Origin of the sequence: Streptomyces bikiniensis, assembly GCF_000716625.1 — a bacterium.
Classification (GTDB): domain Bacteria; phylum Actinomycetota; class Actinomycetes; order Streptomycetales; family Streptomycetaceae; genus Streptomyces; species Streptomyces bikiniensis.
In genome coordinates this window covers 57,672-114,124 of sequence record NZ_JNXJ01000017.1, presented here as the reverse complement: position 1 = coordinate 114,124, position 56,453 = coordinate 57,672, and the positions used below count along the sequence as shown (strand labels likewise).

Here is a 56,453-nt window from a genome sequence, read left to right as displayed (position 1 = left end):
GCCGTACGGTCAGCCGGGTCCCTACGGCCAGCCGCAGCAGCCGGGGCCGTACGGGGCCCAGCCCGGCTACGGGTACCCCCAGCAGGCTCCGCAGGGCGTCCCGCCCCAGCAGGCGGGCCCGTACGGCTACCCGCAGCAGCCCGGCCCGTACGGCCAGCAGCCCCCGTACGGCGGCCCCCAGGGCCCCGGCGGCTTCCCGCCGCCCCCGCCGGCCCCCAGGAAGTCCAGGGCGGGCTGGGTCATCGGCGGCGTGGCCGCGGTCGCGGCGATCGCGGTGGGCGCGTACTTCGTGATCGGCGGGGGCGGCGGCTCCTCGGTCGCGAACGACGGCCCGCACAAGCTGATCGCCCCGAACACGGTGCTCGACGGGTACGAGAAGAACCCCGCACAGAACGAGTCGTCCGAGGAGGGCGGCCTGGAGGCGCTCCGGGAGACCGTCAAGAACGCCAAGGAGGTCGAGGCCTCCTACCAGTTGAAGAACAAGGCCAACCCCCTCGCGGGCAAGACCCTCTCCTTCGGCGGACTCTACGGCGAGATCGAGGACCCCGAGAAGGCCGTCGACCTCGCCTTCGCGGGCATCAAGGCCGAGACCGAGAAGAACGCGGGCAAGCCCAACGCGCCCCGGATGGAGGGCGAACCGCGGGAGTACACGCCGGAGGGGCTCGACGGCGCGGTCCTGAAGTGCCAGCAGGCCAAGATGAAGACCGGGGAGAAGACCCTGCCCGAGGTCACCGTGACGATGTGCGCCTGGGCCGACCACAGCACCGCGGCCGTGGTGATGCCGATCGACATGGCCTCCCTGCTGACCGGTGCCGGCTCCTCCGCCGACGAGGCCGCCGCCACCACCGCCAAGCTCCGCAAGGAAATTCGCGTCAAGCTCTGACCCGGCTGCCCCGCGCACGCGTGAGGGGGTCCCGCCTTCGGGCGGGACCCCCTCGTCGTTCGCGCGGCGTCAGGCCGACTTCTCGTGCCTGCCGTCGTTCTTCACGATCCGCGGGACCAGCGTCGGGTTGACGTTGTCGCGGACCACGTCGGCCGTGATGACGACCCGGGCCACATCCTTGCGGGACGGGACCTCGTACATCACCGACTGGAGGACCTCCTCCATGATGGCGCGCAGACCGCGCGCGCCGGTGCCGCGGAGGATCGCCTGGTCGGCGATGGCCTCCAGGGCGGGGCGGTCGAAGTCCAGCTCCACGCCGTCGAGTTCGAAGAGGCGCTGGTACTGCTTCACCAGTGCGTTGCGCGGCTCGACCAGGATCTGGAGGAGCGCCTCGCGGTCCAGGTTGTGGACGGAGGTGAGGACGGGGAGACGGCCGATGAACTCGGGGATCATCCCGAACTTCACCAGGTCCTCCGGCATGACCTCCTGGAACTGGTCGCTCGCCTCGATCTCGCGCTTGGAGCGGATGGTCGCCCCGAAGCCGATGCCCTTGGCGCCCGCCCGCGACTCGATGATCTTCTCCAGGCCGGCGAAGGCGCCGCCCACGATGAAGAGCACGTTCGTCGTGTCGATCTGGATGAACTCCTGGTGGGGGTGCTTCCGGCCGCCCTGCGGCGGTACGGAGGCGGTGGTGCCCTCCAGGATCTTCAACAGGGCCTGCTGCACGCCCTCGCCGGAGACGTCCCGGGTGATCGACGGGTTCTCGCTCTTGCGGGCGACCTTGTCGATCTCGTCGATGTAGATGATCCCGGTCTCGGCCTTCTTGACGTCGTAGTCGGCCGCCTGGATCAGCTTGAGCAGGATGTTCTCGACGTCCTCGCCGACGTAGCCGGCCTCCGTGAGCGCCGTCGCGTCGGCGATGGCGAACGGGACGTTGAGCATGCGGGCCAGAGTCTGCGCGAGCAGCGTCTTCCCGGAGCCCGTGGGGCCGAGCAGCAGAATGTTGGACTTCGCCAGTTCGATGGCGTCGTCACGGCCCTGCGCGCCGCCGTTCTCGCCGGCCTGGACGCGCTTGTAGTGGTTGTACACCGCGACCGAGAGGGCCTTCTTCGCGGGCTCCTGCCCGACGACGTACCCCTCGAGGAACTCGTAGATCTCGCGGGGCTTGGGGAGTTCCTCCCAGCGCACCTCGCTCGTCTCCGCGAGTTCTTCCTCGATGATCTCGTTGCAGAGGTCGATGCACTCGTCGCAGATGTACACACCGGGTCCCGCGATGAGCTTCTTCACCTGCTTCTGGCTCTTTCCGCAGAACGAGCACTTGAGCAGGTCGCCGCCATCACCGATGCGTGCCACGAGGTGCTTCCCCTTCGCCTGGGAGCCGCTTGGTTCAGCGACTCCTGGTGCCTCATATTCGACGGTACCTTGCCGGGCCCCCCGTTCGGGCCCCCCTTGGCACGGTTCACACGGTCGCGATTCGGCCACGAGGCCGCCGGACGGTGCTCACCGTGCCAGGGGAAGGTCGAGCGTCAGGCCGCGGCGGCCGTGCTCTTGCGGGTCGAGACGATCTGGTCGACCAGACCGTACGCGAGGGCGTCCTCGGCGGTCAGGATCTTGTCGCGCTCGATGTCGTCGCGGATCTTCTCGATCGGGGTCGAGGAGTGCTTGGCCAGCATCTCCTCCAGCTGGCTGCGCATCCGCAGGATCTCGTTGGCCGCGATCTCCAGGTCGGAGAGCTGCTCGCGGCCGGTGCCGCCGGAGGGCTGGTGGATCAGCACGCGGGCGTTCGGCAGGGCCATCCGCTTGCCGGGGGTGCCGGCGGCGAGCAGCACGGCCGCGGCGGAGGCCGCCTGGCCCATGCAGACCGTCTGGATGTCCGGCTTCACGAACTGCATCGTGTCGTAGATCGCCGTCAGCGCCGTGAAGGAGCCGCCGGGGCTGTTGATGTAGATCGAGATGTCGCGGTCCGGGTCCATCGACTCCAGGCACAGGAGCTGCGCCATGACGTCGTTGGCGGAGGCGTCGTCGATCTGCACGCCGAGGAAGATCACGCGCTCCTCGAACAGCTTCGCGTACGGGTCGTACTCGCGCACGCCCTGCGAGGTGCGCTCCACGAAGCGCGGCACGACGTAGCGGTTGTCCATCGGCGCGCCGGTGTGGAGGCCGCTCGGGGAGAGGTTGTTCTGCATCTGGGTGTTCACCGTCCTGGTGGCGTTCGGTGGGCTGGGGCTCTGGAGCGGGCCGGCGGGGCTCAGGCGCCCGTGCCGCCGCCGCCCGGAACGCCCGAGGCGGCAGAGATGATCTCGTCGATGAGGCCGTACTCCTTGGCCTCCTCCGCGGTGAACCAGCGGTCGCGGTCGCCGTCGCGGATGATCGCCTCGACGGTCTGGCCGGAGTGGTGCGCGGTGATCTCGGCCATGCGCTTCTTGGTGCGCAGGAGGTACTCGGCCTGGATCTTGATGTCCGAGGCGGTGCCGCCGATGCCGGCGGAGCCCTGGTGCATCAGGATGTCGGTGTTCGGCAGCGCGAAGCGCTTGCCGCGGGTGCCGCCGGTGAGCAGGAACTGTCCCATGGAGGCCGCCATGCCCATGCCGATGGTGACGACGTCGTTCGGGATGTACTGCATGGTGTCGTAGACGGCCATGCCGGCCGTCACCGAGCCACCGGGGCTGTTGATGTAGAGGTAGATGTCCTTGTCCGGCTCGGCGGCCAGGAGGAGCATCTGGGCGGTGATCTTGTTGGCGATCTCGTCGTCGACCTGCTGGCCGAGGAAGACGATGCGCTCGCCGAGCAGCCGGTTGTAGACATGGTCGCCGAGGCCGCCACCGATGGACGGCTCACCCGCGGCGTAAGGCTTCAGATTCGTCACGTATCCACCTGCTCGTCTCCGACGGCCCCGGGCCGTCTCCGCGTCTCGTTCAGAAGGCACTGCGTCTTGTCCAGAAGGCACTGCCCCCGTATTCATGGACCCTAACGCGCAGGTGGGACAACGCCATCCCGGTTCTCGAACTGTTCGCTGGGAGCGCAAGGTAGTTGGGGGCGCGCAGCGGGTCCCGGTACGTCCGCGGGCCCGTGCGCACAGCTGTGCGCACGGGCCCGCGGAGGGGTGCGGCGAGGGGGACCGGCCTCCCCGCCGCTTCCGGACCTACTTGTCCTCGGAGGCCTCGGCCTCGGCGCCCTCGGCCGCCTCGACGGCGGTCTCGGCGCCCTCGGCGGCCTCGTCCTCGTCGTCGGAGAGGTCCACGACCTCGCCGTTGGTGTCGACGACCTTGGCGGCCTCGACGACGACCGCGAGGGCCTTGCCGCGGGCGACCTCGCCGACGAGCATCGGCACCTGGCCGCCCTGGGCCACGGCCTGGGCGAACTGGTCGGGGCTCATGCCGGAGGAGGCGGCACGGCGGAACAGGTGCTCGGTGAGCTCCTCGCGGGAGACGTCGAGCTTCTCCCGGTTGACCAGCTCGTCCAGGATGAACTGGGTCTTGATGCCCTTCTCGGCCTGCTCCTTGGTCTCGGCCAGGAACTCCTCCTCGGTCTTGCCCTGGATCTCCAGGTACTTGCCGAGGTCGAGGCCCATCTGGCCGAGCTGGTGGTGCTCCAGGTTGTGCTTGCGGGTGTTGATCTCGTCCTCGAGGAGCTTCTCGGGCATCGGGACCTCGACCAGCTTGAGGAGTTCGTCCAGGACGCGCTCCTGGGCCTGGGTGGCCTGGTCGAACTGCTTCATGTTCTCGAGGCGCTTGCGGCTGTCGGCCTTGAGCTCGTCGAGGGTGTCGAACTCCGACGCCAGCTGCGCGAAGTCGTCGTCCAGCTCGGGGAGCTCGCGGGCGGCGACGGCGGTGACCTTGACGGTGACCTCCGCGTCCTTGCCCTCGGCGGAGCCGCCCTTCAGCTGCGAGGTGAAGGTGGCCTCGCCGCCGGCCTCCAGGCCCTTGACGGCCTCGTCGATGCCGTCGAGCAGCTCGCCGGAGCCGATGGTGTACGAGACGTCGCTCGCGACGCCGTCGGGCAGGACCTCGCCGTCGACCTTGGCCTCCAGGTCGATGGTGACGACGTCGCCGTCCTGGGCGGCGCGCTCGACCGGGGAGGTCGAGGCGAAGCGCTCGCGGAGCTGCTCCACGGACTTCTCGACGTCCTCGTCGGTGACCTCGACCGCGTCGACGGTGACCTCGATGCCGGAGTAGTCCGGGATCTCGATCGCCGGGCGGACGTCGACCTCGGCGGTGAAGGCCAGCAGCTCGCCGTCCTTCAGCTCGGTGATGTCGACCTCGGGCTGGCCGAGCGGGTTGACCTCGGCCTCGTTGACGGCCTCGGTGTAGAACTTCGGGAGCGCGTCGTTGACGGCCTCCTCCAGCACGGCGCCGCGGCCGAACCGCTGGTCGATCACGCGAGCCGGGATCTTGCCCTTGCGGAAGCCCTTGACCGTGACCTGCTGGTTGATCTTCTTGTACGCCGCGTCGAGGCTGTCCTTGAGCTCCTCGAAGGGCACCTCGACAGTGAGCCGAACCCGGGTCGGGTTCAGGGTCTCCACGGCGCTCTTCACGGTTCGGTCTCCTTGTGGCTGATTCCTGGATTCCGCCGGTCCGCGCGGGGCGGGTCCGGCCGATCGGCCCGGTCAGAGAGACACACGGGCACGCAGCTTGCATAGTAACCGCAAGCGGGAGGACGCCCACAACATGATCAAGAACGCCCGGGACGGGCAGGTGATCGTCATGGTCGGGGTGGCGGGATTTGAACCCACGGCCTTCCGCTCCCAAAGCGGACGCGCTACCAAGCTGCGCCACACCCCGTCGGTGCGACACGTAGGGTACATGCACGGGGACTGTGCGGCGCCCCCTCTTCCACGGGGTGTGCGCGGACGGCCGCGGACCCGGTAACATGCTCTTCGTGCCGCGGTCCTCGTGACCTGCGGCGCGATGCTGTGCGGGTGTAGCTCAATGGTAGAGCACTAGTCTTCCAAACTAGCTACGCGGGTTCGATTCCCGTCACCCGCTCCACGGCCTCGGGGCCCGGACCGCTTCTCGCGGTCCGGGCCCCTTGTCGTTCCCGGGGGCGTCCTCAGAACTTGATGGACGCCACGGTCTGCGTTATCGAGTCCAGGAAGCGCTGGATGTCGTCGGCCATGCCGGTGGAGGCGAGGAAGAAGCCGAAGAGGACCGCCACGACGGCCGGACCCGCCTTGAGGCTCCCCCCGCGGATCAGCACCACCATGATGATTGCCAGGAGCAACACCACAGACAGCGAAATGGCCACAACTGATCACACCCTCGGTCGGTTCCGCCTTGCCGTCCGGGGGTCGCACGTCGCCCACGCCCCCGCTGCTCCCATGGTGCCATCAACCCCTCTTCTCCCGCCGCCCACTGACGACCCGTCGGACGGGCGGGCCGCGGACGGCCCCCGGCGGCGGGGAGGGGGAGAGAAAAAGCACACCCGCACAACCAAGCCCGGTTTACCCGGAACAAGGCATATCAACCGGGAACATAAGGATGAGTAACGGCCGATTCCTTCCCGATGCCCTCCGCTACGGAGAACAACGCCAAGGCTCCGTCCTCCGAACCCGGAGAGGCGGAGCAGACGTCGACGGCCCCGGCGACGGCGCCGCAGAGCGGGGCCCCGCGCAAGCCCACCGTGCGCGATCCCTACTTCGACGACGCGAAGTACCTCGCGATCCTGCTCGTCGTCATGGGCCACGTCTGGCCCACGGTGATCGCGGGGAGCCAGGCCACCCGCCGTACTTCGTGATCGGGCTGAGCATGAAGCCGGAGCACTTCGCCCTCCTGCGGCGGCGGCCCGTGCGCATCGCCTCGGCCGTCGTGCTCGTCGCCGCGGTGCCGTTCTTCCACTGGCAGGCGCCGACCTTCTACCTCAACTGGTTCTACCGCTCCCGCAGCGTGCAGGAGATGGGTGCCGGCGTGGGCTGGGGCATGTTCCTGGTCGCGGTCCTCTTCGTCGGCACGCTGGTGCTGTGCGCAGCGTTCCTCTCCCTCGTGCCGGGCACCCGGCGCTGGTTCACCGTCCTCGGCGCCGGCACCATCTGCGGCTACGTCCTGCACGGCTTCCTGATCCGGGGGCCGAGTACCTGGACGTCTTCGAGGACCACCCGTGGCTCACCACGGACCCGGGCCGGGTGGTGGTCACCCTGGTCGCCCTGGCGGCGATGACCCTGCTCTGCACGCCCCCGGTGCGCAAGGCGCTGAAGTGGGTGACGGAGCCCGAGATGGCCTGGGCCTTCCGCAAGGACGAGGCCGCGAAGCAGGCCTGACCTCCGCGGTCGCACGGGGACGGCCCCGGACGCCTCCCCGCGCGGGACGGTCCGGGGCCGTCCCCGTGTCCGGGTGTGCCCGGAGGCGTCCTCAGGAGGACCGGCGGCTGATCAGGAGCAGGGCCCGGTCGTCGTTGACGTCCTTGGCGACGGCCTCGATGAGGTCCCAGGCGACGCCGTCGAAGCCGTCGGTGACGCAGCGGTCGGCCTCGCCGGTGAGCCGGTCGATGCCCTCGGCGATGTCCCGGTCGGCGGCCTCGACCAGGCCGTCGGTGAAGAGCATCAGGACGTCGCCGGGGCGCAGGGAGCCCTTGACCGGGTGGAACTCGGCGCCGTCGTAGACGCCGAGGAGGGGCCCTTCGGCCTCCTTCTCCTCCCAGCGGCCGCTGCCCGCGTGGAGCTGGAGGGCGGGCAGGTGGCCGGCCGAGTAGAGCTCGTAGTCGCCGGACTCCAGGTCGAGGACGAGGTGGATGGAGGTGGCGAAGCCCTCGTCCCAGTTCTGGCGCAGCAGGTAGCCGTTGGCGGCGGGCAGGAAGCCGTGCGGCGGGAGCGAGCCGAGGAGGCCGCCGAAGGCGCCGGAGAGCAGCAGGGAGCGGGAGGCCGCGTCCATGCCCTTGCCGGAGACGTCGGTGAGGACGACCTCCAGGGTGCGTCCGCCGTGGGTGCGGGCGGCGACGACGAAGTCCCCGGAGAAGGACTGGCCGCCGGCCGGGCGCAGCGCCATCTCTCGGTGCCAGCCCTGCGGGAGGCGGGGCAGGGCGCTCTGGACCCGGATGCGTTCGCGCAGGTCGAAGAGCATGGTGCCGCCGCGCCGCCAGGGCACGCCGACGCGGGCCCGGAACTGGGCGATGAGGAGCCCGAAGAGGCCGCAGGCGGCGACGACGAGGACGGTGCCGGGGGTGACCCGGGCGGGGCCCTGGGTGTACGGGCCGAGGACCACGGACTCGACGATGAGGGCGCCCGCGGCGGCCGCGTACAGGCCGAGCAGGCTGGCGGGGCGCAGCAGCAGGCCGCCGGCCACGATCGGCAGGGCGAGCGCGGTGGGCGCGCACCAGACCGGGTCGACCAGGGTGCCGGCGGCGATGGCCGGGATCGTGAGGAGGAGCCCGGCGAAGGCGAGCCAGTCGGCGCCGTCCCCGCGGAAGTAGTCCACGGCGGACTTGCGCAGCGCAACGCGGGCCCGGCGCACGCGCCTGCGTGTCCGGGCCGCGTACGCGCTCACTCCGTCGCGGTGTCCCATGGGCCTGGACCCTATCCATCCCGTCCGGCGTCGTGCAGGGGTACCCCGGTGACAATGTGCGCGAAATCGGGTCGCCCCGGGCGCGGGCCGCTGATATCGATGGCATATGACTGGGGACATGACTACTGAGCTGCGGGTTCTCGACCCGATCGAATGGGACCGCTGGTACGGGGTGCTCGAACTCGCCTTCGGAGGGGTGGCCGAGTCGCCCGAGGAGCGACGGCTGTGGCGGGACCTGACCGAGTTCGACCGCTCCCTGGGCGCCTGGGACGGGGAGCTGTGCGTGGGGACGGCGGGGTCGTTCTCCTTCCGGCTCACGGTGCCGGGCGGGGCGTCGGTGCCGGCGGCCGGGGTGACGATGGTGAGCGTGGCGGGGACGCACCGGCGGCGCGGGATCCTGACCTCGATGATGCGGCGGCAGCTGGACGACCTGCGGGCCGCGGGCGAGTTCCTGGCGGTGCTCACGGCGTCGGAGCCGGGGATCTACGGGCGGTTCGGCTACGGGATCGCTTCGTACTCGCTGCGGGCGGTGATCGACACGAACCGGGTGCGGCTCGCGGTGCCGGAGGGCACGGACGGGGTGGTGCTGCGGCAGGCGGACCCGGTGGAGTCCTCGGCGGCGTGCGAGGCGGTGTACGCGCGCCTGGTGTCCTCGCGGCCGGGGATGATCGCCCGGCTGCCGGGCTGGGAGCGGCTGCCGCTGATCGATCCGGAGGGCGAGCGGGGCGGGGCCTCGCCGCGGCTGTGCGTGCTGGCGGAGCGGGACGGGGAGGTCGTGGGCTTCGCGCACTACGCGGTCAAGCCGGACTGGTCGTTCGCGGGGGCCGACGGCTCGGTGAACGTGCGCCAGCTGCTGGCGCTCGACCCGGTGGCGGAGGCGGCGCTGTGGCGGTTCCTCCACTCGGTGGACCTGACGGCGTCGGTACGGCTCTGGGGGCGGCCGGTGGACGACGGCTGGCAGCACCTGGTGGACGACGTGCGGCGGTGCGAGCCGACCCTGCGGGACGGGCTGCACGTGCGCCTGGTGGAGGTGGGCCCGGCCCTGGAGGCGCGGACGTACCAGGCGCCGGTGGACGTGGTGTTCGAGGTCGAGGACGCGTTCTGTCCGTGGAACGAGGGGCGTTGGCGGCTGACCGGGGACGCGAAGGGCGCGGTCTGCGTCCGGACCTCGGACCCGGCGGACCTGTCGCTCTCGGTGCGGGAGCTGGGAGCGGCGTACCTGGGCGGTGTCCCGCTGACGTCCCTGGCGGCGGCCGGGCGGGTGCGGGAGCTGCGGGAGGGCGCGCTGGTGGAGGCGTCGGTGGCGTTCGGCTCGCCGGTCGCGCCGTGGCTGCCGCACGGGTTCTAGCTCAGGGGGCTGGGGCCTGTCCGGTGGATCGGGGTCGGGTGGGCCGCGGCGTCCGGTGCGGTGCCCCGCAAGGCGCCGGAGCGGGTCGATGGCGGAGCTGTCGCGGCGTTTCGGCAACGCGGCGAGGTGCCGTGCCGGGCGTCGCGGCCCCGGCCGTGGTCCGCCGGGCAGGCCCTAGCGGGTCTGGCAGCCCGGGCACCAGAAGAGGTTGCGGGCGGCCAGGTCCGCCGTGCGGATGCCGGTGCCGCAGACGTGGCAGGCCATCCGGGCGCGCCGGTAGACGTACACCTCGCCGCCGTGGTCGTCGACGCGGGGCGGGCGGCCCATGGCCTCGGGGGTGTGCTCGGGCCGTACGGTGTCGATGCGGTTGAGGCGTACGCCCTCGCGCATGAGGAGGACGAGGTCGGCCCAGATCGCGTCCCACTCCGCCCTGGTGAGGTCCTTGCCGGCGCGGTACGGGTCGATGCCGTGCCGGAAGAGGACCTCGGCGCGGTAGACGTTGCCGACGCCGGCGACGACCTTCTGGTCCATGAGGAGGGCGGCGACGGTGGTGCGGGACGTGGAGATCCGGCGCCATGCCTTGTCCGGGTCGTCGCCGTCGCGCAGCGGGTCGGGGCCGAGGCGGTCGTGTATCGCCCGCTTCTCGGCGTCGGTGATCAGGGCGCAGATGGTGGGGCCGCGCAGGTCGACGTACGCCTCGGGGTTCGCGAGCCGCAGCCGGACGGTGTCGGCGGGCGGCGGGGCGGGGGCGTCGCCGAAGGTCACCTTGCCGAAGAGGCCGAGGTGGATGTGGACCCAGCCCCGGCCGGCGAAGCCGAGGAAGAGGTGCTTGCCGTGGGCCTCGGTGGTCTCCAGGACGGCGCCGTCGAGCAGGGCGGCCGAGTCGGCGAACCGGCCCTGCGGGCTGGAGACGCGGACGGGCCGGCCGCCGAACCGCTCGCGGTGGTCGGCGGCCAGCCGGTGGATGGTGTGCCCCTCGGGCATCAGGCGGTCGGCTCCTGCGGGTGGTGGGCCGGGATCGGGGGGAGCTCGCCGGTGTTCTCGTAGGCGGTGAGCATGTCGATCCGGCGGGTGTGGCGCTCGTCACCGGAGTACGGGGTGTCGAGGAAGATCTCGACGAACTTGGTCGCCTCTTCCCGCGTGTGCATCCGGCCGCCGACGGAGATCACGTTGGCGTTGTTGTGCTCGCGGCCGAGGGCGGCGGTCTGCTCGCTCCAGGCGAGGGCGGCGCGCACCCCCTTCACCTTGTTCGCGGCGATCTGCTCGCCGTTGCCGGAGCCGCCGATGACGATGCCGAGGCTGTCCGGGTCCGCGGCCGTCTTCTCGGCGGCGCGCAGGCAGAACGGCGGGTAGTCGTCGAGGGCGTCGTAGACGTGGGGGCCGCAGTCGACGGGCTCGTGGCCGTGGGCCTTCAGCCACTCGACGAGGTGGTTCTTGAGTTCGTAGCCGGCGTGGTCGGAACCGATGTAGACGCGCATGGTGCCGAGTGTGGCACGTCCGGACCGGGGTAGTGGGCAGGGGGGTCGGGACCTTTGTCCGCCCTGGTACGGACCTTCGCCCCTCCCGCGGCCGTTCGTACAACGATCCGGAATAGGGGGTTCCGATCAGCCCCCCTCCCAGGGTTGAATGCCCGGGCTCGCGATCCGAGCACCCCCACACCCACCCGAGGAAGCGTCCATGAACACGCAACCGACCCTGACGAAGGACGACGGCACGACCGGCACCACCGGCACGCCCGACTCCTCCGACGGTCTCAAGGCCGGTCTCAAGAACCGCCACCTCTCGATGATCGCCATCGGCGGCGTCATCGGCGCCGGCCTCTTCGTCGGCTCCGGCTCCGGCATCGCCGCGGCCGGCCCCGCGATCCTCCTCTCGTACGCGCTCGTCGGCGCCATGGTCGTCTTCGTGATGCGGATGCTGGGCGAGATGGCCGCCGCGCGGCCCTCCTCCGGCTCCTTCTCCGCCTACGCCGACCAGGCCCTCGGCCGCTGGGCCGGTTTCAGCATCGGCTGGCTGTACTGGTTCTTCTGGGTGGTCGTGCTCGCCGTCGAGGCGACCGCGGGCGCGGTGATCCTGGAGGGCTGGGTCCCGGCCGTCCCGCAGTGGGCCTGGGCGCTGATCGTGATGGTGGTCCTCACCGCCACCAACCTCGCCTCGGTCGCCTCCTACGGCGAGTTCGAGTTCTGGTTCGCCGGCATCAAGGTCGTCGCCATCGGCGCCTTCGTCGTCGTCGGCCTGCTCGCGGTCTTCGGCGTGCTGCCCGGCTCGGACAACCCGGGCGCCGGGTTCGCGCACCTCACCGACGCCGGGGGCTTCTTCCCGATGGGCGCGGGCGCGATCCTCACCGGTGTGCTGATGGTCGTCTTCTCCTTCATGGGCAGCGAGATCGTCACCCTGGCCGCCGGCGAGTCGGAGGACCCGCAGCGCGCGGTCACCAAGGCCACCAACAGCGTGATCTGGCGGATCGGCGTCTTCTACCTGGGCTCGATCTTCGTGGTCCTGACCCTGCTGCCGTGGAACGACAAGTCGATCGTCGAGAAGGGCTCGTACGTCGCCGCCCTCGACTCCATCGGCATCCCGCAGGCCGGCCAGGTCATGAACGTGATCGTCCTGACGGCCGTCCTGTCCTGCCTGAACTCCGGCCTCTACACCGCCTCCCGGATGGCCTTCTCGCTCGGACAGCGCGGCGACGCCCCGAAGGCCTTCGCCCGCACCACCGGGCGGGGCGTGCCGCGGACGGCCATCCTCTGCTCGGTCGTCTTCGGCTTCGTCGCGGTCTTCTTCAACTACAAGTGGCCGGACACCGTCTTCGCCTTCCTGCTGAACTCCTCCGGCGCGGTGGCGCTCTTCGTCTGGCTGGTCATCTGCGTGACCCAGCTGAGGATGCGCGGCATCATCCTGCGCGAGTCGCCGGAGAAGCTGGTCGTGCGGATGTGGCTCTTCCCGTACCTGACCTGGGCGACGATCGGCATGATCGTCTTCGTCCTCGGCTACATGATCTACGACGGCGGCAGCGCGCGTGAGCAGGTCGTGCTCTCGCTCCTCGTGGCCGCGCTCGTGGTCGCGGTCGCGCTGGTCCGCGAGCGGGTCGGGAAAGACGCCCGCCGCTGACGCACGGCGCCCGGAAGGGTGGCGGCATGCTGCCGTACGACCGGGTCAGGGCGCTTCTGCGCCGACATGACGCCCCCTTCACCGGGGACGCCCCCGCCGACTACGACTGGACGGCCGCCGAGGAGCGGTTCGGGCGGCTCCTCGACGCCGCGCGCGAGCGCTTCGGCCCCGCCGCCCGGGCCGAGCACGGGCAGGACGTCTCCTCCTACGGCGCGGTCGTGGTCCCGGCGGAGGACGCGGGGACGGAGGGACCGCTCGAAGTGCCGATGAGCAACTACGGGCCCTTCGTCGCCGCCTGGCCCCTCGTCGGCCCCGCGCCGGCCCGCGAGGAGACGCCCGGCGCGGAGGTCCTCGACCGGCTCGACGGGGTCTGCGCCGCCCTGGACTGCGTCCACGTGCCCGTCGAACTGCTCCAGGAGGAGTGCGACGGGGCCGTGGACCTCTACGGGGACAAGGCGTTCGCCGCGTTCCTGGAGACCCTCGACGAGGATTCGCCGTTCCTCGCCCCCTCCGAGGGGGACGAGGAAGAGGACGAGGAGGCCGTGCCTCTGCGCTGGATGGACCGGTACTTCGCCCACGTGTGAGCCGTGCACGCGTGCGTGCGTACGCGGAAGGGCCCCGGCGCACTCCGCCGGGGCCCTTCCGCGTGCCGTACGGGGTTCAGCCCCTGCGGCCCGCGAGCTTCCAGGCGGCCGGGAGGGCGCCCATCGCGAGGGCGGCCTTGAGGGCGTCGCCGATGAGGAACGGGACGAGGCCGGCGGAGACGGCCTGGCCGAGGGTCATGCCGGTGGCGAGGGCCAGGTAGGGCACGCCGACCGCGTAGACGAGCGCGGAGCCGAGGGCCATCGCGCCGGCCGTGCGGAGCACCGAGCGGTCGGCGCCGCGGCGGGCGAGGGCGCCGACGACGGTGGCGGCCAGGAGCATGCCGAGGACGTAGCCGAAGGACGGCATCCCGTAGCCCGAGGTGCCCTGCGCGAACCAGGGCACGCCCGCCATGCCGACCACCGCGTACAGCGCGAGGGAGAGGAAGCCGCGGCGGGCGCCGAGGGCGGTGCCGACGAGCAGGGCGGCGAAGGTCTGGCCGGAGACCGGGACCGGGGAGCCGGGGACCGGCACCGAGAGCTGCGCGGCGAGACCGGTGAGGGCGGCGCCGCCGACGACGAGGGCGAGGTCGCGGGCGCGGCTCGCCGGGATGAGGTCGGCGAGGACGATGCCCGGCCGGAGGGAGCGGACGGGGGCGGCGGCGGTGCTCATCGGTACTCCGCGGGGGTGAGGGTGGACGGACAGGTTGACGCTATGCCAGGAGTGAACGTTCGATCACCGTCAGCGGCTGACAAAGCAGAGGCCGACCACTTCATGGGGTTTCGACAAAGGACGGTTTTCCCGCCGCGCGCCACGTGACCCTTGTCACTGGTAACTCGCTGGGAGACGCCCCTTTTGCGTCGGAGGGAGGTCAGCGGAGAGACTGTGGAGTCTCCATAAAGCACCGTCTCCAGCACCGCCTCCCGAGAGCACGAGCCCCTCACCATGCCCGACGCCCCGCCGCCCTCTCCGCTCACCGAACCGGAGCCCCTCTCCCACGGTCTGAAACAGCGTCACCTGACGATGCTGGGACTCGGCGGGGTGATCGGCGCGGGGCTCTTCATGGGCTCGGGGGCCGGCGTCGCCGTCGCCGGGCCGGCCATCGTGCTCTCGTACCTGATCGCGGGCGCGCTCGCGATGCTGGTGATGCGGATGCTGGGCGAGATGTCGGCGGCGATGCCCGCGTCGGGCGCCTTCTCGGTGCACGCGGAGCGGGCGCTGGGCCGCTGGGCGGGCTTCTCGGTGGGCTGGCTGTACTGGTTCCTGCTCGTCGTGGTCCTCGCGGTGGAGGCGACGGGCGCGGCCCGGATCGCGCACGGCTGGGTGCCGGGGGTCCCGCAGTGGGGCTGGGTCCTGGTCTTCATGGTGGTGTTCACGGTCGCCAACCTGGCGGCGGTGAAGAACTTCGGCGAGTTCGAGTTCTGGTTCGCCGCCCTCAAGGTCGGCGCGATCGTCCTCTTCCTGGTCCTGGGCGTCCTCGCGATCGCCGGCTGGCTCCCGGACACCGACCCGGTCGGGCTCGCGAACCTCACCGGGCAGGGCGGCTTCCTGCCCAACGGCTGGTCCGGGGTGGTGTCGGGGGTGCTCGCCGTCGTCTTCGCCTTCGGCGGCCTGGAGGTCGTCACGATCGCGGCGGCCGAGTCGGACGACCCGGCGCGGAACGTGGCGCGGGCGGTGCGCAGCGCCGTGTGGCGGATCCTGCTCTTCTACGTGGGCTCGATGCTGGTGATCGTGACCCTGCTGCCCTGGACGTCGATGGAGCCGGGCGAGTCGCCGTACGTGGCGGTCCTGGACGCGATCGGGGTCCCGGCGGCGGGCCAGATCATGAACGTGGTGGTGTTCGTGGCGCTGCTCTCGGCGCTCAACGCGAACCTGTACGGCTCCTCGCGGATGGTGTTCTCGCTCGCCGAACGCGGGGAGGCGCCGCGGGGGCTCCTGAAGGTCTCGGGCGGAGGGGTGCCGCGCCGGGCGGTGCTCGCCTCGGTGGCCTTCGGCTTCGTCTCCGTCCTGCTCAATCTGAAGTGGCCGGACTCCGTCTTCCTCTACATGCTCAACGCGGTCGGCGCGGTGCTGCTCTTCGTGTGGGGCCTGATCGCGGTCTCGGAGCTGCGGCTGCGGCGCCGGATCGAGCGGGAGGCGCCCGAGACGCTGACCCTGCGCATGTGGGGCTTCCCCTGGCTGACGTGGGTGGCGCTCGCGGCGATGGGCGCGGTGCTCGTCCTGATGCTGTACGACGAGGGCGCGCGGCCGCAGGTGCTGTGGTCGGCGGGGGCGACCGGAGCGGTGCTGCTCGTGGCGTGGGTGCGGGAGCTGCGGGCGGGCAGGGGCTGAGGGGAGCGGGGCCGAGGGGCGTACGCGGCGGGCCCGGGGCGCGTGAGGACCGCCCACGAAACCGCCCACGAAACGGAACCGACTCTTCACCTTGTGTGAACCCCGTGCTCGTATAGCGGACGTCTGTTCCCTCTCAGCGGTGTGCCCGCCCAGACTGTGGCCCGTTCCCCCGTCCCAGCCAGTGAACAGGGCGGCCCATGTCCCGGACCACCGTGCCCGCTTCCGTCGACCGCGAGGACGACGGCGCGGCCCCCGCCGAGGGGCTCTCCCACGGCCTCAAGCAGCGCCACCTCTCGATGATCGCCCTCGGCGGCGTCATCGGCGCCGGTCTCTTCGTCGGCTCCGGCGCCGGCATCGCCGCCGCCGGCCCCTCCATCGTCATCGCCTACTCCCTCTCCGGCATCCTCGTGATGCTGGTGATGCGGATGCTCGGCGAGATGTCCGCCGCGAACCCGGCCTCGGGCTCCTTCTCCGTCCACGCCGAGCGCGCCTTCGGCTCCTGGGCGGGCTTCACCTCGGGCTGGGCCTTCTGGTTCCTGCTCTGCGTCGCCGTCGGCCTGGAGGGCATCGGCGCGGCGAAGATCATGACCGGCTGGTTCCCCGGCAGCCCCGAGTGGGCCTGGGTCGCGCTCTTCATGGTGGTCTTCTGCGCCACCAACCTGGCGGCCGTGAAGAACTTCGGCGAGTTCGAGTTCTGGTTCGCCGCGCTCAAGGTCGGCGCGATCGTCCTCTTCCTGGGCATCGGCGTCCTGGCGATCACCGGTCTGCTGCCCGGCGCGGACGCCCCCGGCACCGCCAACCTCACCGGTGACGGCGGCTTCTTCCCGCACGGCTCCGAGGGCCTGATCGTGGGCCTGCTCGCCTCGGTCTTCGCGTACGGCGGCCTGGAGACGGTCACCATCGCGGCGGCCGAGTCGGAGCACCCGGTGCAGGGCGTCGCCAAGGCGGTCCGTACGGCCATGTGGCGGATCGCGCTCTTCTACATCGGCTCCATGGCGGTCATCGTCACCCTGGTGCCGTGGGACGACCCGGCGGTCGTCGAGAAGGGCCCGTACGTCGCCACCCTCGACCACCTGGGCATCCCGGGCGCCGGCCAGATCATGAACGTGGTCGTGCTCGTCGCCCTGCTCTCGGCGATGAACGCCAACATCTACGGCGCCTCCCGCATGGCCGGCTCGCTGGTCGCGCGCGGCCAGGGCCCGAAGGCGCTCGGCCGCACCTCCGGCGGCGTCCCCCGCCCGGCCGTGCTCGCCTCCTCCGTCTTCGGCTTCGGCTGCGTGCTGCTGAGCTACTGGCGCCCGGACGACATCTTCGTCTGGCTGCTCAACACCATCGGCGCGATCATCCTGGTCGTCTGGTTCTTCATCGCCGCCTCCCAGCTGGTGCTGCGCCGCCGCACCGAGCGCGAGGCGCCCGAGAAGCTGGTCGTGCGGATGTGGGCCTTCCCGTTCCTGACGTGGGTGGCGCTGGCCGGCATGGCGGTGGTCTTCGTCCTGATGGCCCGCGAGGAGGACACCCGTACGCAGCTGTACTGGACGGGCGGCCTGACCCTGCTGCTCGCCGCCGTCGGCCTCGTACGCCAGAAGGCGGCACGGAGCCGTACTTCCTGACCCCGTCCCGCACCCGCGGGAAACCCCCGGACCGCGCCCGGTCCGGGGGTTTCTCCATGCCCGGACACGAGACCTAGGACGAAGGGCTGATCAACTACCCGACGCACCTGCTGTTAGCCTGCACCTGCATACAGGTTGCAACAAGCAGGAGCAGTCGAAGGGCCGGGCACATGCCGATCTACACACTTCCCGAGCTGCCGTACGACTACGCGGCGCTGGAGCCGGTGATCAATCCGCAGATCATCGAGCTGCACCACGACAAGCACCACGCGGCTTACGTCAAGGGCGCGAACGACACCCTGGAGCAGCTGGAGGAAGCCCGCGACAAGGACCAGTGGGGTTCGATCAACGGGCTGGAGAAGAACCTCGCGTTCCACCTCTCCGGCCACATCCTCCACTCCATCTACTGGAACAACATGAACAGCCCGAAGGACGGGGGCGGCGGCGAGCCGCTGGCCGCCGACGGCGTCGGTGACCTCGCGGACGCGATCACCGAGTCCTTCGGCTCCTTCGCGAAGTTCAAGGCCCAGCTGACCAAGGCCTCCGCGACCACCCAGGGCTCCGGCTGGGGCGTCCTCGCGTACGAGCCGATCAGCGGCCGGCTCATCGTCGAGCAGGTCTACGACCACCAGGGCAACGTCGGCCAGGGCTCGGTCCCGATCCTGGTCTTCGACGCCTGGGAGCACGCCTTCTACCTGCAGTACAAGAACCAGAAGGTCGACTTCATCGAGGCCATGTGGCAGGTCGTCAACTGGCAGGACGTGAACAAGCGCTACCACGCCGCCAAGGCCTCGGTGCCGCTGATCTCCTTCTGAGCCCGTCCTGACCGACGGCCCCCCTCGTCCTGCTCGTGATCGTCTTCTCAACCTTCACTTGCAGGCGGAATGAGGAAGAACCCCCGCGATGACGTGAATCGCGGGGGTTCTTCTGTGCCCGGGGAACGCGACGGCTACTCGAAGCTCGGCGCCGCCGTGCGGGTGCGCTTGATCTCGTAGAAGCCCGGCGTCGACGCCACGAGCAGCGTGCCGTCCCACAGCCGGGCCGCCGCCTCGCCGCGCGGGGTCGGGGTGACCACGGGGCCGAAGAAGGCGACCTCGTCGCCGTCCGGGCCCGGCACCGCGACGACCGGGGTGCCGACGTCCTGGCCGACCTTGTCGATGCCCTCCTTGTGGGAGGCGCGCAGCTCGGTGTCGTACGTGTCCTTGTCGGCGTACTCCACCAGGTCCTCGGGCAGGCCGACGTCCTTCAGGGCGCCGGCGATCGCCTCGCGGGTCGGGCCCTCGCCGTTGTTGTGGAAGCGGGTGCCGAGCGCGGTGTAGAGCTTGCCGACGACCTCGTCGCCGTGCAGCTCACGCGCGGCGACGACGACCCGGACCGGGCCCCAGGCCTTGGTCTCCAGCATCTCCCGGTACTCCTCCGGGAGCTCGTCGAGCCGGTTCTCGTTGAGCACGGCGAGGCTCATCACCTTCCACCGCACGTCGACCGGGCGCACCTTCTCCACTTCGAGCATCCAGCGGGAGGTCATCCAGGCCCAGGGGCACAGCGGGTCGAAGTAGAAGTCTGCGGTGGTCCTGCTCTCGGACATGTCACTCCTCGGTACGGCCGCGGGAAAAAGGTGGTGCGCCAGTGGGGAAGAACGCCACGCACCCGGAAGGGCATTCCCGTGCGCCGGGCGACAGGGGCACATGGGAGGATCGGTGCTGTTTCGAACGTGCCACGAAGGAGTGACCGTGCCCGGTGAGAATCTGTCCCGCGACGAGGCCCGCGAGCGGGCGGCGCTGCTGTCCGTCGACGGGTACGAGGTCGAACTCGACCTGCGCTCGGCGGTCGGCGAGTCCGACGAGGCGGTGCGCACCTTCCGCTCGGTGACGACGATCCGCTTCCGCCGCACGGGGACGGGCACGAGCACCTTCGCGGACCTGATCGCCCCCTCCGTGACCGCGGTGACCCTGAACGGGCGGTCCCTGGACCCGGCGGAGGTCTTCGACGGCGCGCGGATCGCGCTCGACGGCCTGGAGGACGAGAACACGCTCGTCGTGGACGCGCGGTGCGCCTACAGCCGGACCGGCGAGGGCATGCACCGCTTCGTCGACCCGGAGGACGGCGAGGTCTACCTCTACACGCAGTACGAGCCGGCCGACGCCCGCCGGGTGTACGCCAACTTCGAGCAGCCCGACCTGAAGGCGCCGTACCGCTTCTCGGTGACCGCGCCGGAGGAGTGGACGGTCTGGTCGAACGGCGCCGGGGAGCGCGACGCCGGGGGCGTGTGGCGGTTCGCGGAGACGGCGCCGATCTCCACGTACATCACCTGCGTGGTCGCCGGCCCGTACCACCACGTGACCGACACCTACCGGCGCGGGGACCTGGAGATCCCGCTCGGGGCGATGTGCCGCAAGGGGCTCGCGAAGCACTTCGACGCGGACGACGTCTTCCTGGTCACCAAGCAGGGCTTCGACTTCTTCCACGACAACTTCGACTTCCCGTACCCCTTCGGGAAGTACGACCAGGCCTTCGTCCCCGAGTACAACCTCGGCGCGATGGAGAACCCGGGCATGGTGACCTTCCGCGAGGAGTACGTCTTCCGGGGCAAGGTCACGCAGGCCTCGTACGAGGCGCGGGCCAACGTCGTGCTGCACGAGATGGCGCACATGTGGTTCGGCGACCTGGTCACCATGGTCTGGTGGGACGACCTGTGGCTGAAGGAGTCCTTCGCGGACTTCATGGGCTCCTTCGTGAACGCCGAGGCGACCCGCTTCACGAACAGCTGGGTGACCTTCGCCAACAACCGCAAGTCCTGGGCGTACCGCGCCGACCAGCTGCCGTCCACCCACCCGATCACGGCCGACATCCGTGACCTGGAGGACGCCAAGCTGAACTTCGACGGCATCACGTACGCCAAGGGCGCCTCGGTGCTCAAGCAGCTCGTGGCGTACGCCGGGCGGGACGCGTTCCTGGAGGGGGCGCGCCGCTACTTCAAGCGCCACGCGTACGGGAACACGCGCCTGAACGACCTGCTCACGATCCTGGAGGAGACCTCCGGACGCGACATGAAGGCGTGGGCGAAGTCCTGGCTGCAGACCTCCGGCGTCAACGTCCTGGCGCCGGACGTCACCTACGACGCCGAGGGCCGGATCACCGAGCTGGCCGTCCTCCAGGAGGGCGACGAGCTGCGCCCGCACCGGACGGCCGTGGGCCTCTACCGGCTGGACGCGGACGGCGCGCTCATCCGGTACGCGCGGGCCGAGGCGGACGTCACCGGCGCGCGCACGGTCGTGGCCGACCTCGCGGGCGAGGCGCGGCCCGACCTCGTGCTCGTCAACGACGACGACCTCACCTACTGCAAGATGCGCTTCGACGAGGGCTCCCTCGCCACCCTGCGGGAGCACCTGGGCGACGTCACCGACCCGCTGGCCCGCGCCCTGTGCTGGTCGGCACTGTGGAACCTGACCCGCGACGGGCTGGTGCCCGCCCGGGACTTCGTCGCCGTCGTGCTGGCCTTCGCGGGCCGCGAGACGGAGATCGGCGTCCTCCAGATGGTGCACGCCTGGACGAAGTCGGCCGTCACCCTGTACGCGGACCCGGAGTGGCGCGAGGAGGGCGGCCGGCTGCTCGCCGAGGGCGGGCTGCGCGAGCTGCGGGCGGCGGAGCCGGGCAGCGAGCACCAGCTGACCTGGGCGCGGTTCTTCGCGGCGGCGGCCTCCACCGACGCCGACCTCCAGCTCCTGGAGGGGCTGCTCGACGGCACGGCGCGGATCGACGGCCTGGACGTCGACCAGGAGCTGCGCTGGGCGCTGCTCTCGCCGCTCGCCGTGCACGGGCGGGCGGACGAGGCCCGGATCGGCGAGGAGCTGGCCCGGGACGACACGGCGACGGGCAAGCGCCACCAGGTGCGGCTGCTCGCCTCGCGCCCCTCGGCGGCGGTCAAGGCACAGGCCTGGGCGCAGGTCGTCGAGTCGGACGCCCTGTCGAACGCGCTGGTCGAGGCGACGATCGCGGGCTTCGTCCAGCCCTCGCAGCGCGAGCTGATCGCCCCGTACGCGGAGAAGTACTTCGCGGCGATCGAGCGCCTGTGGGCCGAGCGGTCGATCCAGATCGGCATGGACGTGGTCCGGGGGCTCTTCCCGGGGCTCCAGGACGACCCGGCGACCCTGGCCGCCACGGACGCCTGGCTGACCTCCCACGAGTCCTCCGCCCCGGCCCTGCGGCGCCTGGTCCTGGAGTCCCGCGACGACCTGGCGCGGGCCCTGCGCGCCCAGGAGTGCGACCGCGCGGCGGAGTGACGGGCGACCGACGCGACGGGGGTCACGGGCTTCGGCCCGGGGCCCCCGTCGTCGTGTGCGCAGGGGGGCGTCTCATCGGCATTCGAACGCGCGTACTTTAGGGCGAGCTTGTCCCCAATTGTCGACGAGCGTGTAACAGGGGTTAGGGGAGCCTTCGGAAGCGGAAGACCCCCGGCATGAACCACAACGCCCCCCTCACCCCCCGCCCCCTCCCCCTCTCCTCCCGCACCGGTCGCACCCGACGTCTCGCCAGCTCCGCCCAGTTGAGGGCGCAGGGCGTGCCCGCCGCCGACGTCGCCGCGCGGTGCCGGCCCGGTGGCTGGCAGCAGTTGCTGCCCGGTGTCTTCCTGCTCCAGCCGGGGCCGCCCACCAGCGAGGACCGGCTGCACGCCGCGCTCCTCTACGCCCGCCGGCCCGAAACCCTGCCGCAGCAGGGGCCGGAGGCGATGATCACCGGGCTCGCCGCCCTGACCCTGCACCGCTTCTCGTCCGCTCCCCCGCTCACCGCCCTGGAGCGCATCGACGTCCTGGTGCCGCGCACCCGACGGCTGCGGTCGACCGGCTGGGTGCGGGTGGTGCGCGCCCCGGAGGCGCCGGAGCCGGTCCAGCTCACGGGCGTCCCCGTCGCCCCGGTCGCCCGCGCCGTCGCCGACGCGGTGTCGGGCCTCCCGGCGGCGGAGGAGGTCCGCGCGCTGCTCACCGAGGCGGTGCGCGGCGGCCACTGCGAGCCGGCCGCGGTCGTACGGGAGCTGAGCCGGGCCCGGCTGCTCTCCCGGCCGCACGTGGTGGACGCGGTGGACGCGGTGCTCACCGAGGGGCGCTCGCTCTCCGAGGAGCGGCTGTACGAGCTGGTGCGGGAGTTCGGGCTTCCGGACCCGCTGTGGAACGTGGACCTGCGGCTGCCGGGCGGTCCGCACCTGGGCGGGGTGGACGCCTATTGGCCCGACCAGGCGGTGGCCGTCGAGCTGGACACCCGGGCGCCCCGGCAGGACGACGACGAGCTGTGGTCCGAGCACGCCCGCAAGCGCGAGCACCTGGAGCGGCTCGGCATCACGGTGGTCCACCTCACCCCGCGCAAGCTGCGCGAGGCGAGGGAGCAGCAGGCCGCCGTGGTCCGTACGGCCCTGATGGCCGCGCCGGACCGGCATCCCGCCGCGTACGTCGTCGTCCTGCCCCGGTGATGTCCTGGGTATCAGGCACGGTGCCGCGGAACTCGGCCTGCGGGACGGCGACGGCGGTACGGGTGGTGCGGACGGCACGGGTGGTGCGGACGGCCGGTATGCGGACCCCCCTGGGGCGCCGCGCGGCGTGTGCCCCGGTCGGCGGGCAGGACCCGCCGGGGTGCCGGGAGGGTTGAGCGGTTCGGTGAGCCGAGCAGTTTCCAGTCGTTCTCAGCCGCTTTCATCCGTTCGGCGGGAGGGTGGGGTCGAGCGGCACGCTCAGCCGGGAACGGCCGGTCGGGGGCCGCTCGCGCCACAGGTCGAGGCCGACGTCGACGAGTCCGACGCGGGGCAGGCCGGGGACGGCGGAGAGGGGGTGCCAGGCGGCCAGGTCGGTGGAGCCGCCGGTCTCGGCGCGCAGCTCGCCGCCGGTGATCCGGGCCTCGTAGACGATGCCGAGGCCCTGGAAGTCGCCGGGTCCGGCGAAGCGGCGCGGCCAGGAGCGCCGGACGGAGTCGACGCCGAGGAGGGCGACGGGTTCGGCGGTGTACCCGGTCTCCTCCTCGACCTCCCGGACCATGGTCCGCGTGGGCTCCTCGCCGTGGTCCATGCCGCCGCCCGGCAGGGTCCACAGCCTGCTGCCGTCGCCCGCCACCCAGCGGGCGAGCAGGATCTCGTCGTCCCGGACGCACACGGCGTAGGCCGACACCCTCAACTCCTTCTTCATGCGCCGAGGTTAGATCCAGTACGTGGGGTACGTCCGCCCCGTCGCGGGAGCGGCCGCGAGGCCGGCGGCGACCAGGAGGAGGCAGGCGAGGGCGAGAAGGCCGAGAAACGGCCAGAAGGGCGGGGACTGGAGGGCGACGACGACGGCCGTGGCGGCGGCGGGCGAGTGCGGGGCGCGGGCGAGGGCCATCACGCCGAGGGCGAGGCCGCCCGCGACGGCGGCGCCCCACGGTCCCGGACCGGCCGCGGCCAGGACCGCGAACCCGGTGAGGGCGGAGAGGAGTTGGCCGCCGACGACCGAGCGGGGCTGGGAGAGCGGCAGGTCGGGGGCGCCCGCCACGAGCGCGGCGCTCGCGGCGAGCGGCGGGATCAGCAGGGGCTGGCGCAGGAGGGTGCCCACCGCGACCAGGAGGAGCAGCACGGCGACCGCGGCGGCGGTGGCACCGAGGAGGACGCGGGGGCGGGGCCGGGCGGGCGGCCGGGGGCGGGGTGCGGATGCCGCCGGCGCGGCGGAAGGCCGAAGGGCTTCGGGGACTTCGGGGACTTCGGGGACTTCGGGGGCCTTTGCGGCCGGGGTGGTGGGCACGGGGTCCTCGGGGTCGTCGGGGTCGTCGGTGGGGACTGCGGGAACAGCTGCCGCGCGTGCGGGCCCGCGGGCCGGTGGGCCGGTGGGCCCGCACGCGTGGAGGTCCGTCGTCAGGGTGCGGTCGGGTTGGCCGGTGAGTACTCCGGGGCCGACCAGCGCAGGGGGCTGGCGCCCGGCGTCTCCACCACGCGGTCGGCGCGGAAGCGGACCACGCGTGCGTCGGGGCCGTACTCGGCGTGCGCGCGGCCGGTGAGCTGGAGGGTCGTCCCGGTCTCCCAGTCCAGGAGGAGCAGTCCGGCGCGGCCGTCCGACTCCAGGTTGCCCAGGGTCAGGAACATCGCGTTGCCCGGGTAGTCCCGCCAGCTCAGCTCCCGGGGCCCGTCGACCCGGACGAAGCCGGGGTTGCCGCCCCGGTGGCTCGCGTCGGCGCCGTCGGGGGCGGCGGTGGCCACGAAGAAGGTGTCCGCCGCCCGGACGCGGGCCGCCTGGGCGGGGGTGAGCGCCGTGCCGTGGTGCGGGGTGCCGGTTCCGGGGCCCGCGGGCCCGGAGCCGTACCACTGTCTCTTCTGGAGGTACTTGGGGCAGTTGGAGAAGACCTGGTCCGCGTCGACGGTGAGGCCGCGGGGGCCGGGCCGGGCGGTGCCGTTGAGGCGCATGCGGCGGCGGGTGCGGGGATCAAGGGCGATCGTGCCGACGGGGGTGCCGGCCGGGACGATCGCGCCGGCGAGCGGGTCGCGGGCGGGGACGCCGCCCGCGACGGAGACGGTGTGCGGGCCGGTGGCGCGGGCGAAGCCGGGCGGGCCGGTGAGCAGGCTCGCCCAGACCTGCCCGCCGGCGTCCGCCGCGCCGATCACCAGCATCGGCTGCGCCTCCAGGAAGGCGGCGGCGACCGGGCGGATGCCGGGGCCGACGGAGCGGCCCACGTGCTCGGCGAGGTCACGGACGCCGACGCGTTCCTGCACGGCGAGCGATCCGGGGTGGTAGGCGTCCACGGGTTCCTCCTGGCGGTCTCTCGGACGGGATCCGGAAGCAGGGATCTAGAAGAAGCCGCAGGCGGGGGCCCCGGTCGAGGGGGCCGGGGCCGTTTCGGCGCCCTTCGGGACGGAGATCTCCAGGCGGGTGCCGTCGGGGTCGTGGAAGAAGATGCCGCCGGAGGCCGCGCCCTCCCGGTGGGCCACGACGCCCTCGTACGCGAAGGTGGTGCCGCGCGCGGTGAGCGCGGCCTCGGCGGCGCGGACGTGGTCGATGGACTCGGCCTCGAAGGCGAGGTGGTGCAGGCCGGGGCGGCCGGGCTCGTAGGGGCCCTCGGCCTGCTGCCAGAGGGCGATCACCAGGCGCCCGTCCCTGCCGAGGAAGGCGTACTCCTCCCTCTCCGGCTCTCCCTCCGCGCTCCTCCCGATGACCTCGAAGCCGAGCACGTCGGCGTAGAAGGCGAGCGAGCGCTCCAGGTCGGTGACGTTGACGGCGACGTGGTGCGTGGTGAGCGTGCCGATCGCGGACATGACGGTTCCCTCCCGTGGGGGCCGCCCCGGCTGGGGTAACCCTCTAATTCGACTTTAGAGGTTAGAAGGAGCGAGCGTCAACCGCTCACGTACTCTTGAGGGGTTAGCACGCGAGGAAATCGAGGAAGGTGTCCGCCCATGACCGCCGTCGACCCCCGGCCGCTCACCGGCGAACCCGTCTCCCTCGACCTGCTCAACACCCGCTGGATCGAGGAGGGCGTCCGCCGCGACCTGCTCACCGGCGTCGACGGGCTCGCCGTCTGGCTCGCCGCCAACGGCCTGGAGGGGCGGTTCGCCGCCGACGCCGCCACCCTGCGCCACACCCTCGCCGCCCGGGACGCGCTCGCCGCGCTCGTGGACCACCCCGGCGACCCCGCCGCCACCGCCCGCGTCGACGCCGTCCTCGGCCACGGCCGCATCCGGGCGACGCTCACCGCCGAGGGCCCCGGCGAGGAGCCCGAGTTCGCGGACCCGGCACGGGGACCGGGCTGGACCGCCGCCCGCGACTACCTCGACCTGCTGCGCACCGCGCCCGACCGGATCCGGGCCTGCGCCCACGAGGCGTGCATCCTGCACTTCTTCGACACCTCGCGGAACGGCACCCGCCGCTGGTGCTCGATGGCGGTCTGCGGCAACCGGGCCAAGGCCTCCCGGCACCACGCCCGCTCCAAGGGGGCGTGACGCCCCGGTTGGGGCCGGTTCATCCCCCGTGGCACATCGGGCGCACTGGCGGGTTCACGCCATGACGCACACCTTCTCCCTGTCAACTCTCCCCAAAACCCTGTCATTTACGAAAGGCTGAGCGGTCATCCGGAACCGATATCCGGACCCTCTCCTTCACAGACAGGGATGTACATGGCCACCCCCCAGACTCCGGGTCCCATAACCCGGTCCTCGGCGCCCGGGCGGAGACGGGCGGCGCGCGTCGCGGCCGCCGCCGGTCTCGTCGCCGCGCTCGTCGCGACCGGCACCGTGCCCGCGTTCGCCTCCGACGACCCCGGGACCACTCCCCCGGTCAAGGCGTCGGACTCCGCCGACAAGCTCGGCGCCGTCGACGCCCAGCGCCTCACCGAGGCCCAGGCGACCGGCGAGAAGAACGTCACCGTCCTCGTCGCCACCGCCCCCGGCGCCACCGAGCAGGTCGCCGCCCAGCTGGACGCCGTCGCCGGCGCCTCGGTCGGCAAGCGGCAGGACGAGCTCGGCTACGTCCGCGCCACCCTGCCGACCGCCAAGGCCGAGGCCGCCATCCGGGCCGCCACCGAGCTCTCCTCGGTCCAGGCCGTCGACCTCCAGGCCGAGATCCCGCTGGACGACCCGCGTCCGGACACGGGCGGCGCGACGGGCCCCGTCGAGGGGACCACCGTCAAGAAGACGTACCCGGCGCCCAGCCGGAAGACCCCGGCGAAGAACCCGTACAACCCGTCCCACGAGACGGGTGCGGTCGACTTCGTCGAGAGCCACCCCCGGGCCGACGGCCGCGGCGTGACCATCGGCGTCCTGGACTCCGGCGTCGACCTCGCCCACCCGGCCCTGCAGAGGACCACCACCGGCGAGCGCAAGATCGTCGACTGGGTCACCGCCACGGACCCGCTGACCGAGGGCGACGCCACCTGGCGCCCCCAGATCACCCCGGTCTCCGGCCCCGTCTTCACCTCCTCCGCGCAGAGCTGGAAGGCCCCGGAGGGCTCGTACCAGTTCAGCCGCTTCACCGAGTCGATCACCGCGGGCGGCGACCCGGCCGGCGACATCAACCGGGACGGCGACACCACCGACGTCTTCGGCCTGCTGTACGACCCGGCCGCCGGAACCGTCCGCGTGGACACCGACCAGAACAACGACTTCACGGACAACGCGCCGATGAAGCCGTACAAGGACGGGTTCCAGATCGGCTACTTCGGTACCGACAACCCGGCCACCGAGGTCGTCGAGAAGACCCCGTTCGTCGTGGAGATCCGCAAGGACGTCCCGATGGACCCGGCCGGCGGCACCTGGGTCGGCAAGAAGGCCGACTTCGTCAACATCGGCCTCGTGGAGTCCTCGCACGGCACCCACGTCGCCGGCATCACCGCCGCCCACGGCCTCTTCGGCGGCCGGATGAACGGCGCGGCCCCCGGCGCGAAGATCGTCTCCTCGCGCGCGTGCACCTGGACCGGCGGCTGCACCAACACCGCCCTCACCGAGGGCATGACGGACCTCGTCGTCAACCGCGGCGTCGACATCGTCAACATGTCGATCGGCGGCCTGCCGCAGCAGAACGACGGCGACAACGTCCGCGCCCGCCTCTACACCCGCCTGATCGACCAGTACGGCGTCCAGCTGGTCATCTCGGCCGGCAACTCGGGCCCCGGCATCAACACGATCGGCGACCCCGGCCTGGCCGACAAGGTCCTCTCGGTCGGCGCGGCCGTCTCCAAGGACACCTGGGCCGCCAACTACGGCTCGGCCGTCGCCAAGAAGTACGCCATGTTCCCCTTCTCCTCCCGCGGCCCGCGCGAGGACGGCGGCCTCACCCCGACGATCACCGCCCCCGGCTCGGCCGTGAACACCATCCCGACCTGGCTGCCGGGCGCCGGTCTCGCCGAGTCGGGCTACGCGCTGCCCGCCGGCTACGGCATGCTCAACGGCACCTCGATGTCCTCGCCGCAGGCGGCGGGCGCGAGCGCGCTGCTGCTCTCGGCCGCCAAGCAGCGGGGCATCGCGCTCTCCCCGCTGACCCTGCGCACCGCGCTGATCTCCACCGCGCAGCGCATCCCCGGTGTCGCCGCGCACGAGCAGGGCGCCGGCCTCATCGACGTCGAAGAGGCCTGGGAGTCCATCAAGGACGGCGCGACCGCGCACGACTACACGGTGCAGGCCCCGGTCGACACCCTGATCTTCCCGGCCCCGCGCACCGGCACCGGCGTGTACGACCGCGAGGGCGACCTGAAGGTCGGCCAGAAGCGGGTCTACGACGTCACCGTCACGCGCACCAGCGGCCCGGACCGCCCGGTCCGGCACGACCTGGACCTCAAGTACAACGACGGCACCTTCCGCATCGTCAGCGACGACCGCATCTACCTGCCGCTGAACAAGCCGGTCACCGTCAAGCTCCAGGCCAAGGCGTCCTCCGCCGGCGTGCACAGCGTCATCCTGGAGGCCGACGACGAGCGCACCGAGGGCGTCGACAAGCAGATCCTCGCCACCTCGGTCGTCGCGAGCGACCTGGCCGCCCCGGGCTACACGTACACCGCCCAGGGCTCCGTGCAGCGCAACAGCACCACCTCCCACTTCGTCACCGTGCCGCAGGGCGCCAAGACACTGGAGGTCTCGCTGTCCGGTCTGAAGGCGAAGAGCCAGACCCGCTTCATCGCGATCCACCCGGTCGGCGTCCCCGTCGACCCGACCGCGACCACGGGCTGCTACCCGCACTACAACCCGGCCAACACCTGCCGCCCCGACCTGCGCTCCTACCCGAACCCGACGCCGGGCGTCTGGGAGGTCGAGGTCGAGGCCCGCCGCACGTCGCCGGACCTGGACAACCCGTACACCCTGGGCGTCTCGGCGCTCGGCGTCGACTTCGACCCGGCCGTCCAGACCGTCCCGGAGGCGAAGGTCGGCACCCCGGCCCCCGTCCAGTGGAAGGTCACCAACCGCTTCGCGGGCATCGAGGGCACCCTCAAGGGCGGCTCCCTCGGCTCGCAGAAGACCGAGACGCCGACCATCCGGCACCACGAGACGCACACCCGGACCGTCACCATCGGCGAGGGCGTCGAGCGGCTCGACATCGGCATCGGCAACACCTCCGACCGGGCCGCCGACCTCGACCTGACCGTGCTGCTCGACGGCAAGCAGGTCGCGCAGGCCGCCGACGGCGACTCGGAGGAGGCCGTCTCCCTGGTGAAGCCGGCCGCGGGCACGTACACCGTCGTGGTCGACGGCTACTCGGTCCAGGCCGCGGGCGGCACCACGTACGACTACAAGGACGTGTACTACTCGTCCGCGCTCGGCACCGTGAAGGTCGACGGCTCGAAGCCGGCCGCCCTGCCCAACGGCGGGTCCGCCACGGTGACGGCCGAGGTCGTCGTCGCCGGCGCCGCTCCCGAGGGACGCCAGTTCTTCGGCGAGGTGCAGCTGGTCAACGCCCGCGGCACCGTCGCGGGCACCGGCAGCGTCCTGATCGGCTCCGTCACCCCGTAACACCGCGTGACGCCCCGTGACGGGGAGGGGCGGGTGCCGGTTCCGGCGCCCGCCCCTCCTCCGTCTCCGTCCCGGACCTTGGACAATGGATTGGACAAGGCGACCGTGTCCGCCCGCATGATGGACGGGCGGCACCCCCGCCCGCACGTCCCCATGAGCAGTCCCCATGAGCACGGAGGAGTCCCCGTGAAGGTCGGAATCGTCGGAGCCACCGGTCAGGTCGGCACAGTCATGCGCACCATCCTGGCCGAGCGGAAGTTCCCGCTCGACGAGCTGCGGCTCTTCGCCTCCGCCCGCTCCGCCGGGACCGTCGTGGACGGCATCACGGTCGAGGACGCCTCCACCGCCGACTACACCGGCCTGGACATCGTGCTCTTCTCCGCCGGCGGCGCCACCTCCAAGGCCCTCGCCGAGAAGGTCGCCTCCCAGGGCGCCGTCGTGATCGACAACTCCTCCGCCTGGCGCCGCGATCCCGAGGTCCCCCTCGTGGTCTCCGAGGTGAACCCGCACGCGGTCAAGGACCGCCCCAAGGGCATCATCGCCAACCCGAACTGCACCACGATGGCCGCGATGCCGGTCCTCAAGCCGCTCCACGAGGAGGCCGGGCTCGTCGCGCTCGTCGCCACCACCTACCAGGCCGTCTCCGGCTCGGGCGTGGCCGGCGTGGCCGAGCTGGACGGGCAGGTCAGGGCGGTCGCCGAGGGCGCCGCCGCGCTCGCCCACGACGGCGGGGCCGTCGACTTCCCCGAGCCCGGCGTCTACCGGCGCCCGATCGCCTTCAACGTGGTCCCGCTGGCCGGCTCGATCGTCGACGACGGCACCTTCGAGACCGACGAGGAGCAGAAGCTCCGTAACGAGTCCCGCAAGATCCTGGAGATCCCCGGGCTCAAGGTCTCCGGCACCTGTGTGCGCGTCCCGGTCTTCTCCGGCCACTCCCTCCAGGTCAACGCCCGCTTCGAGCGCCCGATCGGCGTCGAGCGCGCCCACGAGCTGCTGAAGGACGCCGAGGGCGTCGAGCTCTCCGAGATCCCGACCCCGCTCCAGGCTGCCGGCAGGGACGCCTCGTACGTCGGCCGCATCCGCGTGGACGAGACCGTCGACAACGGTCTCGCGCTCTTCGTCTCCAACGACAACCTGCGCAAGGGCGCGGCGCTGAACGCCGTGCAGATCGCGGAGCTGGTCGCGGCCGAGCTCAAGGGCTGACGACCCCGCGGGGCGCATACGACCGGAGGGGCGGTCTCCCGTTGCGGGAGCCGCCCCTCCGGCGCGTCCGCGCGGGTCGGCCCCCTTCTCCGAACCGGGCGGCCCGGGCGGCGACGGGCCGTGGAAATGCGCCGTGCGCCGCTGAGCCGCCCCGTGGAAGGATGGGGCCAATCGTCATGAAACAGAGGAGTTGACCGGGTGCCTGGTACGAACCTGACCCGTGAAGAGGCCCGGCAGCGGGCGGCGCTGCTGACCGTGGACGCGTACGAGGTCGAACTCGACCTCTCCGGTGCGCAGGAGGGCGGCACCTACCGGTCCGTCACCACCGTCCGCTTCGATTCCGCCGAGGCGGGCGCCGAGACCTTCATCGACCTCGTCGCCCCCGCCGTCCACGAGGCCGTCCTGAACGGGCACGCGCTGGACGTCGCCGCCGTCTTCCGGGACTCGCGGATCGCCCTGCGGCACCTGCGGGAGGGCCGCAACGAGCTCAAGGTCGTCGCGGACTGCGCGTACACCAACACCGGTGAGGGCCTGCACCGCTTCGTCGACCCGGTCGACGACCAGGCCTACCTGTACACCCAGTTCGAGGTGCCGGACGCGCGGCGCGTGTTCGCCTCCTTCGAGCAGCCCGACCTGAAGGCGACCTTCCGGTTCACGGTGAAGGCCCCGGCCGGGTGGAAGGTCATCTCGAACTCGCCGGCGCCGGAGCCGGAGGGCCCCGATGCGACGGTATGGCGCTTCGAGCCGACCCCCCGGATCTCGACCTACATCACGGCCCTGATCGCCGGCCCGTACCACTCGGTGCACTCGACGTACGAGAAGGACGGGCAGACCGTCCCGCTCGGCATCTACTGCCGTCCGTCGCTGGCCGAGTTCCTCGACGCGGACCACATCTTCGACGTCACGCGCCAGGGCTTCGACTGGTTCCAGGAGAAGTTCGCGTACGCCTACCCGTTCGCCAAGTACGACCAGCTGTTCGTGCCGGAGTTCAACGCGGGCGCGATGGAGAACGCGGGCGCGGTCACCATCCGCGACCAGTACGTCTTCCGCTCGAAGGTGACGGACGCGGCGTACGAGCGGCGGGCCGAGACCATCCTGCACGAGCTCGCCCACATGTGGTTCGGCGACCTCGTCACCATGGAATGGTGGAACGACCTGTGGCTGAACGAGTCGTTCGCCACCTACACCTCGGTCGCCTGCCAGGCCGCCGTGCCCGGCACCCGCTGGCCGAACGCCTGGACCACCTTCGCCAACGCGGAGAAGACCTGGGCCTACCGCCAGGACCAGCTGCCGTCCACGCACCCGATCATGGCCGACATCAACGACCTGGAGGACGTGCTCGTCAACTTCGACGGGATCACGTACGCCAAGGGCGCCTCGGTCCTCAAGCAGCTCGTCGCCTACGTCGGCCAGGACGAGTTCTTCAAGGGCGTGCAGGCGTACTTCAAGGCGCACGCCTTCGGCAACACGCGCCTGTCGGACCTGCTCGGCGCCCTGGAGGAGACCTCGGGCCGCGACCTGACGGCCTGGTCGAAGGCGTGGCTGGAGACGGCCGGCATCAACGTCCTCCGCCCGGAGATCGAGACCGGCGAGGACGGCACCGTCACCGCCTTCGCGGTCCTCCAGGAGGCCCCGGCGCTGCCCGCCGGTGCCAAGGGCGAGGCCGTGCTGCGTCCGCACCGGATCGCGATCGGCTTCTACGACCTCGACGAGACCGGCCGCCTGGTGCGCACCGACCGCCTGGAGCTGGACGTCGCGGCGGACGCGCGGACCGAGGTGCCGCAGCTGGTCGGCAAGAAGCGCCCGGCGGTCGTCCTCCTCAACGACGACGACCTGTCGTACGCCAAGGTCCGGCTCGACGACGTGTCCCTGGCCAACGTCACCGCGCACCTGGGCGACTTCGCCGAGTCGCTGCCGCGCGCGCTGTGCTGGGCCTCGGCCTGGGACATGACCCGCGACGGCGAGCTGGCCACCCGCGACTACCTGGAGCTGGTGCTCTCGGGCATCGCCAAGGAGTCCGACATCGGCGTGGTGCAGTCGCTCCAGGGCCAGGTCAAGGCGGCCCTCGACCTGTACGCGGCGCCGGAGTGGCGCGAGGCCGGGCTCTCCCGCTGGACCGAGGCGACGCTCGCGCACCTGCGCGCGGCCGAGCCGGCGAGCGACCACCAGCTGGCGTGGGCGCGCGCCTTCGCGGCGACCGCCCGCACCCCGCAGCAGCTCGACCTGCTCGCGGCCCTCCTGGAGGGGCGCGAGACGATCGAGGGCCTGGCGGTGGACACCGAGCTGCGCTGGGCGTTCGTGCAGCGGCTCGCGGCGACCGGGGTCTACGACGAGGCGGAGATCGCGGCCGAGCTGGAGCGCGACCGCACGGCGGCGGGCGAGCGGCACGCGGCGACCGCGCGGGCGGCCCGTCCGACGGAGGAGGCCAAGGCCGAGGCCTGGGCGTCGGTCGTCGAGGACGACAAGCTGGCGAACGCCGTGCAGGAGGCGGTGATCGGCGGCTTCGTCCAGTCCGACCAGCGCGAGCTGCTCGCCCCGTACACCGCGAAGTACTTCGGGGCGATCAAGGGCGTGTCGGAGACCCGCAGCCACGAGATGATCCAGCAGATCGTGGTCGGCCTCTACCCGGCGCTCCAGGTCTCCCGGGAGACCCTGGACGCGACGGACGCGTGGCTGGAGGAGCACAAGCCCGCTCCGGCGCTGCGGCGTCTGGTGACGGAGTGCCGCGCGGGCGTCGAGCGCGCCCTGAGGGCGCGGGCGGCGGACGCGGCGGCGGCCGTCTGAGACCGCCGGTAGGGCCGTACGGGAGAAGGGGCGCCCTCCCCTGGGGGGTGCCCCTTCTCCGTGTCCTGGCGGTCAGCCGCCGAGGGCCGCGTACCGGGCGCGCAGGTCGGCCGCGCCCTGCTCCGTGAGCGTGCCGTGGAGGCGCATCCGGGCGACGCCGCCGTCCGGGAAGGCGTCCAGGCGCACATGGGTGACGACGGCCTGGGCGGGCAGCTTGAAGCGGTGCGGGGTGTCGGGCTGGAGCCGGGTCCTGGGGATGACCTCGAACCACTCGCCGCTCTCGCCGTTGCGGCCCTGGAGGGCGATCCAGCCCGCCGAGTTGCCCTTGAGGTAGGCGGTGTCGATCTCGACGGCGCGGACGGCGCCCTGGGCGGCGAGCCGGAAGCGCACCCAGTCGTTGGTGCCGCGGACCCGGCGGCGGCGGTTCTCCCAGCCGTCGTCCATCTTGCGGGAGGTGCCGGGCAGGATGATCTGGGTGGGCGAGGAGTAGAACCGGTCCGAGGCGTCCTCGTACGTGCCGCCGTTCAGTACGGAGACCAGGTCGAGGGTGCCGAGGAGTTCCAGCCACTCGGGGTCGGGCACGACCTCGCCGTGGACGCGGAGGCGGGCGACGCCGCCGTCGGGGTGCTGGCAGAGGCGGACGTGGGTGAAGCGGCGCTCCACGTCGATCGCGAAGCCGTTGGCGGCGTGGCCGCGGACGGGGGTGGGCGGGACCAGCTCCTCCCACTTCGCGTCGAGGAGTTCGGCCGGGCTCGGGGTGCCCTCGACGGCGGCGGCCTGGACCGACACCTTCTGCGGGTAGTTGCCCCGGAAGTGGGCGGTGTCGACGACGATCCCCCGGACGACGCCGGGGGCGCCGAGGCGGACGACCGCCCAGTCGTGGTCCTCGGGGGCGGGGAAGACGTGGTCGGCGTCGGCGCCCCGGCGGCGGCGGGTCTCCCAGCCGTCCATGATCTTGCCCTTGTGGCCGAAGCGCTCGGGGTCGAAGACGGCGCGCTCGCGGACCAGGAGGTTCTCCCGCTCGGCGAAGAACTCGTCGTTGGCGGCGACGACCCCGGCGCCGAGGCGGCGGTCGGCGAGGTCGACCAGCTCGGTGAAGGGGAAGTCCCCGGCGCGGTAGTCGGCGTAGGGGTCCCCGCCGGAGTAGGGGGCGGCGTCGTTGGCGTGCGGGTCCTGGTGGGTGTCGAGTTCGCTCATGGACCGACTGTCACGCACCACGGCCTTCCAGGTCCATCGAATGTTTTCGACGGTGTCGTTCAGTTCCGCTGAACGGTTTCGCGTTCCGTCGCCGCCCGGCGCAGCGCGGCCAGGACCCGGGCCACCGCCGGCCCCTCCTCCGCCCCGCCGCGCACCGCCGCGACGACGTGGCGGCGCGGCTGGTCGGCGGAGAGGACGCGCATGACGACCCCGGTGCCGCCCCGGCGTTCGGCGGAGGCCATGCGGGGCACGAGCGCGACACCCATCCCGGCCTCGACCATGGCGAGGATCGCGGTCCACCCCGAGGCGCTGTGGGCCTGCTCGGGCACGAAGCCGGCGGCCTCGCAGGCGGCGGTGGTGATCTCGGACCAGGGTCCGGAGCCGCCGTAGATCCAGGGCTCGGCGGCGAGGTCGGCGAGCCGCAGGCCGGGGGCGCCGGCGAGCGGGTGCCCGGCGGACAGGGCGACGTCGAGCGGGTCGGCGAGCAGCGGCATCCGGCTGAACTTGGGGTCGCGGGCGGTGGGCGCGTGGGCGGCCAGCGAGAGGGCGAGGTCGACCTCGCCGGCCGTGAGCAGTTCGTACGCCTCCGCCGCCTCGGCCTCCCGGACCCGGACGTCGAGCCGGGGGTGGGCGGTCCGCAGGTGCCGCACGGCGGGGACGACGAGCGCGGGCACGGAGGTGGGGAAGGCCGCGATCCGCACCCGCCCGGCCTCGCCGCGCAGATAGCCGTCGAGTTCGGCGTCGGCGCGCTCCAGCTGGGCGAAGACCGCCTCCGCGTGCCGCAGCACCAGGTGGGCGGCGTCGGTGAGCCGGACCCGGCGGCCCTGGGCCTCCAGGAGCGTGACCCCGAGCTGCTTGGCGAGGTTGGTGAGCTGCTGCGAGACGGCCGAGGGGGTCATGAGCAGGGCCTCCGCGGTCGCGGTGACGGTGCCGCGGTCGCGGAGGGTGCGGAGGATCCGGAGCTTCTTGATGTCCCACTCGGTCATGGGCGCAACCTATCGGGGCGCCTCCGAGGCCTCCTTCTCGACGGGGGCTTCCGCTCGGGGCGCTTCCTCCCGGAGCCGGGGCCCTTCCGCTTGGGCCCGGAGCGCTTCCGTTTGGGCCCGGGGCGCTTCCGCTTCGGCCCGGACCGCTCCCCCCTGGGCCTGGACCGCTTCCGCCCCGGTCTCCTCCTCCGCCGGGGTCTTGGGCCTGCGCGGGTTCAGCTGGCCCGCCACGGTGGCGCCGAGGGCGATCACCATGCCGAGGAGCTGGACCGGGCCGAGCGCCTGGCCGAGGGCCGCCCAGCCGATGATCGCGGCGGTGACCGGCGAGAGGGGGCCGAGGATGGTGACCGAGGAGGCGCTCAGCCGCTCGATGCCGCGGAACCAGAGGACGTACGAGATCGCGGTGTTGCCGAAGGCGAGGTACGCGTAACCGGCCAGGTTCGTGCCGTTCAGGGCCGGCGGGGCGCCCTCGACGAGGAAGGCGATCGGCAGGATGACGAGGCCGCCCGCGGTGAGCTGCCAGCCGGTGGCGGCGAGGGCGCCGACGCCCTCGGGGCGGCCCCAGCGCTTGGTGAGGACGACGCCCGCCGACATGGAGAGGGCGGAGAGCAGTCCGGCGACCACGCCGACGAGGTCGAGCGCGGCCCCGGCCTTGAGGACGACGAGGCTGACGCCGAAGGCGGCGGCGACGGCGGTGACCAGGGCCCGGACGGTGGGCCGGTCGCCCAGGAGGAGGGCGGCGAGGCCGACGACGAAGAGCGGGCCGACGGAGCCGACGACGGCGGCGACGCCGCCGGGGAGCCGGTAGGCGGCGAGGAAGAGCAGCGGGAAGAAGGCGCCGATGTTGAGGGCGCCGAGGACGGCGGCCTTCCCCCACCAGGCGCCCGTCGGGAGCTTGCGGGTGAGCGCCAGGAGCAGGAGTCCGGCGGGCAGGGCGCGCATCAGACCGGTGAAGAGGGGCCGGTCGGGCGGTAGGAACTCGGTGGTGACGTAGTAGGTGGAGCCCCATGAGATCGGGGCGAGGGCGGTCAACGCGACGAAGGCGGCCTTGTGGGGCGTGTGGGCCGTGTGGGACATGGGCTCCCCCTGGTGGCGGGTGCCGGTGTGCCGGGGCGGGGTCCCGGACCGACCGGTTAAACTTGTTACTAATTAACTTAACACTAAGCTACTTTCGCGCAAGTGTCTTTCTTGCCGTCGAGTCGCACAGAAGGGGAGACTGGGAACATGGACACGAAAACCCCAGGCCCGGGGCCCACCCGCGACGCCGTCGACGCCATCACCGACCAGTGGGCGGTCGTCCGGCCCGACCTGGACACGGTGCCGATGGCCGTCTTCGGCCGGATCTACCGGCTGGCCGACGCCATGGGCGACAGGATGGCCAGGGCGTACCTGCCGCACGGCGTGGCGCGCGGGGAGTTCGACGTGCTCGCGACCCTGCGCAGGTCCGGGGAGCCGTACACGCTCTCGCCGCGCGAGCTGTCCGCCACGCTGATGATCACCACGGGGGGCATGACGGGCCGCCTCGACCGCCTGGAGAAGGCCGGGCTGCTCAGCCGCAGCCCCGACCCGAACGACCGGCGCGGGCTGCGGGTCACCCTCAGCGAGCGCGGCCGGGAGCTGGTGGACCTGGCCGTCGCGGACGGCCTCGCGGAGCAGCGGGCGGCCCTGGAGGCCGCGCTCGACGCGGAGGAGGCGGAGCAGCTGGCCGGGCTGCTGCGCAGACTGCTCGCGACCACGGCCTGACGGGGCGCGGGCACGCGGGCGCGCGAAGGCGCCGCACGGCACGTCGGTGCCGTGCGGCGCCTTCGACGGAGCCGGAGGAAGAAGCCCGAAGGAAGGAGCCCGGGGGAAGGAGTTACGCCTTCTTGGACTTGTCGAGCACCATCACCAGGCCGGTGATGACCAGGAACAGCACCAGCGGGGCGGCCACGAACAGGCCGAGGGTCTCGACGACCTCCAGCTTGGGGGCCGGGTCGTCACCGTCGTCGCGGGTGAGCGCGAGCGCGGGGGACGACATGAGCAGCATCATCAGCGTCGTACCGGCCGCGACGGCGCCGGCGCGCAGGGCGTTCTTCTTGTCCACGGTGCAAACGTAGCGAACGCCTAAACCCGCCGCGCGCCCGGGGGTGCCGTACGGGCGTGCAGCTCGCTCAGGAGGGCGTGCGCCCGGGGCGAGGCGGCCAGTTGCTCCAGGGTGAGCGGCTGCCCGTCGGGGCCCGCGACCGGCAGCCGCCAGTTGGGGTACTCGTCCCAGGTGCCCGGCAGGTTCTGCGGTCTGCGGTCGCCCACGGCGTCCGGGAGCCAGACCCCGACCATCCGGGCCGGGGTGGCGAGCAGGTACCGGTGGACGGCCCGGATCTCGGCCTCCTCCCCCGGCCCCTCCGGGAGCAGCCCGAGGCGCTCGAACAGACCCCGCCACTCGGCGGTCTCGGCCCGGTCCGCCGACCGCTCGCGCTCCAGGTCGCCGGGGAGCAGCCCGAGCCGGTGCCGCAGCACGACGTGGTCGCCGGAGAGCCGGGCGGCGGTGGACGGCAGGTCGTGGGTGGTGGCGGTGGCCACGCACTCCGCGCGCCACTCCTCCGGGGGCAGCGGGCGCCCGGTGCCCGCCCAGTCCCGCTCGAACCAGAGCACGGAGGTCCCGAACACCCCGCGCCGGGCCAGCTCCTCCCGCACCCCCGGCTCGACCGTGCCCAGGTCCTCGCCGATGACCAGGGCCCCGGCGCGGTGCGCCTCCAGGACGAGGACGGCGAGCATCGCGTCGGCGTCGTACCGGACGTACGTGCCCTCGGTGGGCTCGCGGCCCTCCGGCACCCACCAGAGCCGGAAGAGGCCCATCACGTGGTCGATGCGCAGCGCGCCCGCGTGGCGCAGGAGTTCGCGCAGGAGCCCCCGGTACGGGGCGTAGCCCGCGGCGGCGAGGGCGTCGGGCCGCCAGGGCGGCAGACCCCAGTCCTGGCCCCGGGCGTTGAAGGCGTCGGGCGGGGCGCCGACCGACATGCCGGCGGCGAAGGCCTCCTGGCCGGCCCAGGCGTCCGACCCCTCCGGGTGGACCCCGACCGCCAGGTCGTGGACGATCCCGACCTCCATCCCGGCCTCGCGGGCGGCCCCGGCGGCGGCCGCGAGCTGCCGGTCCGTCAGCCAGGCGAGCCGGCAGTGGAAGTCGACCCGGGCGGCCAGGGCGGGATCGGCGCGCACGGCCGCCTCCGCCGCGCGCGGGGTGCGCAGCGCCTCGGGCCAGGAGCGCCAGTGGGGGCCGTGCCGTTCGGCGAGGGCCTGGTAGGTGGCGTGGTCCTCCAGGGCGCGGCCCCGCCCGGCCAGGAAGTCGTGGAAGTCGGCGCGCCTGCCGGGGCCGAGCTCCACGGTCGTGAGGAGCAGTTCCAGGGCCCGCCGCTTGACCTCCCAGACCGCGTCCCGGTCGATCAGGGCGCCCTTGCCGAGGACCCGTTCGCGCAGCTCGGCCGCGTCGGCGAGGATTCGGTCCAGCTCCTCGCGGCGCTCGGGGCCGATCAGGGCGTACTCGGGGATCTCCTCGATCCGCAGGTGGACGGGGTCCGGGAAGCGGCGCGAGGAGGGGCGGTACGGGGAGGGGTCGGCGGGGGCGCCGGGCACGCCCGCGTGGAGCGGGTTGACCTGGACGAACCCGGCACCGTGCCGCCGTCCGGCCCAGGTGGCGAGCTCGCGCAGGTCACCGAGGTCGCCCATGCCCCAGGAGCGCTGGGAGAGCAGCGAGTAGAGCTGGACGAGGAGGCCGTACGTGCGCCGGGCGGGCCCGGGGACGCGCGCGGGGCTCACGATCAGGGTGGCGGTGGCCGTGCGCCCGTCGGGGGCCTCGGCCTCGACGGTGTGGACGCCGAGGGGCAGCCCCGACCAGTCGTCACCGAGGACGACGGCACCGTCCTCGGTGGTGACCTGGAGCCGGGTGCCGGGCGGGAGGTGGGACGGGGGGCGGAGGGGGGCGTCCCGGGGGTGCGCGGGGGGTTCCCCGTACGGGGCAGAGTCTGCGTACGGGGCAGAGTCTGCGTATGGGGCCGCGTCTCCGTGCGGGACCGCGTCTCCGTGCGGGACCGCGTCTCCGTACGGGTTTGCGTCTCCGTACGGGTTTGCGTCTCCGTACGGGTTCGTACCCCTGTACGGGGCCGCGTCCTCGCGGGGGCTCGCGCCGGGCCCGTCACCCCCGTCCCCGGTCCGCCAGTGGACCAGGGTCGGGGGCAGCAGGCGCTCCCGGTCGGCGCGTTCCGCCGCTTCGAGGGCGGCCGTGACCGCCTCCGGCGTGGACGCGTCCACGCCCAGGGCGGCGAGGACGGCCACCACCGTGGCCTCCGGCACGGGCACGTCGCCGCCGTCGGCGGGGCTGTGGACGGTGGCGACGCCGTGACGGGCGGCGAGACGGGCCAGGGTCACTTCACACTCCGGGGGACTCCGGGCCGCCCGCGTGGACGGGGGCGGTGGGTTCGCTGGTCAGATGGGCCTCCGCGGTCAGCGGGGGCTCGCTGGTGAGGGGGGACGCTTCGGGCAGGGGCGGCTCGCTGGTCAGCGGCTCACTGGTCAGCGGCGCGCCGGCGGGTGCCGACTGCTGCGGAACGCGTATCCGTTCGTGGCGGGCGGTCGTGGTCACGGGGGTCTCCCGGTTCGTCTCGACAGGTGGGACCTGGACAACGACTGAGCCATACCCACCGCACCTCGTTTTACCGGCGGAAAGTGACGAAGTGACGTCACCCCGCCGACGCCCTGCCGGGCAAAGCCGACACATCGGCCATGTGCATTGACACTCGCGTGCGACGGGTGGTGGGCTCGTGACCGACTCGTGACCAACCGGCGGAGCGGCCGGCCCCGCCGAAGGGAGACCCCCGTGCACCTCGGGCGCAGGAAGCGCACCGCGACGGCCGTCGCCGCCGCGGTCATCGGCGGTTTCCTCGGCGGCACGGTCCCGGGCGCGGCGCAGGCGCTCCCGAGGGTGCCGGCGGCCCCCGCGCCGCCGACGACCCCCGTGCCTTCGCGGACCCCCGCGACGCCGACGGCCCCGGCGGACGCCGTCCGGACCCCCGTCCGGCAGACCCTCGCGCGCGTGCCCGCCGTCTGGCCCCGGCCGCAGTCCCTGGAGGGCGCCGGGCCCTCCGTACGGCTCGGGGACGAGGTGACGCTGCTCGCGGACGCCGACGCCGATCCGTACGCCCTCGACGCGCTGCGCGGGCTGCTGCGGGCGGCCGGGGTGCGGACCGTCCACACCGGGCTCCCGGGCCGGGGTCCGGTGGTCCGGGCCGCCGGGCCCGCCGGGGAGGGCGCCGAGGAGGCGCTGACCGCCCTGGGCGTCCCCGAGCGCTTCGACCTGCCGCGCGGCGGCTACCGGCTCGCCACGGGCCGGTTCCAGGGGCGGGAGACCGTCGTCCTGGACGGGGTCGGCGAGGACGGCCTGTTCCACGCCGTGCAGACGCTGCGCCAGCTCCTCGGCTCCGGCCGGGAGGTGCCCGGGGTCGTCGTCCGGGACTGGCCCGGCACAGCCGAACGCGGCGTCACCGAGGGCTTCTACGGGCGCCCGTGGACCCTGGACGAACGGCTCGGGCAGCTCGACTTCCTGGGCCGGACCAAGCAGAACCGCTATCTGTACGCGCCCGGGGACGACCCGTACCGGCAGCTCCAGTGGCGGGAGCCCTACCCGGCCGCGCAGCGGGCGGAGTTCCGCGCGCTCGCGGAGCGGGCCCGTGCCAACCACGTGACGCTCGGCTGGGCCGTGTCGCCCGCCCAGTCCATGTGCCTGGCCTCGTCCGCCGACGTGGCCGCGCTGACCCGGAAGCTCGACGACATGTGGGCGCTCGGGGTGCGCTCCTTCCAGCTCCAGTTCCAGGACGCCTCCTACGACGAGTGGCACTGCTCCCGGGACGCCGACGCCTTCGGGCGCGGTCCCGAGGCCGCTGCCGCCGCCCACGCGCGCGTGGCGAACACGGTCGCCCGGCACCTGGCCGAACGGCACCCGGACGGCGAGCCGCTGACGGTGATGCCGACGGAGTACTACCAGGACGGTTCGACCGCGTACCGGGCGAGGCTCGCCGAGGCGCTCGACGCGGACGTGCGGGTGGCGTGGACCGGGGTCGGCGTCGTGCCGCGCACGATCACCGGCGGCGAACTGGCCGGTGCCCGGAAGGCGCTGGGCCACCCGCTGGTCACCATGGACAACTACCCGGTCAACGACTACGCGCAGGACCGGCTGTTCCTCGGCCCCGCGACGGGCCGGGAGCCGGCCGTGGCCGCCGGGTCCGCCGCCTTCCTCGCCCACGCCATGGAGCAGGCGGCGGCCTCCCGCGTCCCGCTGTTCACCACCGCCGACTACGCCTGGAACCCGAAGGGCTACCGGCCCGAGGAGTCCTGGCGGGCCGCCGTCGACGACCTCGCGGGCCCGGACCCGGCCGCCCGCGAGGCGCTGCGGGCGCTCGCCGGGAACGACGCCTCCTCGATCCTCGCCCCGGCGGGCGAATCGGCCTATCTGAAGCCGCTCCTGGCCGCCTTCTGGGAGGCGCGCGGCGGCACGGACACGCGCGCGCGTGAGGAGGCGGCGCGCGGCCTCCGGGACGCGTTCACCGTGATGCGGCAGGCCCCCGAGCGGCTGGCGGACACCGCGGGCGGCGCCCTCGGCGCCGAGACGGGGCCGTGGCTCGAACAGCTCTCCCGGTACGGCCGGGCGGGCGGGACGGCGGTCGACATGCTCCTCGCCCAGGGACGCGGCGACGGCGCTGCGGCCTGGCGGGCGCAGCTGGAGCTCGAAGGGCTGCGGAAGGAACTGGAAGCGAGCCGGGTGACGGTCGGCGCGGGGGTCCTCGACCCCTTCCTCACGCGCGCGCTGAAGGAGGCGGCGGCCTGGACCGGCGCCGACCGGACCCCGGCGGCGCGGGCCGAGCGGGCCGCCGGCTCGTACACCGTGCGGCTCGACCGGGCACGGCCCGTGGAGGCCCTGACGGTCCTCGCCGCACCGGGCCCCGAGGGCGGCCGCGCGGGCACGGACGCGCGCGTGGAGGCGTACGTCCCCGGCGAGGGCTGGCGGCCGCTCGGCCCGCTGGCGTCGTCGGGATGGACGCAGACGGAGCTGAAGGGGCTGCGGGCCGAGGCGCTGCGGGTCGCGTGGAGCGAGGACGGACCGGCGCCCGGGGTGCGCTCCCTGGTGCCGTGGTTCGCGGACGGGCCGCGCGCCGACGTGTCCCTGACCCGTACGGAGGCGGACGTGGTGATCGGCGGCCCGGCGCAGCGGGTGGACGTGGAGCTGACGGGCCGGCGCGCGGGCGGGGTGCGCGGGCCGCTGGCGGCGAGGGCCCCGAAGGGGATCGCGGTCCGGCTGCCGGAGCGGGCGGCGGTGGAGCGCGGCGCCCGGACCCGCGTCCCCCTGGAGGTGTCGGTGGCGCCGGACGTGCCGGTCGGCGCGTACCGGGTGCCGGTGTCCTTCGCGGGCGAGGAGCGGGTCCTGACGGTCCGGGCCTTCCCCCGTACGGCGGGACCCGATCTGGCGCGGACGGCGAAGGCCTCCTCGTCGGGCGACGAGACCCCCGACTTCCCGGCCTCCTCGGCGGCGGACGGCGATCCGGCCACCCGCTGGTCCTCACCGGCGGAGGACGGGGCCTGGTGGCAGCTGGAGCTGCCCGCGCCGGCCCGGATAGGGCAGGTGGTGCTGCACTGGCAGGACGCGTACGCCTCCCGCTACCGCGTCCAGGTCTCGGCGGACGGCCGGGTGTGGCGCACGGCGGCGACGGTCGCGGAGGGCAGGGGCGGCCGGGAGTCGGTCCGGATGGACGCGGCGGACACGCGCTTCCTGCGCGTCCAGGGCGAGAAGCGGGCGACCCGCTTCGGCTACTCGCTCTGGTCGGTGGAGACGTATGCGGTGGCGCCGCCGGAGAAGCCGAAGACGTCCGAGGAGCCCGGGAAGGCGCCGCCGGAGAAGCCCGTGACGGCTCCGGACGCCCTCGCGACCGCTCCTCCGGGCGCGCCGGAGGAGCGGCCCGCCCCCTGAGGTGCGCGCCGCTCCGTGCCGCAGGCCGTGCGGAAGGCTCCCGCGCACGCGAAACCGCGCATGCGGAACCGCGTACGCGAAAGGCCCGGCTCAACCCGTCGTGAGCGCCCCCACAGGGGTCTCCGCGACGGAGTCGATCCGGGCCATCACGTCCTCGGCGCCGTAGGGCCGCAAGTACGGCAGCCAGCGGGGGTCCCGGTGTCCGGTCCCGATGATCCGCCAGGCCAGGCCGGTCGGCGGGGCCGGTTGGTGGCGCAGCCGCCAGCCGAGTTCGCGCAGGTGCCGGTCGGCCTTGACGTGGTTGCAGCGGCGGCAGGCCGCCACCACGTTGTCCCAGGCGTGCGTGCCCCCGCGGCTGCGCGGGACGACGTGGTCGACGCTGGTGGCGACGCCCCCGCAGTACGCGCAGCGCCCGCCATCGCGGGCGAAGAGGGCCCGGCGGGTCAAGGGAACGGGCCCCCGGTAGGGGACCCGCACGAAGCGCTTCAGTCGCACCACGCTGGGCGCGGGGACGACTTGGGTCTCGCTGTGCAGGAAGGCGCCGGACTCCTCGAGGCAGAGAGCCTTGTTCTCCAGGACGAGGACGAGTGCGCGGCGGAGCGGTACGACGCCGAGCGGCTCGTACGACGCGTTGAGGACCAGGACATGCGGCACGGATGCCTCCTATGGCGCCGGCGGCGCGTGGCTCGCGCCGGGACGAACTGCTCTCAGTCTCTCCTCATGCCTGGTCGGAGCGCCACCACGTATCGAGATCGGGGTGAGGGCCCGGAGTGTTCTCGACCACACCGGCCGCACCGGTCCCCCCTCTTCCTCCCCGCCCCTTCCCCCTGGTGATTCCCCCGGTGAGGTCCGTCTCTCCCTCCGGCGGGACCACGGGACCACGTCCGGCGCCCCGTTACTGTGGATGGCCTGCGTACGCGATGCCTGGAGGTTGTCCCGTGTCCTGGTCCGCCCTGGCGGCTGCCACCGAACCCGAACCCATGCCGGTGACCCTGGACGAGGCGGCGGAGCGGGCCACGAACGCCGCCACCTGGGTGGAGGAGAACTGGTCCACCTGGCTGAACACCGGCCTGCGCATCCTGCTGATCCTGATCGTCGCGCTGCTCCTGCGGATGGCCGTCCGCCGGGCCCTGACGAAGCTGATCGAGCGGATGAACCGCTCGGCGCAGGCGGTGGAGGGGACGGCCCTGGGCGGTCTCCTCGTCAACACCGAGCGGCGGCGGCAGCGCTCGGAGGCGATCGGTTCGGTGCTGCGCTCGGTGGCGTCCTTCCTGATCCTGGGCACGGCGGGCCTGATGATCCTGGGCGCCTTCAAGATCGACCTGGCACCGCTGCTGGCGTCGGCCGGTGTGGCAGGTGTCGCGATCGGCTTCGGCGCGCGGAACCTGGTGACCGACTTCCTGTCCGGCGTCTTCATGATCCTGGAGGACCAGTACGGCGTCGGCGACTCGATCGACGCGGGCGTGGCCTCCGGCGAGGTCGTCGAGGTGGGTCTGCGGGTGACCAAGCTGCGCGGCGTGGACGGCGAGATCTGGTACGTGCGCAACGGCGAGATCAAGCGGATAGGGAACCTCAGCCAGGGCTGGGCGACGGCGGCCGTGGACGTGACGGTCCGGCCGACGGAGGACCTGGACCGGGTGCGGTCGGTGATCACCGAGGCGGCGGAGGCCATGGCCAAGGAGGAGCCGTGGAACGAGCGCCTGTGGGGCCCGGTGGAGATCCTCGGTCTGAACGAGGTGCTGCTCGACTCGATGACGGTCCGGGTCGCGGCGAAGACGATGCCGGGCAAGGCGCTCGGCGTGGAGCGCGAGCTGCGCTGGCGGATCAAGCGGGGTCTGGACGAGGCCGGCATCCGGATCGTGGGCGGGCTCCCGGCCCCGGCCGAGGAGGCGGCGGCCGATCCGACGGCGGGCATGGCGGCCCCCTCGGTCTTCGCCAGCACGACCTCGCCGCAGTCGGCGGCGGCGACCCCGCTGCCGAAGGACCTCTCCAAGTAGATTCCGCCCCTGTCCGTCCGAAGCCCCCGCGGGTGACGCTTTCGTCGCCTTCGGGGGCTTCGTGCGTTCACGGGTCTTGACGGGCCGGTGACGGGCGACTTATTTTCCTTCCACTCAATAGGAAACTTTCCTAACAGTGCATTCCCGGCAGCACGTTCCCGGCAGTGCATCCCGACAGTGCAAGGGCAGGTGCGCACCCCATGGCCGGTACGACCCCGGGAACCCCCGGCACGCCGCGCGTGCTGCGGGCCATGAACGACCGGGCTGCCCTGGACCTGCTCCTGGAGCACGGGCCGCTCTCCCGGACCCGCATCGGCAAGCTCACCGGGCTCTCCAAGCCGACCGCCTCCCAGCTGCTCGCCCGCCTCGAAGCGGCCGGCCTCGTCGTCGCCACCGGCACCACCGAGGGCCGCCCCGGGCCGAACGCCCAGCTCTACGCGGTGAACGCGCGCGCCGCGTACGCCGCCGGGCTCGACGTCACCACCCGCCGCATCCGCGCCGCCGTCGCCGACGTCACCGGCGCGATCGTCGGCGAGTCCGAGCTGCCCACCCCCGGCCGTTCCGCCACCGGGGTCGCCGACCAGGTCACCGAGGTCCTGGACGGGGCCGTGAAGGCGGCCGGGATCGCCCGCGCGGACGTGCGGCGCCTGGTCATCGGCACCCCCGGCGCCTTCGACCCGGCCACCGGGCGCCTGCGGTACGCCTCCCACCTGCCCGGCTGGCACTCCCCCACCCTCCTGGAGGAGCTGGCCGCCGCCCTGCCGATGCCGTTCGAGTACGAGAACGACGTCAACCTCGTCGCCCTGGCCGAGCAGCGCCTGGGCGCCGCCCGGGGCCACTCCGACTTCGCCCTGCTCTGGAACGAGGAGGGCATCGGCGCCGCCCTCGTCCTCGGCGGGCGGCTGCACCGGGGCTTCACCGGCGGCGCCGGCGAGGTCGGCTTCATGCCCGTGCCCGGCACCCCGCTCGTGCGCCGGGTCGCCCAGGCCAACTCCGGCGGCTACCAGGAGCTCGCCGGAGTCCAGTCCGTGCCCCGGATCGCCCGCGCCCTCGGCATCGACACCCCCGAGCAGCCGTACGTGCCGGTGGCGTCCGGACTGCTCGCGCACGCCGCCGGGGACGGGGCCGGGGACCCCCGGTACACGGCCCTCCTCGACCAGTACGCCGAGCGGGTCGCCATCGGCCTCTCCTCCGTCGTCGCCGTCCTCGACCCCGAGCTGATCGTGCTCTCCGGCGAGGTCCTCCTCGCCGGCGGCGAACCCCTGCGCGCCCGTACGCAGTCCGCGCTCGCCGATCTCGCCGCCTCCCGGCCGCGCCTCGTCCTCGCCGCCGTGCCCCGGCGCCCCGTCCTGCGCGGGGCCCTCGAAAGCGCCCTCGCCGCCACGCGCGACGAGGTCTTCGACACGTCCCGCTGACCCCGCTCCCCCTCCGCCCGCTGACCCCGCTTCCCCTCCGCCCGTGACCCCGCTCCCCCTCCGCCCGCTGACCCCGCTTCCTCTCCGCCCGTGACCCCGCTCCCCCGTCCATGACCCCGCTTCCCCTCCGCCCGTGACCCCGTTCACCCTCTGCCCGCCCCAGGGAGAACCCGCCATGCCCGTACGTCCGCGCAGAGTCGCCGCGGCGCTCGCCGCCACCGCCGCGCTCGCCCTCCTCTCCTCCGCCTGTACCGGCTCCACGCACGACGCGGCCGCCGACGACCCGAAGGCGGAGACGACGATCACCTTCTGGCACGGCTGGTCGGCGCCCGCCGAGGTCAAGGCGATCGAGGCCAACGTCGCCCGCTTCGAGAAGGCCCACCCGAACATCGAGGTGAAGCTCGTCGGCAACATCAACGACGACAAGCTCGGCCAGGCCCTGCGCGCGGGCGGCTCGAACGGGCCGGACGTCGTCTCCTCGTTCACCACGTCCAACGTCGGCAAGTTCTGCGCCTCCGGCGCCCTCGCGGACCTCAAGCCCTTCATAGAGAAGTCGAAGCTGGACCTGGACAGGATCTTCCCGAAGGTGCTCCAGGACTACACCCAGTTCGAGGGCCGGCGGTGCAGCCTGCCGCTGCTCTCCGACGCGTACGGGCTCTACTACAACAAGGACGCCTTCCGGCAGGCCGGGCTCGACCCCGAGGCCCCGCCGAAGACCTGGTCCGAGTTCACCGAGGTCGCCAGGAAGCTGACGAAGCCCAGGGGCGACTCGTACGAGCGGCTCGGCTTCATGCCGACCTACCTGGGCTACGAGACGGTCGTCTCGCACTACATGTCGCAGTGGAAGCACGGCGGGTACTTCGACGCGGACGGGAAGTCGACCGTCGCGAAGGACCCGGCGTTCGCCGAGATGATGACCTACCAGAAGTCCCTGGTGGACGCGCTCGGCGGCTTCCAGAGGCTCGACAGGTACCGCACCACCTTCGGTGACGAGTGGGGACCCAAGCACCCCTTCCACACCGGCCAGGTCGCCATGCAGCTCGACGGCGAGTGGCGGCTGAAGTTCGCCGAGGAGGCGAAGCCCGGCTTCGAGATCGGCGTCGCGCCGCTGCCGGTCGCGGACGACGAGGTGGCCGAGTACGGCAAGGGCTACCTCTCCGGCACGATCATGGGCATCGCGCCGCAGAGCCGGAAGCAGAACGCGGCCTGGGAGCTGGTGAAGTTCATGACCACGGACACCGAGGCCGTGCTGGCCTTCGCCCACGACATCGGCAACGTGCCCTCCACCCTGGAGGCGCTGAAGTCCCCGAAGCTGAACTTCGACCCGCGCTTCAAGACCTTCCTGGACATCGCCCGGCATCCCGCCTCCACCACCTCGGACGGCGCCGTCAACGGCTCCGCCTACCAGGACACCCTCCAGAAGTTCTCCCAGCGGTACGAGAAGGGGCAGGTCACCGACCTGCAGAAGGGGCTCGCCGACACCGCCGCCCAGATCGACCGCGACATCGCCGCGGCGAAGTGACGGCCGGACACCGCCCATGAGCACGGACACCCTGCCCGCGCAGGCGGCGGCCACCCCGGCCGCCGCCTCCCCCGGGGGACGGAACACGCTGCGGTCCAGGCGCCGCCGCGACGCGCTGCGCACCCTCGCGTTCCTGTCGCCCTGGCTGATCGGATGCGGCGTCTTCTTCGCCTATCCGCTGGTCTCCACCGTCTACTTCTCCTTCATGAAGTACGACGGCCTCAACCCGCCCGAGTGGCGGGGCCTCGCCAACTGGGCGTACGTCTTCACCGACTTCCCGCAGTTCTGGCCGGCCCTGCGCAACACCCTCTGGCTCTGCGTCGTCATGGTCGCCTGCCGGGTCCTCTTCGGCCTCGGCACCGGCCTGCTGATCACGAAGATCAAGACGGGCACCGGGATCTTCCGGACCCTCTTCTACCTGCCCTACCTGGCCCCGCCGGTGGCCGCCACGCTCGCCTTCGTCTTCCTGCTCAACCCCGGCACCGGACCGGTCAACTCGCTCCTGGAGGCGGCCGGTCTGCCCGCCCCCTCCTGGTTCAACGACGCGTCCTGGTCCAAGCCGGCCCTCACGGTCCTCGCCGTGTGGGGCGTCGGCGACCTCATGGTCATCTTCATGGCCGCGCTGCTCGACGTGCCCAAGGAGCAGTACGAGGCCGCCGCACTGGACGGCGCCTCGCCGTGGCAGCGGTTCCGCCACATCACACTGCCCACCATCGCGCCGATCGTCCTCTTCGCGGTGGTCACCGGGATCATCGGCGCGATGCAGTACTACACGCAGCCGATCGTGGCCTCCAAGGTCGCCTCGGGCGTGATGGGCGGCTCCGGCGTCACCTTCGTCCCCGGTTACCCGGACGACTCCACGCTCACCCTGCCGCAGCTCGTCCAGAGCCTCGGCTTCAGCCAGTTCAACTACGGCGCCTCCTGTGTGGTGGCCCTGGTGCTCTTCGCCCTCTCCATGGCCTTCACCGCGCTCCTGATGCGCCGGCGCGGCGGCCTGATCGGCCCGGGTGACCGACCTTGACGACCCTCACCGCCACCGCCACGACCCCCGCGGGGAGGCGGGCCCGGCGCAAGGCGCTGCTGCACTGGATCGCCGTGCACGCGCTCGGCGTCGCCGCCGCCCTGTTCTTCGTCCTGCCGTTCGTCTTCGTCTTCCTGACCTCCCTGATGAGCGACCAGCAGGCGCTCACCCGGGACCTGACCCCGAACTCCTGGCACTGGGAGAACTACGTCCGGGTCTTCGAGACCGAGGGCTTCCTCACCTGGTGGCGCAACTCCCTGCTGTACGCCGGGCTCGGCACCGTCCTCGTCGTGGTGTCCTCGGTCCCCGTCGCGTACGCGCTCGCCAAGTTCCGCTTCCGGGGCCGGCACCTGTCGCTGCTGCTCGTCATCGCGATGATGATGCTGCCGCCGCAGGTCGTGATCATCCCCATGTACCTGTTCTGGGCGAAGCAGATGGACCTCTCCGGCACCCTGTGGCCGCTGATCGTCCCGATGGCGTTCGGGGACGCCTTCGCCGTCTTCCTGCTGCGCCAGTTCCTCCTCACGATCCCCGACGAGTACGTGGAGGCGGCCCGGATCGACGGGTGCGGCGAACTGCGCACCCTGCTCAAGGTCGTGGTCCCGATGGCCAAGCCGGGGATCGCGGCCGTGGCCCTCTTCCAGTTCTTCTTCTGCTGGAACGACTACTTCGGGCCGCAGATCTACGCCTCCGAGAACCCCGGCGCCTGGACCCTGAGCTACGGCCTGGAGTCCTTCAAGGGCGCGCACCACACCGACTGGAATCTGACCATGGCCGCGACCGTCCTGGTCATGGCCCCCGTGATCCTCGTCTTCTTCTTCGCCCAGAAGGCGTTCGTCGAGGGAGTCACACTGACCGGAGTGAAGGGCTGAGCCACAGATGAAGCTCACTGTCGTGGGGGGCGGTTCCACCTACACCCCCGAACTGATCGACGGATTCGCGCGCCTGCGCGACACCCTGCCGATCACCGAACTCGTCCTCGTCGACCCCGCGGCCGACCGGCTCGACCTGGTCGGCGGGCTCGCCCGCCGGATCTTCGCCAGGCAGGGGCACGACGGCAGGATCACCACCACCTCCGACCTGGACGCCGGGGTCGAGGGCGCCGACGCCGTCCTGCTCCAGCTGCGGGTCGGCGGGCAGGCCGCCCGCGAGAAGGACGAGACCTGGCCGCTGGAGTGCGGCTGCGTCGGCCAGGAGACCACCGGCGCCGGCGGCCTCGCCAAGGCGCTGCGCACGGTCCCGGTGGTCCTGGACATCGCCGAGCGGGTCCGGCGGACCAACCCGGACGCCTGGATCATCGACTTCACCAACCCCGTCGGCATCGTGACGCGGGCGCTGCTCCAGGCCGGGCACAAGGCCGTCGGCCTGTGCAACGTGGCCATCGGCTTCCAGCGCAAGTTCGCCGCGCTCCTGGACGTGGCCCCGGCGGACGTGCACCTGGACCACGTCGGGCTCAACCACCTGACCTGGGAGCGGGCGGTACGGATCGGGGGCCCCGGCGGCGAGGACGTGCTGCCCCGGCTGCTCGCCGGGCACGGCGACGCGATCGCGGACGACCTGCGGCTGCCGCGCCCGGTCCTGGACCGGCTCGGCGTCGTGCCCTCGTACTACCTGCGCTACTTCTACGCGCACGACGAGGTCGTGCGGGAGCTGGGGACCAAACCCTCGCGGGCCGCCGAGGTCGCCGCGATGGAGAAGGAGCTCCTGGAGATGTACGGGGACCCGGCGCTCGACGAGAAGCCGGCCCTGCTCGCCAAGCGCGGCGGCGCCTTCTACTCGGAGGCGGCCGTGGACCTGGCGGCCGCCCTCCTGGGCGGGGGCGGTTCGCCGTACCAGGTGGTGAACACGTACAACAACGGCACGCTGCCGTTCCTGCCGGACGACGCCGTGATCGAGACGCAGGCGGCGGTCGGCCGCGAGGGCGCGGTGCCGCTGCCGGTCGCGCCGGTCGACCCGCTGTACGCCGGTCTGGTCGCGAACGTGACGGCCTACGAGGACCTGGCCCTGGAGGCGGCGCTGCGCGGCGGCCGGGACCGGGTCTTCAAGGCGCTGCTCGCGCACCCGCTGATCGGGCAGTACGCGTACGCCGACGGGCTCACGGACCGGCTGATCGCGCACAACCGGGAGCACCTCGCGTGGGCGTGAACGGGACCTTCCCCGCGGCGGGGGCGGGAACGCCCCTCGCGGCGGGGACGCTCCTCGCGGTCGACGCGGGGAACAGCAAGACCGACGTCGCGGTCCTCTCCGGGGACGGCCGCGTCCTCGGGGCGGCCCGTGGCGGCGGGTTCCAGCCCCCGCTGGTGGGGGTGGCGGCGGCGGTGGACGGGCTCGTGGAGATCGTGGGGCGGGCCTGGGCGGCGGCCGGCGGGCCGGTGGACAGCCCGCCGGTGTTCGCCCACGTCACCGCCTGTCTCGCCAACGCCGACCTGCCCGTGGAGGAACGGGAACTCGAACAGGCCCTGCACGCGCGGCGGCTGAGCGGGTCGGTCCGCGTGCACAACGACACCTTCGCCGTCCTGCGGGCCGGGATCGACGAGCCCCGGGGCGTGGCGGTGGTGTGCGGGGCCGGGATCAACTGCGTCGGGATGACCCCGGACGGGCGGACCGCGCGCTTCCCGGCGATCGGGAAGCTCTCCGGGGACTGGGGCGGCGGCGGCGGACTGGCCGAGGAGGCGCTGTGGTGCGCGGCGCGCGGCGAGGACGGACGCGGCGAGCCGACCGGGCTGTCGCGGGCGCTGCCCGCGCACTTCGGCCTGGAGACGATGTACGCGCTGATCGAGGCGCTGCACCTGGGCCGGATCCCGATGGAGCGGCGGCACGAACTGGCGCCCGTGCTCTTCCGGGTGAGCGCGGCGGGCGACCCGGTCGCGCTGTCGCTGGTGCACCGGCTGGCGGAGGAGGTCGTGGCCATGGCGTCGGTGGCGCTCGGGCGGCTGGGGCTGCTCGACGAGCCGGCGCCGGTGCTGCTCGGCGGCAGCGTGCTGGCCGCCCGCCACCCGCAGTTGGAGGAACGTATCCGCGCCCTCCTGGCGGTACGGGCGCCGAAGGCCGCGGTCGGCTTCGTGACGGCGCCGCCGGTCCTCGGGGCGGGGCTCCTCGCCCTGGACGAGACGGCGGCGGACCCCTCGGCGGCGGCCCGGCTGCGGGAGCACTACGGGGTGTGAGCGGACCCGGGTGCGCTCCGGGGCGTGAGGGGTGCGGGTGCGCTCCGGAGCGTGAGGGGTGCGGGTGCGCTCCGGGGCGTGAAGGGTGCGGGTGCGGGGCGTCGTCGCCGGTCCGGCGGGGGCGCCCCGCACGCATGTTCACCTGTTCGAGCGACATCCGGCCCGGAACCGATTCCGGGCCGGGGACGTATTCAAGGTGAGGGGGTTCTCCCGCGGACACGTGGGAGGCATGGGGCACGATAGGGGCCGTCAGGAACAAGATCCAGTCAATCCCGGTGTGCGGAACGGCCCGTGCGGCCATACTGCTCGCCGGGGTGGTCCTCCACCGGAGCCGGTCCACCGGCGCTCCGGGGCGGACCGGACCGTCAGCGACCGAGGGGGAGGTCACGTGGCACACCCGCCGATCCCGCCCGCCGAACCGGCGGCGCGGAGCACGGCCCCGGCGCCCGCGCGCCCGGCCGGCGTGCCCGCGCAGCCGTCGCCGGCACGCCCGGCGCCCCTGCCCCCCGCCGCGCCGCCCGCGGGGCGCGGGGCCTGGGCCGTGGGCCGGGAGCTGCTGCGGGCGGCCGCGACGACCGAGCCCGGCCGGCTCCGGATCCTCGGAGCCGTACTGGCGCTGCTCGTCGTCGCGTTCGGGGCCGTCACCGCCCTGGAGGTCACCGGCCGGGCCTCCGCCGCCGACGACGTCGTGGGCCGCAGCCAGCCGCTGAGCGCCGACGCCGCCGCGATCTACCGCTCCCTGGCCGACGCCGACACCACCGCCGCCAGCGGCTTCCTGGCGGGCACCCTGGAGCCGGCCGGATCGCGCGAGCGGTACGCGGAGGACGTCGCCACCGCCTCCCGGCTCCTCGTCAAGGCCGCGGCGCACACGGACGGTTCGCCGGAGTCGGCCCGCGAGATCACGGTCCTGAGCCAGCAGCTCCCGCGCTACACGGGCCTCGTGGAGCGCGCCCGGGCCGCCAACCGGCAGGGCCTGCCGCTGGGCGGCGCCTATCTGCGGTACGCCAACCAGCAGATGGCCACCGTCCTGCTGCCCGCCGCCGAGCGGCTGTACGGGGCGGAGACGGAGCGGCTCCGGCGGGACGACGACGCGGCCCGCGCCTGGCCGTACGCGTCGCTCGCGCTCGGCCTGGTCGCGCTCGCCGCCCTCGGACGGGCCCAGCGCCGGACCTACGTCCGCACCCACCGGGTCTTCAACCACGGGCTGCTCGCCGCCACCGCCGCCACGGGCGCCGCCCTGCTCTGGCTCCTGGCCGCGCACACCGTCGCCCGGGCCGGCCTCGACGACGCGCGGGCGCACGGGCAGGAGTCCCTCCAGGTCCTCAACACGGCCCGGATCAGCTCGCTCACCGCCCGCGCCAGCGAGAACCTGACCGTGGTCGCCCGGGGCGCCGTCCTCACCGAGGACGGCAAGGGCGACAAGTACGAGGCCGACTACACGGCGAGCATGGGCGCCCTGTCGGAGGCGCTGGCCTCGGCGCGGGGGCTGGCCGACGACGACGCCGGCCGGAAGCCGGTCGACGCGGCCACCGCCCACGCGGGCGAGTGGCGGCAGCGCCACAAGGACGCGCGGGCGAAGGACGACGCCGGGGACTACGAGGGCGCCCTGGACCGGATCGTCGGCGCGAAGGGGTCCACCGGGGAGTCCTTCGACCGGGTCGACGCGGCCCTGGAGCGGGCCCTCGCGCACGAGCAGGCCGAGTTCACCCGCTCCGCCGGGGACGCCGGGGACGCCCTCTCGGCGCTGCCCCTGGGCGCGGCGGCCCTCGGGATCCTGGGGGCGGCGGGCGCCGTGCTCGGCGTCAACCGCAGACTGTCGGAGTACCGGTGAGAGGGGGAAGGATGTCCGAGGACACGGAGCCGCTGGTGCGGCGGGCGGCGAAGCGGCTGCGCGGCTGGGGCGGAGTGGCGGCCATGGCCGTGGCCTGCGGGCTCACCGCCTCGGTCACCCTGCTCCCGCTGGCCCGGGAGGGGAGCGGCGCGGCGGCCGCGCCCGGGACGGGCGCCGGTACCGGCGTGGGCGGCGGTACGGGCGCGAACAGCGGTGCCGGTGCGGGCGGCGGGACGGGGACCGGCGCGGGAGTCGGCGTCCAGGTCAAGGCCGACACCTGCCGGAACCCGGAGGCCTCCCTCACGCCCTCCACGGAGGACGGGCCGGCGGTCCGCGCCGTCAAGGAGCGCGGGAAGCTGATCGTCGGCGTCGACCAGTCCAGCTACCGCTGGGGCTACCGGAACCCGGAGAAGGGCGTCCTGGAGGGGTTCGACATCGCCCTCGCCCGGGCCATAGCCAAGGGCGTCCTCGGCGACGAGAACGCCGTCATCTTCCGCGCGATCCCCACCAACCAGCGGATCGCCGCCCTGGACAGCGGCAAGGTCGACCTCGTCGTGCGCACCATGACGATCAACTGCAAGCGGATCGAGCAGGTCGCCTTCTCCACCGCCTACTTCCAGGCCGGGCAGCAGGTCCTGGCGCCCAAGCGCTCCGACATCACCGGCTACGACCCCTCGCTGCGCGGCAAGCGGGTCTGCACCGCCGAGGGCTCCACGGCCCACGAGGCCCTGGAGGAGAACTCCTTCGGCGCCGTCTTCAAGGACGAGGGCGACGGCACCAAGGACGACAGGGACCTGCTGACCGTCCCCAACCAGCTGGACTGCCTGGCCCGGCTCCAGCTGGGCGAGGTGGACGCCGTCGTCACCGACAACGCCCTCGCGGCCGGCCAGGCCGCGCAGGACCCGGCGGTCGAGCTCAAGGGGAAGCCGTTCACGAAGGAGTACTACGGAGTGGCGGCCAAGCTGGGCAACGACGACCTGGTCCGCCGGGTCAACCACGTCCTGGTGGGGTACCGGCAGGGGCCCTGGCAGGCGGCGTACGGGCAGTGGCTGGAGAAGGACCTGCCCGGGATATCCGGGCCGCCCGCTCCCCTGTACAAGTAGCCGCACACGCAGCCGCCGCGTGCGGCCCCTGCACGACACGAGTCCTCGTACACATGGCGGAAGAGGTGACCGATGGGCGTCACGGGGCCCCCTGGGCCGGTGATGGACCGGGACGAGGTGGACCGTGCGCTGGCGCGGCTCGGCGCCGAGCACAAGGCGGTCGAGGACTCGCTCCTCGCGCTCCAGGACCACGCGGGCCGCAGGCTCCTCGAAGGGGCCGAGCTGACCGGCACGACCCGGGAGCGCTGGGCGGCGGCCGAGCGGACCATCACCCTGCTCTGGACCTGCTTCGACGTGTACACCGGCGCCCTGCGGGAGGCGCGTGAGGTGCGGGCGCGGCGCCGCTGGCCCGGCCGGGAGGAGCTGGTGGAGCTGACCGACCGGCTGCGCGGCGAGAGCGTCGTCGTGCCGGGCGGGGCGGGCGAGGAGGCGCTGCTGTCCGAGCGCTTCAC

Annotated in this window: 49 protein-coding genes and 2 tRNA genes (2 of these 51 cut by a window edge); 29 read left to right on the top strand and 22 right to left on the bottom strand. The window is 73.0% G+C overall.

Annotated features, from left to right (window positions below):
• On the top strand, window positions 1-883 hold the 3' portion of the coding sequence (locus OO47_RS16245; protein WP_030210688.1) for a membrane protein. Its footprint begins 50 nt before the window's first position; the window shows 883 of its 933 coding nt (coding positions 51-933); the start codon falls outside the window, past its left edge; the stop codon is at window positions 881-883.
• A 69-nt stretch (window positions 884-952) separates the two neighbouring features.
• Here OO47_RS16245 and clpX read toward each other — a convergent pair whose 3' ends face one another.
• The 5 genes from clpX to OO47_RS16220 form a co-directional block, all read right to left on the bottom strand.
• The gene (gene clpX, locus OO47_RS16240) at window positions 953-2,236 is read right to left on the bottom strand and encodes an ATP-dependent Clp protease ATP-binding subunit ClpX (protein ID WP_030210686.1); all 1,284 of its coding nucleotides are present in this window, start codon (window positions 2,234-2,236) and stop codon (window positions 953-955) included.
• A gap of 173 nt (window positions 2,237-2,409) precedes the next feature.
• Complete coding sequence (locus OO47_RS16235) at window positions 2,410-3,069, bottom strand: ATP-dependent Clp protease proteolytic subunit (protein WP_030210684.1); 660 nt, start codon at window positions 3,067-3,069, stop codon at window positions 2,410-2,412.
• Window positions 3,070-3,131: 62 nt separating this feature from the next.
• Window positions 3,132-3,749 carry an ATP-dependent Clp protease proteolytic subunit gene (locus OO47_RS16230; protein ID WP_030210683.1) on the bottom strand — a complete coding sequence of 206 codons (618 nt, stop codon included), beginning with the start codon at window positions 3,747-3,749 and terminating at the stop codon, window positions 3,132-3,134.
• Window positions 3,750-4,025: 276 nt separating this feature from the next.
• Window positions 4,026-5,417, bottom strand: a complete 1,392-nt coding sequence (gene tig / locus OO47_RS16225) for a trigger factor (protein ID WP_030210681.1) — start codon at window positions 5,415-5,417, stop codon at window positions 4,026-4,028.
• Window positions 5,418-5,587: 170 nt separating this feature from the next.
• Window positions 5,588-5,664, bottom strand: a tRNA-Pro gene (locus tag OO47_RS16220).
• Between the two features lie 133 nt (window positions 5,665-5,797).
• On the opposite strand from OO47_RS16220, the gene OO47_RS16215 reads away from it, so the two are divergent.
• Window positions 5,798-5,871 (top strand) — tRNA-Gly (locus OO47_RS16215).
• 61 nt (window positions 5,872-5,932) lie between these two features.
• Here OO47_RS16215 and OO47_RS16210 read toward each other — a convergent pair.
• Window positions 5,933-6,127: a hypothetical protein gene (locus OO47_RS16210; RefSeq protein ID WP_030210679.1), complete on the bottom strand. Its 195-nt coding sequence runs from the start codon at window positions 6,125-6,127 to the stop codon at window positions 5,933-5,935.
• Between the two features lie 258 nt (window positions 6,128-6,385).
• Here OO47_RS16210 and OO47_RS37800 point away from each other — a divergent pair, with 258 nt between their 5' ends.
• The 3 genes from OO47_RS37800 to OO47_RS38435 are packed head-to-tail and all read left to right on the top strand — an operon-like array spanning window position 6,386 to window position 7,136.
• A complete protein-coding gene (locus OO47_RS37800; protein WP_051715695.1) occupies window positions 6,386-6,616 on the top strand; it encodes a hypothetical protein in 231 nt (76 codons plus the stop codon).
• A gap of 11 nt (window positions 6,617-6,627) precedes the next feature.
• Window positions 6,628-7,035, top strand: a complete 408-nt coding sequence (locus OO47_RS37795) for a hypothetical protein (protein ID WP_234323197.1) — start codon at window positions 6,628-6,630, stop codon at window positions 7,033-7,035.
• A complete protein-coding gene (locus tag OO47_RS38435) occupies window positions 7,002-7,136 on the top strand; it encodes a hypothetical protein (protein WP_267883695.1) in 135 nt (44 codons plus the stop codon). The genes OO47_RS37795 and OO47_RS38435 overlap by 34 nt, the downstream gene beginning before the upstream one ends.
• Before the next feature lie 91 nt (window positions 7,137-7,227).
• On the opposite strand, the gene OO47_RS16200 is transcribed toward OO47_RS38435, so the two are convergent.
• Entirely contained in the window at window positions 7,228-8,376 is a 1,149-nt protein-coding gene (locus OO47_RS16200) for a PP2C family protein-serine/threonine phosphatase (RefSeq protein WP_030210677.1), read from the bottom strand.
• Window positions 8,377-8,494: 118 nt separating this feature from the next.
• Here OO47_RS16200 and OO47_RS16195 point away from each other — a divergent pair, with 118 nt between their 5' ends.
• Window positions 8,495-9,724 carry a GNAT family N-acetyltransferase gene (locus tag OO47_RS16195; RefSeq protein ID WP_030210675.1) on the top strand — a complete coding sequence of 410 codons (1,230 nt, stop codon included), beginning with the start codon at window positions 8,495-8,497 and terminating at the stop codon, window positions 9,722-9,724.
• Window positions 9,725-9,898: 174 nt separating this feature from the next.
• Here the strand turns inward: OO47_RS16195 and OO47_RS16190 are convergent, their stop codons facing one another.
• Both OO47_RS16190 and OO47_RS16185 read right to left on the bottom strand, forming a co-directional pair.
• Window positions 9,899-10,708: an Fpg/Nei family DNA glycosylase gene (locus tag OO47_RS16190; protein ID WP_030210673.1), complete on the bottom strand. Its 810-nt coding sequence runs from the start codon at window positions 10,706-10,708 to the stop codon at window positions 9,899-9,901.
• Entirely contained in the window at window positions 10,708-11,202 is a 495-nt protein-coding gene (locus OO47_RS16185; protein WP_030210670.1) for a ribose-5-phosphate isomerase, read from the bottom strand. The genes OO47_RS16190 and OO47_RS16185 overlap by 1 nt, the downstream gene beginning before the upstream one ends.
• 199 nt (window positions 11,203-11,401) lie before the next feature.
• Between OO47_RS16185 and OO47_RS16180 the strand changes: the two genes are divergently transcribed.
• Both OO47_RS16180 and OO47_RS16175 read left to right on the top strand, forming a co-directional pair.
• Window positions 11,402-12,835 (top strand): amino acid permease, encoded by a 1,434-nt coding sequence (locus tag OO47_RS16180; protein ID WP_030210668.1) that lies wholly within the window; start codon window positions 11,402-11,404, stop codon window positions 12,833-12,835.
• A gap of 26 nt (window positions 12,836-12,861) precedes the next feature.
• The gene (locus OO47_RS16175; RefSeq protein ID WP_030210665.1) at window positions 12,862-13,419 is read left to right on the top strand and encodes a hypothetical protein; all 558 of its coding nucleotides are present in this window, start codon (window positions 12,862-12,864) and stop codon (window positions 13,417-13,419) included.
• 76 nt (window positions 13,420-13,495) lie between these two features.
• On the opposite strand, the gene OO47_RS16170 is transcribed toward OO47_RS16175, so the two are convergent.
• Entirely contained in the window at window positions 13,496-14,089 is a 594-nt protein-coding gene (locus OO47_RS16170; protein WP_030210661.1) for a biotin transporter BioY, read from the bottom strand.
• A gap of 273 nt (window positions 14,090-14,362) precedes the next feature.
• On the opposite strand from OO47_RS16170, the gene OO47_RS16165 reads away from it, so the two are divergent.
• From OO47_RS16165 to OO47_RS16155, 3 genes are all read left to right on the top strand, one after another.
• Window positions 14,363-15,748, top strand: coding sequence for an amino acid permease (locus OO47_RS16165; RefSeq protein ID WP_030210658.1), 1,386 nt, complete (start codon window positions 14,363-14,365; stop codon window positions 15,746-15,748).
• A gap of 197 nt (window positions 15,749-15,945) precedes the next feature.
• Window positions 15,946-17,358, top strand: a complete 1,413-nt coding sequence (locus OO47_RS16160; protein ID WP_030210656.1) for an amino acid permease — start codon at window positions 15,946-15,948, stop codon at window positions 17,356-17,358.
• Between the two features lie 170 nt (window positions 17,359-17,528).
• Entirely contained in the window at window positions 17,529-18,173 is a 645-nt protein-coding gene (locus OO47_RS16155) for a superoxide dismutase (RefSeq protein WP_030210654.1), read from the top strand.
• Window positions 18,174-18,307: 134 nt separating this feature from the next.
• Here OO47_RS16155 and OO47_RS16150 read toward each other — a convergent pair whose 3' ends face one another.
• Window positions 18,308-18,943, bottom strand: a complete 636-nt coding sequence (locus OO47_RS16150; RefSeq protein WP_030210648.1) for a mycothiol-dependent nitroreductase Rv2466c family protein — start codon at window positions 18,941-18,943, stop codon at window positions 18,308-18,310.
• 145 nt (window positions 18,944-19,088) lie between these two features.
• Here OO47_RS16150 and pepN (OO47_RS16145) point away from each other — a divergent pair, with 145 nt between their 5' ends.
• Window positions 19,089-21,638 (top strand): aminopeptidase N, encoded by a 2,550-nt coding sequence (gene pepN, locus OO47_RS16145; protein WP_030210640.1) that lies wholly within the window; start codon window positions 19,089-19,091, stop codon window positions 21,636-21,638.
• Window positions 21,639-21,814: 176 nt separating this feature from the next.
• Complete coding sequence (locus tag OO47_RS16140) at window positions 21,815-22,819, top strand: hypothetical protein (protein ID WP_030210637.1); 1,005 nt, start codon at window positions 21,815-21,817, stop codon at window positions 22,817-22,819.
• A 220-nt stretch (window positions 22,820-23,039) separates the two neighbouring features.
• Here the strand turns inward: OO47_RS16140 and OO47_RS16135 are convergent, their stop codons facing one another.
• From OO47_RS16135 to OO47_RS16120, 4 genes are all read right to left on the bottom strand, one after another.
• Window positions 23,040-23,525, bottom strand: a complete 486-nt coding sequence (locus OO47_RS16135; RefSeq protein ID WP_030210633.1) for an NUDIX hydrolase — start codon at window positions 23,523-23,525, stop codon at window positions 23,040-23,042.
• A gap of 9 nt (window positions 23,526-23,534) precedes the next feature.
• The gene (locus OO47_RS16130; RefSeq protein WP_078489680.1) at window positions 23,535-24,110 is read right to left on the bottom strand and encodes an HPP family protein; all 576 of its coding nucleotides are present in this window, start codon (window positions 24,108-24,110) and stop codon (window positions 23,535-23,537) included.
• Between the two features lie 110 nt (window positions 24,111-24,220).
• Entirely contained in the window at window positions 24,221-25,102 is an 882-nt protein-coding gene (locus OO47_RS16125) for a pyridoxamine 5'-phosphate oxidase family protein (RefSeq protein ID WP_030210629.1), read from the bottom strand.
• A 45-nt stretch (window positions 25,103-25,147) separates the two neighbouring features.
• On the bottom strand, window positions 25,148-25,612 hold the full coding sequence (locus tag OO47_RS16120; RefSeq protein ID WP_030210627.1) for a VOC family protein: 465 nt from the start codon (window positions 25,610-25,612) through the stop codon (window positions 25,148-25,150).
• A gap of 138 nt (window positions 25,613-25,750) precedes the next feature.
• Between OO47_RS16120 and OO47_RS16115 the strand changes: the two genes are divergently transcribed.
• From OO47_RS16115 to pepN (OO47_RS16100), 4 genes are all read left to right on the top strand, one after another.
• Window positions 25,751-26,293 (top strand): CGNR zinc finger domain-containing protein, encoded by a 543-nt coding sequence (locus OO47_RS16115; RefSeq protein WP_030210625.1) that lies wholly within the window; start codon window positions 25,751-25,753, stop codon window positions 26,291-26,293.
• 174 nt (window positions 26,294-26,467) lie between these two features.
• Entirely contained in the window at window positions 26,468-29,788 is a 3,321-nt protein-coding gene (locus tag OO47_RS16110; RefSeq protein ID WP_030210623.1) for a S8 family serine peptidase, read from the top strand.
• A gap of 186 nt (window positions 29,789-29,974) precedes the next feature.
• Complete coding sequence (locus OO47_RS16105; RefSeq protein WP_030210621.1) at window positions 29,975-30,991, top strand: aspartate-semialdehyde dehydrogenase; 1,017 nt, start codon at window positions 29,975-29,977, stop codon at window positions 30,989-30,991.
• A gap of 198 nt (window positions 30,992-31,189) precedes the next feature.
• Complete coding sequence (gene pepN / locus OO47_RS16100) at window positions 31,190-33,775, top strand: aminopeptidase N (protein ID WP_030210619.1); 2,586 nt, start codon at window positions 31,190-31,192, stop codon at window positions 33,773-33,775.
• A 72-nt stretch (window positions 33,776-33,847) separates the two neighbouring features.
• Here the strand turns inward: pepN (OO47_RS16100) and alc are convergent, their stop codons facing one another.
• The 3 genes from alc to OO47_RS16085 are packed head-to-tail and all read right to left on the bottom strand — an operon-like array spanning window position 33,848 to window position 37,035.
• Window positions 33,848-34,972, bottom strand: coding sequence for an allantoicase (alc, locus tag OO47_RS16095; protein WP_030210615.1), 1,125 nt, complete (start codon window positions 34,970-34,972; stop codon window positions 33,848-33,850).
• A gap of 59 nt (window positions 34,973-35,031) precedes the next feature.
• The gene (locus OO47_RS16090; RefSeq protein WP_030210612.1) at window positions 35,032-35,958 is read right to left on the bottom strand and encodes a LysR family transcriptional regulator; all 927 of its coding nucleotides are present in this window, start codon (window positions 35,956-35,958) and stop codon (window positions 35,032-35,034) included.
• Window positions 35,959-35,967: 9 nt separating this feature from the next.
• Window positions 35,968-37,035 carry an EamA family transporter gene (locus OO47_RS16085; RefSeq protein ID WP_234323196.1) on the bottom strand — a complete coding sequence of 356 codons (1,068 nt, stop codon included), beginning with the start codon at window positions 37,033-37,035 and terminating at the stop codon, window positions 35,968-35,970.
• A gap of 147 nt (window positions 37,036-37,182) precedes the next feature.
• Here OO47_RS16085 and OO47_RS16080 point away from each other — a divergent pair, with 147 nt between their 5' ends.
• Complete coding sequence (locus tag OO47_RS16080) at window positions 37,183-37,701, top strand: MarR family winged helix-turn-helix transcriptional regulator (protein ID WP_030210608.1); 519 nt, start codon at window positions 37,183-37,185, stop codon at window positions 37,699-37,701.
• A gap of 112 nt (window positions 37,702-37,813) precedes the next feature.
• Here the strand turns inward: OO47_RS16080 and OO47_RS16075 are convergent, their stop codons facing one another.
• Genes OO47_RS16075 through OO47_RS16065 form a run of 3 tightly spaced genes read right to left on the bottom strand, consistent with a single transcriptional unit; the run spans window position 37,814 to window position 40,573 of the window.
• Window positions 37,814-38,041, bottom strand: coding sequence for a hypothetical protein (locus tag OO47_RS16075; protein ID WP_030210606.1), 228 nt, complete (start codon window positions 38,039-38,041; stop codon window positions 37,814-37,816).
• A gap of 20 nt (window positions 38,042-38,061) precedes the next feature.
• Entirely contained in the window at window positions 38,062-40,359 is a 2,298-nt protein-coding gene (malQ, locus tag OO47_RS16070; RefSeq protein ID WP_030210603.1) for a 4-alpha-glucanotransferase, read from the bottom strand.
• A 1-nt stretch (window position 40,360) separates the two neighbouring features.
• Window positions 40,361-40,573, bottom strand: a complete 213-nt coding sequence (locus OO47_RS16065; RefSeq protein WP_030210600.1) for a hypothetical protein — start codon at window positions 40,571-40,573, stop codon at window positions 40,361-40,363.
• Between the two features lie 234 nt (window positions 40,574-40,807).
• Here OO47_RS16065 and OO47_RS16060 point away from each other — a divergent pair, with 234 nt between their 5' ends.
• Window positions 40,808-43,948, top strand: a complete 3,141-nt coding sequence (locus OO47_RS16060) for a beta-N-acetylglucosaminidase domain-containing protein (protein WP_030210597.1) — start codon at window positions 40,808-40,810, stop codon at window positions 43,946-43,948.
• A gap of 90 nt (window positions 43,949-44,038) precedes the next feature.
• Here the strand turns inward: OO47_RS16060 and OO47_RS16055 are convergent, their stop codons facing one another.
• Complete coding sequence (locus tag OO47_RS16055) at window positions 44,039-44,602, bottom strand: HNH endonuclease (protein WP_030210594.1); 564 nt, start codon at window positions 44,600-44,602, stop codon at window positions 44,039-44,041.
• A gap of 266 nt (window positions 44,603-44,868) precedes the next feature.
• Here OO47_RS16055 and OO47_RS16050 point away from each other — a divergent pair, with 266 nt between their 5' ends.
• The 10 genes from OO47_RS16050 to OO47_RS16005 all read left to right on the top strand — a co-directional run.
• Entirely contained in the window at window positions 44,869-45,945 is a 1,077-nt protein-coding gene (locus OO47_RS16050) for a mechanosensitive ion channel family protein (RefSeq protein ID WP_030210591.1), read from the top strand.
• Window positions 45,946-46,145: 200 nt separating this feature from the next.
• Window positions 46,146-47,360, top strand: coding sequence for an ROK family transcriptional regulator (locus OO47_RS16045; protein ID WP_030210584.1), 1,215 nt, complete (start codon window positions 46,146-46,148; stop codon window positions 47,358-47,360).
• 175 nt (window positions 47,361-47,535) lie between these two features.
• Window positions 47,536-48,882 carry an ABC transporter substrate-binding protein gene (locus tag OO47_RS16040; RefSeq protein ID WP_030210583.1) on the top strand — a complete coding sequence of 449 codons (1,347 nt, stop codon included), beginning with the start codon at window positions 47,536-47,538 and terminating at the stop codon, window positions 48,880-48,882.
• A gap of 16 nt (window positions 48,883-48,898) precedes the next feature.
• Entirely contained in the window at window positions 48,899-49,903 is a 1,005-nt protein-coding gene (locus tag OO47_RS16035) for a carbohydrate ABC transporter permease (protein ID WP_033209237.1), read from the top strand.
• The gene (locus tag OO47_RS16030) at window positions 49,900-50,775 is read left to right on the top strand and encodes a carbohydrate ABC transporter permease (protein ID WP_030210581.1); all 876 of its coding nucleotides are present in this window, start codon (window positions 49,900-49,902) and stop codon (window positions 50,773-50,775) included. The genes OO47_RS16035 and OO47_RS16030 overlap by 4 nt, the downstream gene beginning before the upstream one ends.
• Before the next feature lie 7 nt (window positions 50,776-50,782).
• Window positions 50,783-52,048, top strand: a complete 1,266-nt coding sequence (locus OO47_RS16025) for a 6-phospho-beta-glucosidase (RefSeq protein WP_030210580.1) — start codon at window positions 50,783-50,785, stop codon at window positions 52,046-52,048.
• On the top strand, window positions 52,039-53,067 hold the full coding sequence (locus OO47_RS16020; protein WP_234323195.1) for an N-acetylglucosamine kinase: 1,029 nt from the start codon (window positions 52,039-52,041) through the stop codon (window positions 53,065-53,067). The genes OO47_RS16025 and OO47_RS16020 overlap by 10 nt, the downstream gene beginning before the upstream one ends.
• A 388-nt stretch (window positions 53,068-53,455) precedes the next feature.
• Window positions 53,456-54,898 (top strand): hypothetical protein, encoded by a 1,443-nt coding sequence (locus tag OO47_RS16015; protein WP_407696310.1) that lies wholly within the window; start codon window positions 53,456-53,458, stop codon window positions 54,896-54,898.
• 11 nt (window positions 54,899-54,909) lie between these two features.
• A complete protein-coding gene (locus OO47_RS16010) occupies window positions 54,910-56,001 on the top strand; it encodes a glutamate ABC transporter substrate-binding protein (protein ID WP_030210574.1) in 1,092 nt (363 codons plus the stop codon).
• 72 nt (window positions 56,002-56,073) lie between these two features.
• On the top strand, window positions 56,074-56,453 hold the start of the coding sequence (locus OO47_RS16005) for a coiled-coil domain-containing protein (RefSeq protein ID WP_030210571.1). 940 nt of this gene lie beyond the right edge of the window; only the first 380 of its 1,320 coding nucleotides appear in the window; the start codon lies at window positions 56,074-56,076; its stop codon lies beyond the right edge, outside the window.

What these genes read in the sequence shown, in the direction of transcription:
- OO47_RS16235 (WP_030210684.1), bottom strand. Translation starts at nt 3,069, where the DNA reads ATGCAGAACAACCTCTCCCCGAGCGGCCTCCACACCGGCGCGCCGATG.
- OO47_RS37800 (WP_051715695.1), top strand. Translation starts at nt 6,386, where the DNA reads ATGCCCTCCGCTACGGAGAACAACGCCAAGGCTCCGTCCTCCGAACCC.
- OO47_RS37795 (WP_234323197.1), top strand. Translation starts at nt 6,628, where the DNA reads ATGAAGCCGGAGCACTTCGCCCTCCTGCGGCGGCGGCCCGTGCGCATC.
- OO47_RS16200 (WP_030210677.1), bottom strand. Translation starts at nt 8,376, where the DNA reads ATGGGACACCGCGACGGAGTGAGCGCGTACGCGGCCCGGACACGCAGG.
- OO47_RS16195 (WP_030210675.1), top strand. Translation starts at nt 8,495, where the DNA reads ATGACTACTGAGCTGCGGGTTCTCGACCCGATCGAATGGGACCGCTGG.
- OO47_RS16190 (WP_030210673.1), bottom strand. Translation starts at nt 10,708, where the DNA reads ATGCCCGAGGGGCACACCATCCACCGGCTGGCCGCCGACCACCGCGAG.
- OO47_RS16185 (WP_030210670.1), bottom strand. Translation starts at nt 11,202, where the DNA reads ATGCGCGTCTACATCGGTTCCGACCACGCCGGCTACGAACTCAAGAAC.
- OO47_RS16180 (WP_030210668.1), top strand. Translation starts at nt 11,402, where the DNA reads ATGAACACGCAACCGACCCTGACGAAGGACGACGGCACGACCGGCACC.
- OO47_RS16175 (WP_030210665.1), top strand. Translation starts at nt 12,862, where the DNA reads ATGCTGCCGTACGACCGGGTCAGGGCGCTTCTGCGCCGACATGACGCC.
- OO47_RS16170 (WP_030210661.1), bottom strand. Translation starts at nt 14,089, where the DNA reads ATGAGCACCGCCGCCGCCCCCGTCCGCTCCCTCCGGCCGGGCATCGTC.
- OO47_RS16165 (WP_030210658.1), top strand. Translation starts at nt 14,363, where the DNA reads ATGCCCGACGCCCCGCCGCCCTCTCCGCTCACCGAACCGGAGCCCCTC.
- OO47_RS16160 (WP_030210656.1), top strand. Translation starts at nt 15,946, where the DNA reads ATGTCCCGGACCACCGTGCCCGCTTCCGTCGACCGCGAGGACGACGGC.
- OO47_RS16155 (WP_030210654.1), top strand. Translation starts at nt 17,529, where the DNA reads ATGCCGATCTACACACTTCCCGAGCTGCCGTACGACTACGCGGCGCTG.
- OO47_RS16150 (WP_030210648.1), bottom strand. Translation starts at nt 18,943, where the DNA reads ATGTCCGAGAGCAGGACCACCGCAGACTTCTACTTCGACCCGCTGTGC.
- OO47_RS16140 (WP_030210637.1), top strand. Translation starts at nt 21,815, where the DNA reads ATGAACCACAACGCCCCCCTCACCCCCCGCCCCCTCCCCCTCTCCTCC.
- OO47_RS16135 (WP_030210633.1), bottom strand. Translation starts at nt 23,525, where the DNA reads ATGAAGAAGGAGTTGAGGGTGTCGGCCTACGCCGTGTGCGTCCGGGAC.
- OO47_RS16120 (WP_030210627.1), bottom strand. Translation starts at nt 25,612, where the DNA reads ATGTCCGCGATCGGCACGCTCACCACGCACCACGTCGCCGTCAACGTC.
- OO47_RS16115 (WP_030210625.1), top strand. Translation starts at nt 25,751, where the DNA reads ATGACCGCCGTCGACCCCCGGCCGCTCACCGGCGAACCCGTCTCCCTC.
- OO47_RS16110 (WP_030210623.1), top strand. Translation starts at nt 26,468, where the DNA reads ATGGCCACCCCCCAGACTCCGGGTCCCATAACCCGGTCCTCGGCGCCC.
- alc (WP_030210615.1), bottom strand. Translation starts at nt 34,972, where the DNA reads ATGAGCGAACTCGACACCCACCAGGACCCGCACGCCAACGACGCCGCC.
- OO47_RS16090 (WP_030210612.1), bottom strand. Translation starts at nt 35,958, where the DNA reads ATGACCGAGTGGGACATCAAGAAGCTCCGGATCCTCCGCACCCTCCGC.
- OO47_RS16085 (WP_234323196.1), bottom strand. Translation starts at nt 37,035, where the DNA reads ATGTCCCACACGGCCCACACGCCCCACAAGGCCGCCTTCGTCGCGTTG.
- OO47_RS16080 (WP_030210608.1), top strand. Translation starts at nt 37,183, where the DNA reads ATGGACACGAAAACCCCAGGCCCGGGGCCCACCCGCGACGCCGTCGAC.
- OO47_RS16050 (WP_030210591.1), top strand. Translation starts at nt 44,869, where the DNA reads ATGCCTGGAGGTTGTCCCGTGTCCTGGTCCGCCCTGGCGGCTGCCACC.
- OO47_RS16045 (WP_030210584.1), top strand. Translation starts at nt 46,146, where the DNA reads ATGGCCGGTACGACCCCGGGAACCCCCGGCACGCCGCGCGTGCTGCGG.
- OO47_RS16040 (WP_030210583.1), top strand. Translation starts at nt 47,536, where the DNA reads ATGCCCGTACGTCCGCGCAGAGTCGCCGCGGCGCTCGCCGCCACCGCC.
- OO47_RS16035 (WP_033209237.1), top strand. Translation starts at nt 48,899, where the DNA reads ATGAGCACGGACACCCTGCCCGCGCAGGCGGCGGCCACCCCGGCCGCC.
- OO47_RS16025 (WP_030210580.1), top strand. Translation starts at nt 50,783, where the DNA reads ATGAAGCTCACTGTCGTGGGGGGCGGTTCCACCTACACCCCCGAACTG.
- OO47_RS16010 (WP_030210574.1), top strand. Translation starts at nt 54,910, where the DNA reads ATGTCCGAGGACACGGAGCCGCTGGTGCGGCGGGCGGCGAAGCGGCTG.